The organism is Streptomyces canus (assembly GCF_001514145.1).
Classification (GTDB): domain Bacteria; phylum Actinomycetota; class Actinomycetes; order Streptomycetales; family Streptomycetaceae; genus Streptomyces; species Streptomyces canus.
Window position 1 is genome coordinate 408,330 of sequence record NZ_KQ948660.1, and the last position, 54,142, is coordinate 462,471.

A 54,142-nucleotide genomic window follows, 5' to 3' on the forward strand; every position below is an offset into this window, starting at 1 on the left:
GGCGGCCAGAGCCGGTTCGAGGCTCATGAGGATCGCGAAGGCGGAGGCGGGCAGGGTGCGCAGGGCGAGGAGTTCGAGGGTGTAGGGCAGGACGGAGGACATCAGGGCCACCGCCGCGCCCAGGCCCACGGTCACCGGGTCGAGGAGCCTGGTGCCGGACTCCGCGATGCCGAGCGGCAGGAACGCCAGCGCCCCGACCGCCATCGCCAGGGCGAGACCGTCGGCCTGCGGGAAACGGCGGCCGGTCCGCGCGCTGAAGACGATGTACGCCGCCCACATGGCGCCCGCGCCCAGCGCGAAGGCGACGCCCGCCGGGTCCAGGTCGCCGAAGTCGCCGCCACCCAGGAGGAAGACACCGGCGAGCGCGAGTCCGGCCCAGACGGTGTTGACCGCGCGGCGGGAGGCGAGCACCGAGAGGGCGAGGGGCCCGAGGAACTCCAGGGTCACGGCGGCGCCCAGGGAGATGCGGTCGACGGCCTGGTAGAAGAGGCCGTTCATCGCGGCCAGGGTGAGGCCGAAGACGACGACCGTGCCCCAGTCGGTGCGGGAGTGCCCGCGCAGCCGGGGGCGGCAGACGACGAGGAGGACGACCGCGGCCGCCAGCAACCGCAGCGTGACGACCCCGAGGGCGCCCGCCCTCGGCATCAGGGTCACGGCCAGCGCCGCACCGAACTGCACGGAGACGCCCCCGGCGAGCACCAGGCCGACGGGACCGAGGGAACTGGAGCGGCGGGGGCCGTGGGCGGGCGTGGTGGCCACCGGGGTCGGCGACGACGTCGGGGCGCTGCTGGAGGTGGTCACGGGGCTTCCAGGGATCGACTCGGGGCTCGTCCATCATGATGCACTGCTCAGTCCACGGTAGTGGACCTGGTCATGTGCGTAAACCCGTTATACGACTGTCCCCGGTGGCTCAGTGGCAACCCCCGAACGGCTACCGACGCGGCCCCCGCACCATGAAAACGTCCACCGCGTCCTCGCTCTCCACAACGAAGCCGTGCCGCTCGTACAGGCGTCGGGCCGCGCTGCCCTGGAGGACGTTCAGGCGGACGGGTTCGCCGTCGGCGTCGGTCCGCGCGAGCAGGCTGCGCAGGACGGCCGAGCCGAGGCCGAGGCCCTGGAGGTCCGGGGCGATGAAGAAGTGCTCCAGCCAGTGGCCGTCCTCGGCCGGCCGCAGTGCGGCACAGCCGGCGAAACGCCCCTCGGCCATGATGATCGACATGTGCCGCTCGACGAAGGTGTCCCGGAACCGCTGCCGTACCCGGTGCTCGTCGAACCGGCCCAGCCGCTCCAGGTCGGGGCGCATCACCACGGCCCGCAGTTCCACGATGACCTCGACATCGGCCGGTGTCGCGGCACGCAGGGTCCAGTCAGTGAGACGGGTGTTCGTTTCCACCGCGGCAGTATCCCAACGGGGCCTACGAGCCCGCCCTCCCGTCCCGCGCCCCGAACGCCTCCAGCGCCTCCGTGTCCGTCGCCCGCGCGTTGAGGAAGTAGTCCGCCCACTCCGCGATCCCCGGCCAGTCGCACTCCGCGACGAGTCGTTCGACGGCCGCCGGGAGGTCGTACGGCGTCACCCGCAGGTCGGTGCCGGGGCCGAGCAGGCACCAGTGGGCGCCGGAGCGGCCGTACGGCATGCCGACGCTGCCGGGGTTCACGATCAGGCGGCCGTGAGCGAGGCGGACGTACGGCATGTGGGTGTGGCCGCAGACGATCGTGCGGACGGTGTCGGGGACGTCCGCGAGGACCTCCGTCCAGCGGGCCGGGCGGGAGTCGACCAGGACGATCTCCTCGTCGTCACGGGGAGTGGCGTGACAGAAGAGGACCTCGCCGAGCCCGCGGACGGGGAGGGTCAGGCTGCGGGCAGCGGCGATGGTGGCCAGGAACTCCACGTCGGCGTCGGCCAGTTGGGCTGCGGCGTAGGGGCCGATCGGGTCGGGGATCTCCTGCCGTTCTCCCCTGCGGTACTCGACGAGCTCCCGGTCCGCGTTGCCCGCGATCCACAGCACGCGCTCCCCCTGTGCCCTCAACAGGGCCAGGACTTCGGCCGGTTGGGGTCCCGCGGTGATGTCCCCGGTCAGCACGATCCGCTCGGCGGCGGCCACCTCCGGCTCGGCCAGGACCGCCTCCAGCGCGGGGAGCACGCCGTGGATGTCGGAGAGGACGGCGACGCGGTGCAGAGTGGTGTCGGTCATGGGGCCACTCTGCACTGCGCCCGCGTGTGTTCAGCCCTGGCCGACCGGCGCGAAGTGCACATGACTGATCAGTGGGCGACGGGCGCCGGAGCCCTTCACGGGCCGCCCACCGCATCGGCACCTTCACCGCTCCCAAGCGCCTCCGCGAGCACCTCCGCGAGATGCCGCCCCCGCACCCCGGCCAGCTGCTCCAGCTGCGTACGGCAGGAGAATCCGTCGGCCAGCACCACCGCGTCCTCGGGTGCCTGCCGTACCGACGGCAGCAGTTGGTCCTCCGCGCAGGCCCGCGACACCTCGAAGTGTCCTTTCTCGAAGCCGAAGTTGCCGGCCAATCCGCAGCAGCCGCCGGCCAGGTCGCCGGTGAGTCCGGCGGCGTCGCGCAGCCGGCGGTCGGCCAAGTCGCCCAGGACGGCGTGCTGATGGCAGTGGGTCTGGCCGACGACCTGCCGGTTCAGGGCCGGTGGCCGCCAGCCGGGGGCGAGTTGCTCCAGCGCCTCCGCGAAGGTGAGGACCCGGGAGGCGAGCCGGGCGGCCCGCGGATCGTCGTGCAGCAGTTCCGGCAGGTCCGTGCGGAGGGCTGCCGCGCAGCTCGGTTCCAGGACGACGACCGGGGCCGAGGTCTCCAGCACCGGAGCCATCAGGTCCAGGGTGCGGCGCAACACCGTACGGGCGTGGTCGAGTTGCCCCGTCGACACGTACGTCAGGCCGCAGCAGACCCGGCCCCGGCCGCGCAGGAGGGACACCGGGTCGAGGGCGACCGTCCTGCCGTCGCCCACCGGCGCCTTCTCCAGGTGCACGGTGGGAGGGAGCACCACCCGCAGTCCCGCCGCCTCCAGCACGCGTACGGCGGCCTGTCCCACGGACGGTGAGAGATGCTCGGTGAAGGTGTCCGGCCACAGGATGACCGGTTCACCACCGGCGCCCCGGGCCTTTCGCCTGTCCCACCACCGGCTGAACGTCTCCGTCGCCACCTTCGGGATCCGCCGCTCGGGCGCGATCCCGCCGAGCCGTTTGGCAACGGCCGCCAACGGCCGTACGGAAGCAAGGGCGTTGACCACCACTGCCGCGCGCATACGGTCCACCCCGCGCAGCCACCTCGGCAGCCGGCCCATGCTGTGGTGGGCGGCGGGGCGCCGTCGACCGGCGTAGTGGTGGTGCAGGAACTCCGCCTTGTACGTGGCCATGTCGACCCCGACCGGGCAGTCGGTGCGGCAGCCCTTGCAGGACAGGCACAGGTCCAGCGCCTCACGCACCTCCTCGGACCGCCAGCCGTCGGTGACCAACCCGCCCGCCTCACCGGCCAGCATCTCGTGCAGCAGCCGCGCACGCCCGCGCGTGGAGTGCGCCTCCTCGCCGGTGGCCCGGAAGGACGGGCACATGACGGCGGCCCCGGTCGCCGAGGTCGTACGGCATTTCGCGACGCCGACGCAGCGCCGTACGGCGGCGGAGAAGTCACCGCCGTCGGCCGGGTACCCGAAGGCGACCTCGACCGGCTCGCGGGGCAGCACGGAGAAGCGGAGGTTGGTGTCGAGGGGGGCCGGGCGGACCAGCATTCCCGGGTTGAACAGGTCGTCCGGGTCCCAGATGCCCTTCGCCCGCTCGAACAGGGCGACCATCTCCTCGCCGTACATCCTCGGCAGCAGTTCGGCCCGCGCCTGCCCGTCCCCGTGCTCTCCGGACAGCGACCCGCCGTGCGCCGCCACCAGATCGGCGAGTTCCTCGGAGAAGCGCCGGAAGCGGGCGATGCCGGGTCCGGTGAGCAGGTCGAAGTCGATGCGGACGTGGATGCAGCCGTCGCCGAAGTGTCCGTACGGGGTGCCTTTCAGGCCGTGGGAGACGAGCAGTCCGCGGAAGTCCCGCAGATAGGCGCCGAGCCGCTGCGGCGGCACCGCGCAGTCCTCCCAGCCGGGCCAGGCCTCGGAACCGTCCGGCATCCGGGTCGCCGTACCGCTGGCGTCCTCGCGGATGCGCCACAGGGCCCGCTGCCCCGCCGGGTCGGTCACCACGAGCGCGTCGAGGACGTCGGCCGCGCGCACGACGTCCTCCGCACGCGCGCGTGCCTCGCCCTCGGAGGAGCCGCCCGTCTCCACGAACAGCCAGGCGCCGCCCCGTGGCAGCGCGGCCGTCGAGGGCACCAGGTCGGCCGCCATGCCCTCCACCGTCAGGGGGCGGTGCACCAGCAGCCCCGCCGCCGCCTCGGCGGCCGCGCCTTCGTCCGCGTACCCGAGCACCGCGAGCGCACGCGCGCGTGGCGCCTCCACCAGCCGGACGACGGCCTCGGTGAGGACGCCCAGAGTGCCCTCGCTGCCGCAGAAGGACCGGGCGACGTCGGCCCGGTGTTCCGGCAGGAGGGCGTCCAGGGCGTACCCGGAGATCCGGCGGGGCAGCTCGGGGAAACCGGTCCGCAGCCGTGCCAGTTCCCCGTCGACCAGCTCCCGCAGCCCCGTCGGCGCCCCGGCCCACTCCTGTCCGAGCCGAAGCCGCTGTCCGCGCGCGGTGACGACGTCCAGCTCCGCCACGCTGTCCGCGGTCGTCCCCCACGCCACCGAGTGCGAGCCGCACGAGTTGTTGCCGATCATTCCGCCGAGCGTGCACCGGCTGTGGGTGGAGGGGTCGGGCCCGAACCGCAGCCCGTGCGGCGCGGCGGCGTCCTGGAGCCGGTCGAGCACGAGCCCGGGCTGGACGACGGCGGTACGCGCCTCGGCGTCGAGCGCCAGGACCCGGTTCATGTGCCGGGTGAAGTCCAGCACGACCCCGGTACCGGTGGCCTGTCCGGCGATGGAGGTACCGCCGCCGCGGGGGACGACGGGTACGCCATGGGTGCGGCAGACCTCCAGCACGGCGGCCACGTCGTCGGCGTCCCGGGGAGCGACGACCCCGAGAGGGACCCGCCGGTAGTTGGACGCGTCCATGGTGACCAGGGCCCGGGAGGTGACGTCGAAACCGACCTCACCCCGGACGGCCTTCCGCAGATCGGCCTCAAGATCCGTCATGACTCCAGCAAACCAGTCCGGTCAACACCGGCGTCTCACCCGACGGACTACGTTTCGACCAGGTTTCCCCAGCGGCTACGCTCCCCTCGTGGCTGAGATCCAGATTCCCGCTGACATCAAGCCCGCCGACGGTCGTTTCGGCGCGGGCCCCTCCAAGGTGCGGACGGAAGCGCTGGACGCGCTGGCCGCAACCGGTACCTCCCTCCTCGGCACCTCCCACCGCCAGGCCCCGGTCAAGAACCTGGTCGGCAAGGTGCGCGAGGGCATCAGTGAGCTGTTCTCCCTCCCCGAGGGCTACGAGGTCGTCCTCGGCAACGGCGGCTCCACCGCGTTCTGGGACGTCGCGACGCACGGCCTGATCGAGAACAAGTCGCAGCACCTGACCTTCGGCGAGTTCAGCTCGAAGTTCGCCAAGGCCGCCAAGCTGGCCCCCTGGCTGGCCGAGCCGACGGTGATCTCCAGCGACCCGGGCACCCACCCGGAGCCGCAGGCCGAGGCGGGCGTGGACGTGTACGCGTTCACGCACAACGAGACCTCCACCGGTGTCGCCGCCCCGGTCAAGCGGGTGGCCGGCGCCGACGAGGGCGCCCTGGTCCTCGTGGACGCCACCTCCGGCGCCGGCGGCCTCCCGGTCGACGTGTCCGAGACGGACGTCTACTACTTCGCCCCGCAGAAGTCCTTCGCCTCCGACGGCGGCCTGTGGATCGGCGTGTTCTCCCCGGCGGCCATCGAGCGCGCCGAGCGGATCCACGCGTCCGGCCGCCACGTCCCGGAGTTCTTCTCGCTGCCGACGGCGATCGACAACTCCCGCAAGAACCAGACGTACAACACCCCGGCCCTCGCCACCCTCTTCCTGCTGAACCAGCAGCTGGAGTGGATCAACGGCCAGGGCGGTCTGGCGTGGTCGACGGCCCGTACGAAGGACTCCTCGACGCGTCTGTACAGCTGGGCGGAGGAGTCCAAGCACGCGACCCCGTTCGTCACCGACCCGGCCAAGCGCTCCCAGGTCATCGGCACGATCGACTTCTCGGACGAGGTCGACGCCGCCGCGATCGCCAAGGTCCTGCGCGCCAACGGCATCGTGGACACCGAGCCCTACCGCAAGCTCGGCCGCAACCAGCTGCGCGTGGCGATGTTCCCGGCGATCGACCCGGCGGACGTCGAGGCCCTGACGAAGTGCGTGGACTACGTCATCGAGAAGCTGTAACACCCGCTTCCGCTACGACGACGAGGGCGCCCCGCGCATTGCCGCGGGGCGCCCTTCACGTGCGTCCGGCTACTCGTCGGCGACCAGTTCCTCAGCGGTCTTCACGGTCAGGGAACGGTCGAACCAGGTACCCAGCAGCTCCAGGTCTGTGCAGGACATGACCTGCTCCCGGACGGAGTCGGGGACTTCGACGCCCCGTACTTCAAGGACCCGAAGAATGTCCTCGGCCTTGCCCTCGGCCTTGCCCTCGGTCTTGACCTCGCGCCACGCCTCCTCCATGACGCTGCCGCCGCCGGGAAAGTTCGGGGTGTACACGGCCATGAGTTCCCTCCAGTGTTCGCGGCCGGGACCTTCGTCCAGACCGATCTCGACGTACTCCGCCCAGTCCGCGTAGGGCCCCAGCACCGGTGCCACCGCGTCCAGTATCGCAAGGATGCCCGGGTCCTTGGCGTTGATGAGAATGGAGAATGTGGTGAGCGCCAGGTCTTTCGCCGCCTCCTCCGGATCGGTGATCGGACGCACGCCGATCGGCCCCAGAACCAAGGGGAACACCTCCATGCTCGTGTGGAAACTGCGCCCGATTCGGATGGGGTCTCTCGCCCACTCCGCCGTCTTCTTGTCCCGGCACACCACCAGCAGAATCGGCGGCAACCGGTACTTGGCATACATATGCGCCAAGTAGTAGGCCCAGCTGTTGTGCTTGTCCGGGTCCGGATGGCTCTGCGACTCGACAGCGAGCAGAAACCCGCCTTCGTCGTCGACCGTACGAACCCGGAAGAAGCTGTCCACCCGACGCTCCAACGGCCTGATCTCGGTGAGATCGGTGTCGAGCGGCTCGATCGAGCTGTACTCGGGGAACCTGACGCCCGCCTCCGGCACGAGACGGGCCAAGAGATCCGGCTCCTGTCGGAAGATCCGATGGACGGCGTCATGTTGGGAACTGACCATGCGACGGAACGTAATCGAGCGAACACACGCCCTACGTCCAGATGCCCACCTGATCAACCGTACGGGTGAACATGCCGCTGAGGACGCCCAGTTGGAGTGTCCGGCCCCGCCACCTCACGGCACCAGCACCAGCTTGCCCGTGGTGCGCCGTTCCTCGATCGCGTGGTGGGCCGCGGCGGCCTCGGACAGTGGGTAGGTGCGCTCCACGGCGACCTCGAGGCGGCCCGCCTCGATGCGGTCCGTGATCGGCTCCAGTGCCTGCCCGGACGGCTCGGCCGTGACCCAGACGTAGCGCAACCCCCGGCCGGTGGCCTCCTGTTCGTCCGTACCGGGATCGATGGAAGCCCCGATGAGCAGCCCGCCCGGCTTGAGCACGTCGAGGGAGCGCGGCCCGTACGCGCCGCCCACCAGGTCCAGGACGACGTCCACCGGCGATACGGCCGTACGGAAGTCGCCGGCCGTGTAGTCGATCAGCTCGGCGGCGCCGAGTTCGCGCAGCCACCCGTGTTTGGCCGGACGCGCGGTTCCGATGACGTGGGCACCGATCTCCTTGGCCAGCTGGACCGCGACATGACCGACGCCGCCCGCTGTCGCGTGGATCAGTACCCGGTCACCGGGCCGGACCCGGGCCAACACGGCCAGCGCCTGCCAGGCGGTGATCGCGACCAGGGGAACCGCCGCGGCCTGCGCGAAGTCGAGATTCTTCGGCTTCGGAGCCAGCGCTGCGGCCGGCGCGGCGGTGTACTCCGCGTACGCGCCCCGCGGGGAGACCGGCAGCATGCCGTACACCTCGTCGCCCGGCACGAACCGCGTCACCCCCGCACCGACCCGCTCGACGGTCCCGGCCACGTCGTTGCCCGGTGTCCAGGGCAGGGTGACCAGGTCGGGGACCCGGCCGGACCTGAGCACCGCGTCCCCCGGATTGACCCCGGCACCACCGACCCGCACCAGCACCTCCCCGGGGCCGGGCTCCGGCAGGTCGGTCTCGGTGTAGCCCAGCACCTCGGGGCCGCCGAAGACGGTCTGGACGATGGCATGCATACGCTTCATGCGACGATCCTCCGGCCGTCAATCCCCCGGCGGAAGAAGGCACTTCTCTGATATCGAGGTTCTTCATGGATACCGGCTTCGACCTGAGAGAACACGGCGGCGTGGACGTCTTCCTGCGCGACTGCCCCACCCGCGCGGTGCTGGAGCTGATCGCCAGCAAGTGGACCATGCTGGTGCTGGTGGCCCTTGAGGACGGTCGTCCCATGCGGTTCGCCGAACTCCGGCGCCGTCTGGACGGGGTGACCCCGAAGGTCCTGACCTCGACCCTGCGCGCCTTGGAACGCGAGGGCCTGCTGACCCGCAGCGTGTACCCGACCGTCCCACCGCGCGTCGAGTACCGACTGACCGGCCTCGGGCGAGAGGTGGGCGGGCTCCTTCAATCCATCACCGACTGGTCCCAGGCGAACATCACCGCCATCCGGAGCGCGCGCCAGGACTTCGACGAACGCGCCGCCCGCCTGGCCGAGGACGCGGTCGATCCCGTACGTCCGACGGAGGAGGGCTTCACGAGGCCGGGTTGAACAACTTCCAGTGCCCCTCGGAGACCACCTCGACGGTTCCGTCCGCCACCTTGATGGCGGTCTGCTCGTCGATGGCGTACGCCGGACACCCGATGCCGGCCGCCCATCGCTCTGCATCGGCCATGCTGTTCTCCGGACAGGCCGGATGATCCAGATGCGGGAAGATCGAGAAATCGACCAGGCCCAGCGTGCTGTCGCCTCCGGTGGCCGGCTTCCAGCCCACGAAGTCCTGCCCGATGCGGGGTGTCATCACCATGCTCCCGGCGCTGAGCCCCACGTAGACCAGGTCGGGCAGCGACGGCAGGAGTTCAGCGAGCCCGGATTCCCGCATCCAGTGGGCCAGGTACAGCGCGTCACCGCCGTTGACCAGCAGGGCGTCGGCCTCCCGGACCCAGGAGACCCAGCTCGCCTTCTCGATGCTGGGCAGCGCGGTGAGCTCCAGCACGCCCACCGACTTCCACCCCAGCCCGGTCATGGGGAGGGGGGATCGTCCGCTGATGAATCGCCATGGGCCGCCAGGATCAGCGTCGGGGGCCCCGTACCCCGCGGTGGGGATGCACAGAGCGCTGGACTCGGCGATCGGCTTGCCCAGGAGGTCGACCAGCGCGTCCTGGATGCGCGCGTTCTTGACACCGGAGTCGGTGAGGAGAAGCTTCATCATGTCCTTCCGAGGGATGGTGCGTGGAAACCAGGTCAGGAGCCATCCTCAACGAGTCCCCCTTGCAGGGGAAGTCCAGGCGATGAAGGGTGGGGTGTGTGGACCGGGGTGAGGACGAGATCCTGGCTGACGAGCTTGCTGCTCTGGGGGCCGTGGGTGGGGGCAGCGGTCGTTTGACCCGGCTTGTGGCCAAGCTGATGAAGAAGAACGTCCATGAGATCGACCTCGACATGCCGTTGCCTTTCGAGGGTGCCGTCGAGCGGGTCGTCGAGGTGCTGGGTCGAGCCGGACGAGCGGTGGGGCCCACGCGAGTCGAGCCTGACACGAACCAGGAGACGATCCGTGTCGTCACCGGCGGTGGTGCGGGCGGCCTGAACCCTGTCGTGGTCACCGCGGTGGTGACAAGAGGTGGGACGGGCAACTCGAAGGTCAGGCTTCGTGCAGCTGCCAAGGAAGGCTTGGTCAAACAGCGAGCGGGAGAGAAAACCGCCGCCCTTCTCGCGGCTTCGCTGGGTGAGTAGAGAAGCTCCGGCATTTCCCCCGTTGACGGGGCGCCCGGCACCCGCCGAGCGCCCCGTCACCCGGCCCTCACGCGGCCGTACAGCTCACCGCCGGCACACCCCCGCCCCCGGGTGCTCCCCCGAAGCCGAAACTCGCCGAACTCCCCACCGGCACCGCCCCGTTGTGGGAAGCGTTCGTCGCGGTCACGGTCGAGCCGGTCTGGGTGTACGACGCGTTCCACAGGGAGGTGACCTTCTGCGAGCCCGGCCAGGTCCACGTCACCTTCCAGGAGGAGAGGGCCGTGGACCCCGCATTGGTCACCTTCACCTCGGCGTTGAAGCCGCTCCCCCAGTCGCTGCTGACGGAGTAGGAGGCGGTGCAGGCCGCCGTGCCACCACCGGGGTCGCCGGGGTCCCCCGGATCGCCGCTCGGCGGGAAACCCGGCGCCTTCACACTCGCCAGATACCCGTCCTTCACGGTGTCCACGGTCTGCCAGTCGTCCTTCAGGATCCCGCCCGTGTCACCGGAGTTGGGGTTCCACGACCAGAAGGTCCAGTGGAAGGAGTCGGCGCCGTACGTCGATGTCGGCCGCAGATACGAGACCAGTGCCGCCAGCCACTTCTGGTCCACGGTCGACTGAAGGGTGGTGCCGAACTCGCCCACCCACACCGGGGCGATGTTCTGCTTGAAGACGTATCCCCAGTACTTGTCCCAGATCCCGGGCATGTTGGCGGGGAAGGACGGGTCGCTGAACCAGCTCTGCTGGGCCACGCTCGTCGCGTAGTCATGGGCGGAGTACACGACCCGGTTCGCGACGTTCAGCTGCACCGGGTACTGCGCGACCCCCATCAGGTTGCCGCCCCACCAGCCGGAGACGCCGTTGAAGGTCTGCACGCCTTCGACGAAGATCAGCAGGTCGGGATTGACCCCCAGCACCGCGTTGCCGGCCCGCTGAGCCGCCAGCCGCCAGTCCGTGGCGGTGTCCCCGCAGCCCCAACAGGCGGGATCGTGCGGTTCGTTGTGCAGGTCGATGCCCACGACCGTGTCCTGGCCCTGGTAGCGCGTCGCGAGCGCCTTGAGGTTGGCGATCCACGTCGACTCCGGGACCGCGGAGGTGTACCAGAGCGCCGACTGGCCGCCGGAGTCCGGGCGGTGCCGGTCGAGGATGACCTTGAGGCCGTCCTGACCGGCGTACGAGACGATCTTGTCCAGGACGCCGAGGGAGTTCAGCCCCTGGAGGTCGGCGTTCTTGCCGCTGGAGAAGTCGATGCTGTTGGGGACCGTCCCCGATTTGAAGATGTCGTCGCTGTACGGGATGCGGAGGGTGTTGTAGCCCAGCGACTTCATCTGGTCGATCATGGACTTGTAGTCGCGGGACCAGAGGCCGTGGACGACGTAGTTGCCGGTCTCGAAGCCGAACCAGTTGATCCCGGCGATCCGGACCGGCTGCCCGGACTCGTCCAGGATCTGGCGGCCGCTGGTGTGCCAGTACCCGGCGCCGGCCGTCTCGGCGGCGTGGGCCGGCTGCAGACCAGCGGTCCCCAGCGGTAACAGGAGCGCCGCCGCCACCGCACACAGCGCTCTTCGCAAGCTGCGGAACATGTTCGCTGCTTCCTCTCGGGAGGCGCGGGCCCGGAACTCAGTGGGAGCGCTCCCACAGCCCTGCACCTCCCATGGAAGTCAGGTCACATGAACACGTCAAGACAGGGGACGTCACTTGTGCGCGGGACGTCACCGACTCAGCTTCTGGAACCTCCGTACCGCCAGCGGCAGGAAGATCGCCGTGAGCACCACGGGCCACACCCCGGCCATCAGCAGGGCGTGCTGCTCGACCCAGGAGTCCCCGCCGCCCACCGGCGTGCCGAACAGGTCGCGACTGGCGGCAGCGGTCGAGGAAATCGGGTTCCACGCGGCCACCGCGCCCAGCCAGTCGGGCATCAGCTGAGGTGCGACGAAGATGCTGGAGATCATCGTGAGCGGGAAGGCGACCGCGAACAGGCCGCCCGCCGCCTCCGGGTTGGGCACCATCAGGCCCAGCCACACCCCGATCCAGATCAGTGCGAACCTGAGCCACAGCAGCAGTCCGAAGGCGGCGAGGAAGCCGAGCCCGCCGTCGGGGCGCCAGCCCATGGCCACCGCGGTGAGCATCATGATCGCCAACTCGGCGCAGGCGACGAGCAGATCGGTCACCCCGCGCCCCGCGACCACCGCGGACGAGGCCATCGGCATCGAGCGGAACCGGTCGATCACGCCCTTCGTGGCGTCGTACACCACGAGGGTGGCCGTGTTGATGAAGCCGAAGGCCATCGTCATCACGAACATGCCGGGCATCAGGAAGTCCTTGTAGTCCCCGCCGCCGGGCACCTGCATGGCGCTGCCGAAGACATAGCCGTAGAGCAGGACGGAGAGGATCGGGAAGCCCAGCTGCCAGGCGATATTGATGGGTTGGCGCCGGTAGTGGGTGAGGCCCCGGCGGACGATGTTCCACACGTCGGCGAGGGCCCAGTAGGTACGGCCGTGGGTGGCCTCCATGGTGCTCATGCAGCCGTCTCCTTCTCCGTCCGGTGTCCGGTCAGGCGCAGGAACACGTCGTCGAGGCTCGGCCTGCGCAGTCCGATGTCCTCGACCCGCACGCCCTCGTCCTGGAGGGTGCGGGCGACTTCGGTGAGCGCGGAGACGCGGTCGACCACGGGGGCGTGCACCCGCAACTCCCCTTCCTCCGTCTCGGGTTCGCCGTCGGAGACCCGGGCGACGACCTTCACCGCGCGCGGGATCTCCGACCGCTCGGCGACCACGACCTCGATACGGTCGCCGCCGACCCGGTCCTTGAGCCCGTCCGGGGTGTCGTCGGCGATGGACCGGCCCTGGTCGATGACGGTGATGCGGGAGGCGAGCTTGTCGGCCTCCTCCAGGTACTGCGTGGTCAGCAGGACGGTGGTGCCGCTCGCGACCAACGCCCGTACGGAATCCCAGACTTCGCCGCGGCTACGGGGGTCCAGGCCCGTCGTCGGCTCGTCGAGGAAGAGCACGGCGGGTGCGAGGATCATGGAGGCGGCGAGGTCGAGCCGGCGCCGCATACCGCCGCTGTACTTGCCTACGCCCTTGTCGGCGGCGTCGGTAAGGTCGAACTGCTCCAGGAGTTCGGCGGCCCGCCGCTTGGCCCGCTTCCCGCCGAGGTGGAACAGCCGCCCGAACATCTCCAGGTTCTGCCGGCCGGTGAGGACCTCGTCCACGGCGGCGTACTGCCCCGTGAGCCCGATCCTCGACCGCACCTCGCGCCCCTGCCGGGCCACGTCCAGGCCGGCCACGGTGGCCCGGCCGCCGTCCAGCCGGATCAGCGTGGACAGGATGCGGACCGCCGTGGTCTTCCCCGCGCCGTTCGGCCCGAGCAGGCCGTGCACGGTGCCCTCGCGGACGGCGAGGTCGAAGCCGTCGAGGGCGCGTTTCTCGCCGTAGCGCTTCTCCAGTCCCTCGGCGTGGACGGCGTATCCGTGATCGGTCATGGGTTCCCCCTTCACTCCTTGACTGAGTACAGCGTACTCGATTGCGCGTACGCTGTACTCAGTTTTTCCCCGGAACTAAGCTTCCCCCATGACGAGCAGCGGGGACACCAGTGGCAGCGGGGACATCGTCCGCACGCTCGAGCTGCTGTGGGACGGGGCTCCACGGCCCAGCCGGGGGCCCAAGCCGGGGCTGACGCTGGACCGGATCGTGGAAGCGGCCGTCCGGATCGCGGACGAGGAGGGGTTCGACGCGGTCTCGATGCGCCGGATCGCCACCGAGCTCGGCACCGGCGCGATGTCCCTGTACCGGTACGTCCCCGGCAAGGCCGAGCTGCTCGACCTGATGCTCGACCGCGTCCAGCGCCCCTCCGAGAACCCGGCCGACCTCGGCGACGGCACCTGGCGCTCCGCCCTGGAGGCCATGGCCCGTGCCACGCTCGCTCTCTACACCCGCCACCCGTGGCTGCTCGGTGTCAACCAGGCCCGCCCGCTGCTCGGCCCGAGCGCGCTGGACGGCATGGAGAAGGTCCTCGGCCGGATCCGGCCGATGGGCCTGACCGATCCCGAGCTGGTGTCGGCGGTCATCATGGTCGACGGGTACGTCGTCGGGGCCGCGCGCACGCAGGTCTACCAGCGGGAGGCGGAGCGCACCTCGGGCATGACGACCGCGGACTTCTTCGCGGCCCAGGCCCCGTTCATCGAGAAGGTCATGGCCACCGGCCGCTACCCGGTCCTCGGCTCCCTCGCCGAGGACACGTGGAGCCCGGAGTTCGACCACTTCGAGTTCGGACTCCAGCGGATCCTGGACGGGCTCGAGGTGTTCGTGGCCGGCCGGCGCGAGGGCTCACGAGCGCCGGAATAGCCGCCGGAGTCCGAAGAGGGCGGCGACGGCCCCCAGGGCGAGGGCGCCGATCTTTATGGTGTCGTCGGAGTTCCCGCCGCCATCGCTTCCGGAGGCCGAGGAACTCCCGCCCTCAGAGGGAGACTTGGAGCCGCCGTCCCCGGGTGCGTCCTGCGCCTCCACCTCGCTGTCCGCGCCCTCCATGCCGAGCAGGATCTTGGTCCCGTCGGGCGAGTAGGAGACGGACTCCCCCTGCCCGAGCGGCACGCTGATCCGCCCGCGGCGCTTGATGTCGCCGCCGTTCCAGTCGTACCAGATACCGCCGAGGTACCCGCGTACGACGAGCTGTTTGCCGTCGGGCGAGAACGCGGCGTCGGTCGCCCACAGGTCGACCGGCTTGACGGGCTTGAAGACGTTCGTCCCCGAGGGGGAGAGGGTGGCGGGTCCCTCGTAGAGATGCCCGCCGTCCTCGTGCTTGTCGATGATGTAGACGCGCCCGGTCTTGGGCTGGACGACCATCGACTCGGCGTCGCGCGAGCCGTCGGTGTACTTCACGACGTACTGAGTGGCCTTGACGGACTGGTCCTTGAGGACTTTGGGCTCAGGCAGCTTGTAGATCCACACATAGGGCCAGGTGACCCCGTCGTTGTCGCCGATGTCGCCGACCCAGAGTTCGTTGTCGGGCCCCATCGCGATCGCCTCGACGTCCCTCGGGGTACCGACGCCGGTCATGGTGATCCTGGCGACGGTCTTGCCGGTGGCGCTGTCGACGGCGTACAGATATGCGCCGGTGTCCTGGTCGTTGTGGGTCCAGTAGATGCCGGGGTGCTGCCGCGAGGCGGCGAGCCCGCTGGACTCGGTGATCCGGGGGTCGGAGATCGTGAAGCCCTTGTCCCCCTTCCCGTCCCCGTCGGCGGCGGAGACGGGCACGGTGGCGGGCAGGGTGAAGGCGCCCACGAGCAGGGTCCCGGCGAGGAGGGCGAAGGGTCGACGCATGCCCCAAGACTGCCATCCCGACAGGTGTGTGAAGGGTCGTGGCCGGGAGGTCACAGGGGAAGGCGTGGCCGGACTCACATGCCGCCGCACCCGCCGATGATCCATCATGAGCGGATGCTCAGATTCATGCCGGTCGGCGATTCGATGACGATCGGAAGCGCGGGCGAGCACACCTGGCGTTACCGGATGTGGCAGCACCTGCGTGACACCTGCGGCGGCCCCTTCGCCCTCGTGGGCCCGCGCGAGACGCTGTACAACAAGGCGGCGGACGCGCCTACGTCGTACGAGTACGCCGATCCCGACTTCCCCCGGGCCCACCTGGCCGGGTGGGGCGAGGGCTGGCTGCACATGGCCCCGCTGATCGGCGACGCGGTACGGGCGCACCGCGCGAACGTGCTGCTGGTGTCGCTGGGCCTGATCGACCTGGGCTTCTACACGAACGCGGAACAGACGGCGGAGAACGTCCGCGCCTTCGTCGCCGAGGCACGCCTGGCCGATCCCCGGATCCGGATGGCCGTCCTCCCGGTGATCCCCAACGTCCGGGCGGAGTCGGACACGCCCTTCGCGACGGAGGTCGCCCGCTTCAACGAGCTCCTCGCCAAGGCGATCGCGGACCTGGACGAGCCCCGTTCCCCCCTGCTGCCGGTCTCGCCCCCGGCGTCGTACGACATCAACCACGACACCTACGACGGCACCCACCCGAACGCGAGCGGCGAGCACAAGATCGCGGCGGCCTTCGCGGCGGCGATGCACCAGGCGTGGGGTCTGGGCGGGCCCTACGAGGCCCACTGATCCGGCACTTCGCACACGAACGGGGCGGCGCACTCCGACGAGGTGTCGGTGTACGCCGCCCTGGGGTCGGACGGGTGCGGGAGCCGGCCCGCGCTGTCATGGCGGTTACTTCGGATCGGCGTTGAACTTCGCGGTCGACCAGCGGTAGCCGAGCACCGCGAGGCCGAGGCACCAGGCGACGGCGATCCAGCCGTTGTTGCCGATCTCGGTGCCCAGGAGCAGTCCGCGCAGGGTCTCGATGGCTGGGGTGAAGGGCTGGTACTCGGCGATCGGCTGGAACCAGCCCGGCATCGCGTCGACCGGCACGAACGTGCTGGAGATGAGCGGCAGGAAGATCAGCGGCATGGCGTTGTTACTGGCGGCCTCGGCGTTGGGGCTGATCAGGCCCATGCCGACGGCGATCCAGGTGAGCGCCGTGGCGAAGAGCACGAGCAGTCCGAAGGCCGCGAGCCACTCCAGGACGGTGGCGTCGGTGGAGCGGAAGCCGATGGCCACGCCGACCGCGCCGACCAGGACCACGCTGACGATCGACTGCAGCACACTGCCGACGACGTGTCCGACGAGCACCGAACCGCGGTGGATCGCCATGGTCCGGAACCGGGCGATGATGCCCTCGGTCATGTCGTTGGAGACGGAGACCGCGGTGCCGATCGTGGTGGAGCCGATGGTCATCAGCAGCAGGCCCGGGACGAGATACGCGATGTAGTCGGAGCGGTCGCCGCCGCCGATGCCCGCGCTCATGGTGTCGCCGAAGATGTAGACGAAGAGCAGCAACAGCATGATCGGCGTGAGCAGCAGGTTCAGGGTGAGCGAGGGATAGCGACGGGCGTGCAGGAGGTTGCGGCGCAGCATCGTGGACGAGTCGCGTACGGCGAGGGAGAGGTTGCTCATCGGACGGTCTCCTTGGGCTGGTCGGGCTGGTCGGTGACGTCGGCGCCGCCGGTCAGGGCGAAGAAGACGTCGTCGAGGTCGGGGGTGTGCACGGTCAGCTCGTCGGCCTCGATGCCGGCCGCGTCGAGCCGGTCGAGGATCGCGCGCAGCTCGGACTGGCTGCCGCCGCTGGGGAGTTGCAGGGCCAGCGACTCGTCGTCCCGGGTGACCTCGCGCAGTGCGGAGGCGGCGGACCGGTAGGCGTCCGGGTCGGTGAAGCGGAGCCGGACGTGACCGCCGGGGATCAGCCGCTTCAGTTCGTCGGCGGTGCCCTCGGCGGCGATCTTGCCGTCATTCAGCACCGCGATGCGGTCGGCGAGTTCGTCGGCCTCCTCCAGGTACTGGGTGGTGAGGAAGACGGTGACGCCATCGGCGACCAGCTCCCTGATGATCTGCCACATGGTGTGCCGGGAGCGGGGGTCGAGGCCGGTGGTCGGTTCGTCGAGGAAGATGATCCGCGGGTCGCCGACCAGGGTCATGGCGATGTCGAGGCGGCGCTTCATGCCGCCGGAGTAGGTGGAGGCGGGCTTCTTCGCGGCCTCGGCGAGGTCGAAGCGCTCCAGCAGTTCGGCGGCGACCCGCCGTCCCTCGCTCTTGGGCAGGTGATGCAGGTCCGCCATCAGGAGCATGTTCTCCTCGCCGGTGATCAGCCCGTCCACGGCGGAGAACTGGCCGGTGACCCCGATCGCGGCCCGCACTCCCTGCGGGTCGGCGGCCAGGTCGTGGCCGCCGATGCGGATGTCACCGGTGCCCGGGTCGGCGGATATGAGCGTGGAGAGGATCTTGACGGCGGTGGTCTTGCCGGCGCCGTTCGGGCCGAGGAGGGAGAAGATCGTGCCGGCGGGCACCTGGATGTCGATGCCGTCGAGGACGGTCTTGTCCCCGTAGGCCTTGCGCAGGCCGTTCGCCGCGATGGCCAGGTCGGTCATGGTGGGTGCTCCTTGTGAGGGCTGCGGGTCAGAGGCTGCGGGCGGTGATGTCGCCGTGCGCGGTGGTGGCGCGGATGACCAGGCCGGCATGGGCTCCTTCGGTGTTCTTGAGGGTGTTGTGGACGCGGCCGTAGGAGGTGCCGGCGTCCAGGGAGGCGGAGGCGGCGGTGCCGACGGTGATGTCGCCCGTCTGCGTGCTCAGCACGACCGAGCCGGTGACGGCCTCGGCGATGGTGATGTCGCCCTTCTGGGTGCTGATCTCGGCGGTTCCGGTGAGGCGGCCGACGGTGATGTCGCTGTCGGCGGCGGTGAGTCGGATGCTCGCGGCCTCGTCGATCTTGACCGGGCCGTGGGCGCCCTGGAAGACGACGTCCCCGAGGCGTCCGACGGCGCGGAACTCGGCGGCGGCGGTCTTGGCCTCGACGTGGGAGCCGGCCGGGAGCTGGACGGTGATCTCGACGGAGCCGGAGGACCCGAAGTACTGGTTCTTCGCGGCCGGGGCGGCGATCCGCAGGACACCGTCGTCACCGCGGGTGACCTCGAACTGCTCGGCGGCACGGGTGTCGCGGCTCTTGGCGGGATCGGCGGGCCGGACCTCGACGGTGCTGTCGGTGCGGTTGGCGGCGATCACCTGAACGCGGCCGGCGGGGAGGTCGATGACGGTGGTGACGGGGGCGGTGGTGTCGAACTTCTGCATCAGGTGCTCCTGCGTTCGTCGCTGTTTCCGATGAACGAAAAGCTACGTTGCATTCACAGATCCGGCAACACAGTCGTTGCGAAATATCGTTATCACTGCAGGTAGTTGCGGCGATTTCATTGCAACCGCCTCGAAGATAACGCAACGTCAGTCACGCGTTCGTTGCAATAGAATGAAAGCGAACGCTATGCTGCGGGCACCAGGGACCACGAAGGAGACCGCGATGCCGGGAGGCAGGCTCACCCAGCAGGAACGTCAGCAGATCGCGCTGGGAGTGGCCGACGGCCTCGCCTACGCGGAGATCGCCCGCCGCCTCGAGCGCCCCACCTCGACCATCACCCGCGAGGTCATGCGCAACGGCGGCCCCACCGCCTACCGCGCCGACCTGGCCCACCGCGCCACCGAACGCCGCGCCCACCGCCGCCGCCGCCAGGCCACCCCCCGAGGGGCTCAGCCCCCCGAACTGCCCCACGGCCGCGATCCCGAGGCGGTGCGCGAGTACGAGGAGACGTTCACCACCGTCCTCATACAGACGGGCGCGCCCAAGATGATGTCGAGGGTGCTGACCTGCCTCTACACCAGCGACACCGGCAGCCTCACCGCCGCCGAACTCGTCCAGCGCCTCCAGGTCAGCCCGGCGTCCATCTCCAAGGCCATCAGCTACCTCGAAAACCAGGGCCTGGTCCGTCGGGAACGCGACGACCGCCGCCGCGAGCGCTATGTCGCCGACGACGACGTCTGGTACCAGTCCATGATCGCCAGCGCCCGCGGCACCATCCAGCTCGCCGAGACGGCCCGTCAGGGCGTGGGCGTCCTCGGCCCGGGCACCCCGGCCGCCACCCGTCTGGAGAACATCGCCCGCTTCCTCGACTTCGTCTCCGAAAGCCTCACCCGCGCGGCGGACCAGGCCCGCGAGATTCTGCACACGAAGCCGGAGACGCCCTCGGACAGCGCTACGTGAGCGACTGACGTTCGATGGCGTCGACGAGGAAGCCGGCGCAGGGCCGGACACCGGCCCGCAGCCCGACGTCCCACCGCTCCTTCTCCTCCCCGAGGTAGACGGCCCGGGCGTGGGCGAGGACGGCCCGGTGTTCGGACGGCAGCCGCTCGAGTACCCAGTCGGCGGCGGCGTCCTTGGAGCGGATGCTGTCCGTTGCGAGGGTGGTCCAGACGCGGGCGAGGGTGAGCAGGACGTTACGGGTGTCGTGGTCCAGGTCGCCCAGGAGTTGCGGCACTCCGGCGACGATCGCGCGCCGGAGGTCCACGAGGGGTACGGGGTCGAGGAGTTGGGCGGGCGGAGGGCCGTACAGGGCCGCGTCCCCGGCCAGGGTCATGGTGAGCAGGGGCGCGAGATCGGGACTGGACTCGGGCTCGGGAAGCACGCCCCGCTCGTACCCCTCGCGCAGCCACTCTCCGTAGAGGAAGTCGCAGACGGGCGGATACCGCCACGGCCGTACATCGTCCTGTACGACGACGATGAGCTCGACGGGCCGAGCGCCCGGAACGCCGGACACCCGCATCAACTCGCTTACCAGCGCCCGGCGTTCGTCACGGGTCAGCGAGGTCCGTACGACGACCAGCACGTCGATGTCGCTGTGCGGGCGAAGGCCGCCGAGCACGGCGGAGCCGTGGAGGTAGATGCCGAGGGGAGTGTCGGAGAGGGTGCTGTGGACGATGCGCGCGACTGCCGGGGCGCCGTCGACTGGCATGTGCGTCATCCCTCCGTGTCCTGGTCACCGTGCGTATCGTTGTACCGCGCGGCTGTGCTCGTCCATGGGCAGCCGGGGAGGAGCGCCACGATGACCGTCCTTGAAGACAGGATCGAGATGGCCCACGAGAGCGAGGAGCTCACGCTCGACGCACTGTTCGAGCGTCTTGAGCACATGCCCGTCCCCGAGGGATACAAGGTCGAGATCGTCGAGGGGGCCGTCTTCATGTCGCCGCAGCGGGACACGCACTGGGAAATCATCCTGGACATCGTCGAGCAACTGCGCACCAAGTACCCGCGCAAGCGCGTGAAGTCGGATGTCCGCGTCGACTATCCGGGGCACCTCAATGGCTTCGCCTCCGACGTGACGCTGGTGGCCGAGGGCGCCGAGAAGGACAGCAAGGGGCTGTGGCGGTCCAAGGACATCGAGTTCGTCGCCGAGGTCATCTCAAAAGGCACGGCCGCCAACGACTACGGCCCCAAGAAGATCGCCTACGCGCTCGCCGGGGTCCTCGTCTACCTCGTCGCCGACCCCTACCAGGGCAAGTGTCACCTCTACACCCAGCCCAAGGACGGCGAGTACCTCACCGAACTGTCCGTCGCCTTCGGAGTGGACGTCGACATGACCACCACCCCCCTCGAACTCACCCTCAAAACCGATGAGTTCCCCCGCGACTGACTGACAGAATCCGCCGTATGGCGATCATCCACCACACCACCCTCAAGCCCACCAAGCTGGACCTGCTCACCGCCTGGCTGCCCACCCGCCCGTGGTACACCGGCACCGGCACCCCCGAGTTGACCAAGGCCGGCGGCTTCCGGCTGGACGACCCGGAGGGCGAGGTCGGGATCGAGTTCATGGTGGCCGTCGACTCCTCCGGCCCCGAGCCCGTCGCCTACCTGGCCCCCCTCACCTACCGCGCCGCCCCACTCCCCGGCGCGGACCACGCCCTCGTCGGCACCATGGAACACGGCGTGCTGGGCCCCCGCTGGGCCTACGACGGCATCCACGACCCGGTCCTGCGCACCGAACTCCTCGCCCTGTTCGAGGGCCGCGCCCAGGCCCAGGCGCAGAGCCTCACCGACACCCCCGACCATGAGGTCACCCACTCCTACACGGGTCCCGCCCTGGCAACCGGCCCCGGCGAGGTCACCGAGGACCAGGACGGCACCGAGCTCGCCCTCCCGGACGGCACGGTTCTCCGCGTGCACCGACGCCCGCCGCCCACGGCCCCCGAGGGCGCGAACGGCCACGTCTTTGGAGCCTGGGACGCCCCGGACGGCACCCGCACGCGAGCCGCTTTCGCGACCTTGCACACCTCCTGAGACCGGGGATGTCACAGCGAAGGCAGCTGTCTCGTCCCGAGAGGTGCAGGCAAGCCTCGACCAAGGAGTGGACGATGAACCTCGCGCTGTGGATCGCCGCCGGACTGCTGGCCGCGGTGGCCCTGACCGGCGGTGTCACCAAGACCTTCGTGCCCAGGGAGAAGCTGGCCGCGGCCCACGGCGGAGGATGGACCGGGGAGGTCGGCACGGCCTTCGTGAAGACCCTCGGCATCCTCGAACTCCTGGCCGCGGCCGGCCTGGTCCTGACCGCCGCACTCGACATCGCACCGGTACTGGTGCCCGTGACCGCCGTCTGCTGGATCCTCCTGATGGTCGGGGCGATGATCACCCACGGCCGCCGGGGCGAGTCCGCGTTCGTGGTGCTGAACCTGGCCTACCTGGCACTCGCGGTGTTCGTCGCGTGGGGCCGTTTCGGCCCCGAGTCCTTCACCGGCTGAGAGGAGCCGAGGAACGGCATGAGCAGGACCGAGGAGTTCCAGGAGCTGCGGCCACTGCTGTTCTCGATCGCCTACCGGATCCTCGGCAGCGTCGCCGAGGCCGAGGACGCGGTCCAGGAGACCTGGCTGCGCTACGAGGCCACCGCGACCGAGCCCAGGTCGGTGAAGGCCTACCTCTCGACCACGGTGACCCGGATCGCGATCGACGTACTGCGCTCGGCCCGCGTCCGCCGGGAGGAGTACGTGGGCGAATGGCTCCCCGAGCCACTCCTCGACGACCCCTACGAGGACCCGGAGCGGGCGGCCGAACTGGCCGAGTCGGTGTCGATGGCGGCCCTGTTGCTGCTGGAGCGTCTCAGCCCGCTGGAGCGCGCGGCCTTCGTGCTGCGGGAGGTCTTCGACTTCGGCTTCCCCGAGGTCGCGGCGGCGGTGGGCCGCTCGGAGGCGGCATGCCGGCAACTCGTGTCCCGCGCCCGGCGCCACATGGCGGCGGGCCGCCCCCGCTTCGAGGCGGACCGGGAAGAGCGCGAGGAACTGGCGTCACGCTTCTTCGACGCCCTCCGCGAAGGCGACGTGGACGGCCTGCGGGGTCTGCTCGCCGCCGACGTGTCGATGGTCGGCGACGGCGGCGGCAGGGCCCCACAGCTGGCGAGGGCCGTCGCGGGCGCGCAGAACGTGGCCCGGCTGCTGGGCTCGGTCTTCCCCCGGATGGCCCGGATCGAGGTCACCTTCGAGCCGCACCAGCTCAACGGCCAGCCGGGCGCGATCTTCTACGACCGCGACGGCAAGGTCCTCCACACCCTCGCCCTGGACATCCTCGACGGCCGCATCCAGACGATTCGCACAGTGATCAACCCCGACAAACTCGGCCACGTGGGCCCGGTGGCGGACGCCTGGGCGATCCACCGCGAGGTGCAGGCGGGCCGCCCTTCCTGAGCTCTCTCTCCAAGAACACCGACCCGGGGTCAGAACCCCACATCCGCCCCCCGATACGTCGGCACCCGCCGCACCCCGCTCGCCCTCTCGTACGCGTACGCGAGCCGCAGCAGCACCGGCTCGCTCCACGCCGTCCCCATGAACGTCAGCCCGACCGGCAACCCGAACGCGAACCCCGCCGGCACACTGACCGCCGGATACCCGGCGAGAGCCGCGGGCGTGGACGCACCGCCCCCGTACGTGTCCCCCCGGATCAGGTCGATCTTGGCCGGTGGGCCGGACGTGGGCATCACCAGGGCGTCCAGGCGGTGTCGGCGCAGGACGGCGTCGATGCCCTCGGCCCGTGACAGCCGACGGTTCGTGGCCAGTGCCTCCCGGTACTCCCGTTCCGAGAAGTCCAGCCCCTGCACCGTCTCCAGCCCGTCCTGCCGTACATAACGCAGCTCACGGTCCGCGTGGGCGCGGTTGAAGGCGATCAACTCCGCCAGGTCGCGCGGGTGTTCACCACCGGCCCCGGCCAGGTACGCGTTCAGCGCGCGCTTGAACTCGTAGGCCTGGACGACCATCGAACCGGGCAGGTCCTCCAACTGCTCGGCGGTGGGGATGTCCGCTGGGTCGACGATCACCGCCCCGGCCGCGCGAAGCACCCCGATCGCCCGTTCCGCGATCTCGTCGGCGTGGTCGCTGTAGCCGTAGTACACGGTCCGCGGGACACCGATACGCGCCCCGCGCAGCCCGTCCGCGTCCAGGAAACGGGTGTAGTCGCGGTGGAAACGGCCCCGGCTCGCCGCGGTCGCCGGGTCCCTCCCGTCGACCCCCACCAGCGTGCCGAGCATGATCGCCGCGTCCCGGACCGTGCGTGCCATCGGACCGACGCTGTCCTGACTGGGCACACCGGGGATCACCCCGCCCCGGCCGACCAGTCCGACCGTCGGCTTGACGCCCACGACGCAGTTCGCCGACGACGGGTCGATGATCGAGCCGTTGGTCTCGGTGCCGATGCCGGCGACGCACAGGTTCGCCGCGACGGCGACGCCGGTGCCGGAACTGGACTCGTTGGGCGAGCGGTCCAGCTTGTACGGGTTGCGGGTCTGGCCGCCGCGCGCGCTCCACCCGGCGTGGTGGGTGAGCGACAGGCCGCCCGCCCACTCGCTGAGGTTGGTCTTGCCGAGGATGACGGCACCGGCGGCCCGGAGCCGGGCGGCGACCGTGGCGTCCCGCGAAGGGCGGAGCCCTTCCAGGGCGAGGGAGCCGGCCGTGGTGTGCATCCGGTCCGCGGTCTCGACCAGGTCCTTCAGCAGCACGGGCATGCCGTGCAGCGGGCCCCGGGGGCCTCCGCCCGCGTCCAGCCGCCGCGCCTCCCGCAGCGCGTCGGGGTTGACCTCGATCACCGCGTGCAGGAGCGGATCGATGCGCTCGATCCGCTCCAGGTAGGAGCGGGTGAGCCGCTCCGCGTCGAGCCGTCCCCGGGCCATCAGCCCGCGCAGCTCGGTGATGCCCAGTTCGTCGAACTCCCCGGATCCGACATCCGCCGCCTGTGCCGGGGCCGCGCCCAGCCAGGGGGCGGCCGCCGCCGCGGTGCCGAGCGCCAGCATGTTCCGCCGGGTGGCGCGGATTCCCTCCATACGTGTCATGCACCGCACGTTAGAGACGAAACCGCCCCAACTCCCTCCGGCTGTCCCCCGATTCCGCGGGGGAGCAATCCCCCCCCGAAGCACGTGCTTGCCTTGAGCGCACTCGAAGGCGTTGGCTGAGGGGTCATGAAGTACACGCAGCTCGGACGCACCGGACTCAAGGTCAGCCGACTCGTCCTCGGCACCATGAACTTCGGCCCGCAGACCGACGAGGCCGACTCCCACGCGATCATGGACTCGGCTCTCGACGCGGGAATCAACTACTTCGACACCGCCAACGTGTACGGCTGGGGCGAGAACAAGGGCCGTACCGAAGAGATCATCGGCAACTGGTTCGCGAAGAGCGCCGCCAACCGCGACAAGGTCGTCCTCGCCACCAAGGTCTACGGCAACATGGCCGCGGACGGGGAGGCCTGGCCGAACCACGACAAGCTGTCGGCGCTGAACATCCGCCGTGCCGTCGACGCCTCGCTCAAGCGGCTCCAGACGGACTACATCGACATCTACCAGTTCCACCACGTCGACCGCTCCACTCCCTTCGAGGAGATCTGGCAGGCGATCGACACCCTCGTCCAGCAGGGCAAGATCCTGTACGTCGGGTCCTCCAACTTCCCCGGCTACAAGATCGCCCAGGCCAACGAGATCGCCGCCCGGCGGGGCGGCACCATCGGTCTGGTCAGCGAGCAGTGCCTGTACAACCTCTACGAGCGTCGCGCCGAGATGGAGGTCATCCCGGCCGCGCAGGAGTACGGCCTCGGTGTCATCCCCTGGTCGCCGCTGCACGGCGGCCTGCTCGGCGGTGTCATCAAGAAGGAGGCTGAGGGCGGCCGCCGCGCCTCCGGCCGCGCCGCCGACACCCTCGCCGACCCGGCCGCCCGTGCGCGCCTCCAGTCGTACGAGGACCTGCTGGAGAAGCACGGCCTGGAGCCCGGCGAGGCGGCCCTGGCGTGGCTGCTGACCCGCCCCGGCGTGACGGGCCCGATCGTCGGCCCGCGCACGGCACAGCAGCTGGAGTCGGCGATCCGCGCGGTGGAGCTGGAGCTGAGCGAGGAGGTCCTGGCAGGCCTGGACGAGATCTTCCCGGGCCCGGGCCCGTCTCCGGAGGCCTTCGCCTGGTAGCGCCCCTAGGGGCGCGGGGCGGAGTCGACAGGGGGCTCCGCCCCGCGGGCGCGACTGTCCGCAGTTCCTACCTGCCGAGCGCAGCGGCCAACGCCACGACGACGAACATCATCACAAGTACACCGGCCATGATCCGGTTCCGGGTCTTCGGGTCCACGCATCGAGCCTAACCGGCCCCACCCAGCGCCCAACGTCCGACCACCTCATAGCGGGGCTGCTCCCCCGGCACCCCGGACTTCGGAAGGTTGCTCCGCACCAGCGCCAGCTCGTCGACGGTCCAGGTGCGGCTCGTGAATCCGTCCAGAACCGAGAGATACGGCCGTACATCCACCGCCTCCCGACTGCGAGCCACGGTCAGGTGAGCCTTGTACCGCCGGTGCTCCCCCATCTCCACCCCCGCCTTCCGCGCCGCCGCCTCCGCCCGCTCCGCCAGCAGCCGCAGCACCGGCAGATCACCGAAGGCCCCTGCCCACAACGCGCGCCCGTGTCCGAACTGCCCTCCACCGCGCAGGGCCAGCGGGAAACACGGGGTCCGCCGAGCCGCCCGCTCCAGCCGAGCCGACAGTTCGGGTACGAGGGCCTCGTCGACCTCGCCGTAGAAGGCCAGGGTGAAGTGCCATCCGGGGACGCCGGTCCAGCGCAGCTCGGACGCTCCGGGCAGTCGCCTCAACTCGGTGACCTTCAGCGCGAGTTCGTCGGACACGTCCTGCGGAGGCAGCACCGCGGCGAAGAGTCTCATGGAGGTCAGCCTGTCACCATGAGGGCATGGAGATCAGCATCAGGGACGGCGGACCCGACGACATACCCGTGATCCTCGGCATGCTCGACAGCTGCGTGGAGTGGCTGGTCGCGCAAGGGCGTCCCGGCCAGTGGGGGACCGAGCCGCTGTCCGGGAGCCCCAGGACCGTGGAGTCCGTCGCCCGGTACATCGACGAGGGCAGCGTGTTCGTCGCCGAGGCCGACGGCGTCCCGGCCGCGACCCTCACGATCACCGGCTCGCCCGGCGCCTATCTGGCTCATCTCCCGCCGCCCGGTGAGCCCGAGCGGTACATCCACTGGCTCGCCTCGGACCGCCGCTTCAAGGGCCACGGCGTGGGCAGCGCCCTTCTCGCGCATGCCGCCGAGGAGACCCGGCGCGCGGGCGTCGCCCTGCTGCGGGTGGACTGCTACGCGGGCGACGACCGCAAGCTGGTCGCCTACTACGAGGCCAACGGCTTCGCCCCGACGCAGACGTACACCGCCGGGGCGAACAACGACTGGCCGGGCCAGGTACTGGCCATGCGGGTGCTGCCGTAGAACTCAGGCCGCCGCGGCCAGCTGATCCTGCGCCTCGCGCGGCACGAACCGGACGTGCGGGTGACCGTGGTTCCAGCCCACCGACAGGCGCAGGTTGCCGACCCTGGCCAGGACCAGGCCGATCGTGACGGCCGCCGCCGCGGCGATCGCGCCGCCCGACGCGAGGCCGGCGCGGACGCCGTACGCGTCGGTGACCCAGCCGGCGATCGGCGCTCCCACCGGAGCTCCGCCCATGAACACCATCATGTACAGGGCCATCACGCGGCCCCGCATGGCCGGGTCGGTGCTCATCTGGATGCTGCTGTTGGCGGTGACGTTGACCGTCATGCCGAACATCCCGATCGGGACCATGAGCAGGGCGAACAGCCACAGCGAGGGGGCGATCGCGGCCGCGATCTCCAGCGTGCCGAAGGCCACCGCGCCCGCCAGCAGCACCCGCATCCGGGCGGTGCCGCGCCGGGCCGCGAGCAGGGCGCCGGCGAGGGAGCCGACGGCCATCAGCGTGTTGAAGAGGCTGTAGGAGCCGGCGCCCGCGTGGAAGACGTCGTCGGCGAAGGCGGACAGGAAGACGGGGAAGTTGAAGCCGAAGGTGGAGACGAACCCGGCCAGGACGATGGTCCAGATCAGCTCGGGGCGTCCGGCCACGTAGTGCAGGCCCTCCCGCAGCTGTCCCTTGGCGCGCGGGGCGCGCTCGACGACGTACAGCTCACGCGCCCGCATCATCATCAGGCCGATGAGCGGAGCGACGAAGGACAGGCCGTTGGCGAGGAACGCCCAGCCGGTGCCCACGCCGGTGATCATGACGCCCGCGACCGCGGGGCCGACCAGACGGGCCGACTGGAAGTTCGCGGAGTTCAGGCTGACCGCGTTCTGCAGCTGGTCCGGGCCGACCATCTCGGAGACGAAGGACTGGCGGGCCGGGTTGTCGACGACGGTCGCGAGACCCACGACGACGGCGGCGAGGTAGACGTGCCAGACCTGGACGTGGCCGGTCAGGGTGAGGGCGGCGAGCGCGACACCGGTGGCGCCCATCGCGGACTGCGTGAACAGCAGCGCGCGGCGCTTGGGCAACCGGTCGACGAGGACACCGCCGTAGAGACCGAAGAGCAGCATCGGCAGGAACTGCAGGGCCGTCGTCACGCCGACGGCGGTGGCGGAGCCGGTGAGGCTGAGCACCAGCCAGTCCTGGGCGATGCGCTGCATCCAGGTGCCGATGTTGGAGACGACCTGGCCGACGAAGAACAGGCGGTAGTTCCTGACCCTCAACGAGCTGAACATCGAGGACTTACAGGGGTCGTGGGTGGTCGGTGCGGGGGCGGAGGGTGCTCCGGGTCCCGTACTCAAAGTGCGTTCGCCTCCTCTTTGTGGCTTACAGGTGTGCGAGTTTCTCCAGCACGGGGGCGGCGGCGCGCAGTTTCGCCCACTCGTCCTCGTCGAGGCCGTCGACCAGGGTGGCCAGGAAGGCGTTCCGCTTGGCGCGGCTCTCCGCGAGCATGGCCTCGGCCTGCTCGGTCTTCGTGACGACCTTCTGGCGCCGGTCCTCGGGGTGCGGCTCCAGCCGGACGAGTCCCTTGGCCTCAAGGAGCGCCACGATGCGGGTCATCGACGGCGGCTGGACGTGCTCCTTGCGGGCGAGCTCGCCCGGGGTGGCCTGGCCGCAGAGGGAGAGGGTGCCCAGCACCGACATCTCGGTGGGGCTCAGTGACTCGTCGACCCGCTGGTGCTTGAGCCGACGGGACAGTCGCATCACGGCTGATCGCAGGGAGTTCACGGCGGCAACGTCGTCGCCATGGGTAAGATCCGGCATCTCTTTAGCATAACTCATTACCCTCGCTAAACAAGCTCGCGCGCACGGGGATTCCCGTGACTCCGGCCACTGAAACCCGATCTTCACCCATACGAGTGAGTCGGCGGCGGAATGTGAACGCCGCTCGGCGTGGGCGGCGACCCTCGTCCTCATGGGGACCAGCGTGCTCAGCCTGCGGATGGACGGGGAGCTGCTCGAGCGGCTCCGCGACCATGCGGCCAAAAGGGGGATGAGCGTTCAGGACTATGTGATCCGAACGCTCATCCGAGACGACTTCGACGAGCGGTTCCAGACCGCCGTCGACGAGACCGAGAAGTTCTACGGGGTCACGTGAGGGCGGGTCACGTCAGCCCCAGCGCCGGCATCAGGTAGAAGAAGCCGAACACCGCCGCGACGACGTACATCGGCACCGGAACCTCCCGGCCCCGCCCGGCCGCCAGCCGCAGCACCACGAAGGTGATGAAGCCCATGCCGATGCCGTTGGTGATCGAGTAGGTGAACGGCATCATCACCATGGTGATGAAGGCCGGGATCGCGATGGTGTGGTCGGCCCAGTCGATGTCCTTGACGTTCCCCGCCAGAATCAGGAAGCCGACCGCCAGCAGGGCCGGGGTCGCCGCCTGGGACGGGACCATCGTCGCGACCGGCGTGAGGAACAGCGCAAGGGTGAAGAGACCGCCGGTGACGATGTTGGCGAAACCGGTGCGCGCACCCTCGCCGACTCCCGCGGTCGACTCCACAAACGCCGTCGTCGCCGACGACGAGCTCGCGCCGCCCGCGGCGACCGCGAGACCGTCCACGAAGAGCACCTTGTTGATGCCGGGCATCTGCCCCTGGGCGTCGGTGAGCTTGGCCTCGTCGGAGACGCCCATGATCGTGCCCATCGCGTCGAAGAAGCACGACAGCAGGACCGTGAAGACGAAGAGGATGCCGGTCAGCACGCCGACCTTGTCGAAGCCGCCGAAGAGGCTGACCTTGCCGATCAGACCGAAGTCCGGGGAGGCGACCGGGTTGCCGGGCCACTTCGGGACCGTGAGCCCCCAGGACGGGACCTTGGCGACGGCCTCGATGATCATCGATACGACGGTCATCGTGACGATCGAGATCAGGATCGCGCCGGAGACCTTGCGGACGATGAGCGCGAGGGTCAGCAGGGCGCCCAGGATGAACACCAGGACGGGCCAGCCGTTGAGGTGGCCGTCTGCGCCGAGCTGGAGCGGGACGGTGGTCTGGGCGACGTCCGGGATGCGGGAGACGAAGCCGGAGTCCACGAGCCCGATCAGCATGATGAACAGGCCGATACCGATGGAGATCGCCTTGCGCAGCCCGAAGGGCACCGCGTTCATCACGCGCTCACGCAGACCGGTGGCGACCAGCAGCATCACGATGAAACCCGCCAGGACCACCATGCCCATCGCGTCCGGCCAGGACATCCGAGGCGCGAGCTGGAGCGCGACGACCGAGTTCACACCGAGGCCGGCGGCCAGCGCGATCGGGACATTGCCGACCACGCCCATGAGGAGCGTGGTGAAGGCCGCGGTCAGGGCGGTCGCGGTGACCAGTTGGCCGTTGTCCAGCTGGTGGCCGTACATGTCCTTGGCGCTGCCGAGGATGATCGGGTTCAGCACGATGATGTAGGCCATCGCGAAGAACGTGGCGAAGCCGCCCCGGATCTCCCGGGGCAGACTGCTGCCCCTCTCGGAGATCTTGAAGTAGCGGTCGAGGGCGGTCGGCATTGGATGTTCCTACGAGCAGAAGTGGACAGACACAAACCGTTTCAGTATGAACGTATAACGTCGACCATGACCATCTCCGCGCGTAGATGTGATCGCCTCGTAAGCTGTCCCCATGGCCGGTTTTTTTTCGGGACCCATCAAGCACGAGGCGCCAGAGCCCCTGGAAGGGCCCGTCGTCGCCACCGTCACCGGTGGCACGATCCTCTGGTTCGTGCTCTTCCTCGTGCAGCTTCCCTTCTACGGCTGGTTCGCGGACCACGACCACACCTGGTGGCTGTGGACCTGCCTGGCCGGAGGCGTGCTCGGGCTGTACGGCACCTGGTACGTGCGCAAGCGGGACGCGGCGATCAAGAGGGCGGCCGGCACCGACTCCGCCGCCACCCCTGCTGCCGAGTGACGAGCGTCCCCTAGTCCCACGGCATCACTCGCCCGTTCCCGTCTCCTCCCCAGGTCGGAACTTCCGGTCACTCGGCGGGTGAAGCCGCAAAACCGCACGTACCGTCGAATGCATGACGCACACCGACGCGGGCGCCGAACTCGACCCTGTGCACCCCACGAGGCTCCGGGCACCGGCGGTGGGCGGACTCACCGCGGCCGAGGTCGCCGAGCGGGTGACGCGCGGACAGGTCAACGACGTGCCGGTGCGCAGCAGCCGGAGCCTCGGGGAGATCGTCCGGGCGAACGTCTTCACCCGGTTCAACGCGATCATCGGTGTGCTCTGGCTGGTCATGCTGTTCGTCGCGCCGTTCCAGGACTCCCTGTTCGGGTACGTCATCCTCGCCAACACCGGGATCGGCATCATCCAGGAGTGGCGGGCGAAGAAGACCCTCGATTCGCTCGCGGTGATCGGCGAGGCCCGGCCGACGGTACGGCGGGACGGGACCGCGTCCCAGGTCAGCACCTCGGAGATCGTCCTCGACGACCTGATCGAGATCGGGCCCGGCGACAAGGCCGTGGTCGACGGGGTGGTCGTCGAGGCCGACGGCCTGGAGATCGACGAGTCACTGCTGACCGGCGAGGCCGACCCGGTGGTGAAGCGGCCCGGCGACCAGGTGATGTCCGGGAGTTTCGTGGTCGCCGGCGGCGGCGCCTTCGAGGCGACCAAGGTCGGCCGCGAGGCCTACGCCGCCCAGCTCGCCGAGGAGGCCTCCCGGTTCACCCTGGTCCACTCCGAACTGCGCTCGGGCATCTCCACGATCCTCAAGTACGTGACGTGGATGATGGTCCCCACCGCGATCGGTCTGGTCATCAGCCAGCTGTTCGTGAAGGACAACGACCTCAAGGACTCCATCGCCCGGACGGTCGGCGGGATCGTGCCGATGGTCCCGGAGGGGCTGGTCCTGCTGACCTCCGTCGCCTTCGCCATCGGCGTCATCCGGCTTGGCCGGAAACAGGCGCTCGTGCAGGAACTTCCGGCCATCGAGGGCCTCGCCCGCGTCGACACGGTCTGCCTCGACAAGACCGGCACCCTCACCGAGGGCGGCATGGACATCACCGAGCTCAGGCCGCTGCGGGGGGCCGACGAGTCGTACGTACGAAAAGTCCTGGGCGCCCTCGGTGAGTCGGACCCGCGGCCGAACGCCTCCCTCCAGGCGATCATCGACGCCTACCCGGATGCCGAGGAGTGGCGCTGCGTCGAGTCGCTCCCTTTTTCCTCCGCCCGCAAGTACAGCGGAGCCTCCTTCAGCGAGGGCGACGGCGAGTCCAGTACGTGGCTGCTGGGGGCGCCGGACGTGCTCCTGGCCCCCGACGACCCCGCACTCGCCGAGACCGCACGGCTCAACGAGCAGGGACTGCGCGTGCTGCTGCTGGCCCGGGCCTCCCGGGACCTCGACGATCCCGAGGTCGCCCGGGGAGCGCGGCCGACCGCCCTCGTCGTACTGGAACAGCGGCTGCGGCCCGACGCGGCCGACACCTTGCGGTACTTCGCCGACCAGGACGTCCGCGCCAAGGTCATCTCCGGCGACAACGCGGTCTCCGTCGGGGCGGTGGCGGCCAAGCTCGGGCTGAGCGGCGGCGTGGTCGACGCACGTCAGCTGCCCGCCGACCAGGACGGGATGGCGAAGGCGCTCGACGAGGGCACGGTGTTCGGCCGGGTCACCCCGCAGCAGAAGCGGGAGATGGTGGGGGCGCTGCAGTCGCGCGGACACACGGTCGCGATGACCGGTGACGGGGTCAACGACGTGCTCGCCCTGAAGGACGCCGACATCGGGGTGGCGATGGGCTCCGGGTCGGAGGCCACGCGGGCGGTCGCGCAGATCGTGCTGCTCGACAACAGTTTCGCGACGCTGCCGTCCGTCGTCGCCGAGGGGCGACGGGTCATCGGCAACATCACCCGGGTCGCGACGCTGTTTCTGGTGAAGACCGTGTACTCGGTGCTGCTGGCGATCTTCGTGGTGTGCTGGCAGGTCGAATATCCCTTCCTGCCGCGGCACCTGACCCTGCTGTCGACGCTGACGATCGGCGTCCCGGCCTTCTTCCTGGCCCTCGCGCCCAACAAGGAACGCGCGCGACCGCACTTCGTGCGGCGGGTGATGCGGTACTCGGTCCCGGGCGGGGTGGTGGCGGCGATCGCGACCTTCGTGACGTATCTGATCGCCAGGCACCACTACACGGGCAGTGGTGCGTTGGACGCGGAGACGAGCGCGGCGACGCTGACTCTGTTCCTGATCTCGATGTGGGTGCTGGCGATCATCGCCCGCCCGTACACCTGGTGGCGTCTCGCGCTGGTCGCGGCGATGGGCCTCGGGTTCGTCCTGGTCCTGGCGGTGCCATGGCTGCAGGACTTCTTCGCGCTGAGGCTGGTGGGGGTGACGATGCCGTGGTTCGCGGTCGGCATCTCGGTGGTGGCGGCGGCCACCCTGGAACTCCTGTGGAGGTGGGTGGACCGCCGCGTAGCCGCTTAGCGCTGCGGCGACAGTGACTACTGGACCTACTGGACGTCGACGTAGTCGCCCGCCGCGCTCACGGACGGCGTCGTCGTCGTGCCCGCGAAGCTGTAGCGGTAGTAGCCGTCAGCCGTCGCCGTGGTCGTCGTCTTCAGAGCGCCCGTGGACGTCGTCTTGATGGTCTTGAGGGTCGTGTAGGTGCTGCTGCCCTTCTTGCGGAACTGGAGCTTCACCGGCTGGGTCGAGTAGCCCGCGTACGTGTTGGTGTCCCAGTTGGCGCGAGCGAGCTTGCCCGTGACGGTGATCGTCTTGCCCTTCTTCACCGGCTCGGGGGAGGCGTTGACGGTGAGAGTGGACCGGCGCTGGAGGTGGGTGGTGCCGAGGTCGCCCTGCCAGGTGACGCCGTTGTCGGCGTTGACCGCGAGGGCGCCCAGCTTCCAGGTGCCCGCCTCAGTGCTGATGAGGTCGCCGTCCTCGTCGGAGCCCTTCGGGCGGAACTGGATCTTCGCCGAGCACTTCAGCACCGTCGAGGAGGACGCCGTGCAGGTGCCGGGGTCGTCACCGAGGAGCATGTCGTCGGAGTTCTCGCCGAGCGTGGCGCCGCGGTAGAGGACGGGGCCGGTCTGGATGGAACTCGCGTCCAGGCTCGCGGGCTTGGTCACGGTGTAGGTCGCCGAGACCGTGACCATGGCCGTCGAGCCGACCACGATGTTCTTGCCGCTGTTGACCTTCAGGCTGGAGAAGGTGACGGCGGGCCCGGCCGTGGCGGCCTGGGCGGCCGGCACGGCGAGGGCGGAGAGTGCCACGGCGCCGGAGGCGACGAGGACGAGGGCGCGTATGCGCATGTGCGTTCCCCATGAGGAGAGAAGGATCTCGGAGTCTGATGACTCAGTCCGTAGATCCGTCACTCACGCGACTGGTTGTACGCCTGGGGCGTGATTTTGTCCGCACATGCGCAACGCTTTACTTCAAGCCGACTTACTTGACGTCGACGAAGTCGCCCGCGGCGTTGACCGCCGGGGTGGTGGACGTGCCCGCGAAGCTCCAGCGGAAGAAGCCGTCGACCGTGGCCTTGACCGTGGTCTTCAGGTCACCCCTGTTGTTGGTCTTGATGGTCTTCACGGTGGTGTAGGTGTTGGAGTCCTTCTTGCGGAACTGCAGCTTCACCGGCTGGGACGTGTAACCGGCGTACTTACGGGTCTCCCAGTTGGCCCGCGTCAGCTTGCCGGTGACGGTGATGGTCTTGCCCTTCTTCACCGGCTCCGGCGCCGCGTTGACGGTGAGCTTCGAGAGGCGCTGGACCCGGTGGGTGCTGTAGAAGTCGTTCCAGTAGATGCTGCCGGCCTCGTCGTTGGCGAGAACACCGGCCGTGACGTGCCAGGTACCGGCCAGCGCGTTCATGTACAGGTCGCTGCCCGGGACAGCCGTGATGGTGAGCTTGCAGTTCGAGGTGGTGGCGTTGACCGCGGTGCAGCTGGCGGCCTCCTCGTTCGGCGAGAGCCAGCCGTCGACGTTGTCCAGGTCCTTGCCGTGCCACAGGTCGATGTAGGCGTCCTGGATGCCGGCGGAGTGGCTGGCCGTCAGGGAGACGGTGAACTTCTTGGCGGCCGTCGTACCGACGACGACGCCCTTGGCACCGTTGATCGTCACCTTGGAGACGACCGGCAGCTCTTCCGCGGCGGCAGCCGTGCTCATCGCCGACCGGGAGACGCCGAAGCGCTCGGCGGCGGTGGTCTTGTCGATACCTCCGTCGGCGGCCTGCGCGGCCGGAACGGCGAGGGCGGAAAGGGCCAGGGCGCCGGAGACGGCGGCCACGGTGGCACGTATACGCATGTGTTCCCCACGTGAGATGAGTGGGTCTGTGTGACCCACTGGTCAGATAAACCAGTGGGGCGAAAGGTTGCACGACTGGTAAGAGTTTTGTGTGAGCATCGTCTACACCCTCGTCCGTTATCCGAAGGATGACGACTATCCGGACTCAACCACCGACGTCACCGCGGTCGGCGGGCAAGCCTGGGCAGAAGTCCTGACAACCCCGCTGGAGCAACTGGTCAACGTGTATCCCCTGACGCAGGAGCACGCCGAGCGTGTCCGGCAGCTCACCGGTATCACGCTCGACCTGGAGAGGTACGACTACTTCCTGGAGCCGGAGGAAGACCGTTCCCCATGATCGGCAGACTCGCCATATCCCGTTTCCCGAAGGACGACGAGTTTCTCGACTCGTCCGTCGATGTCACCGCGGTCGGCGTGGACGCCCTCGCGGACCTCGTGGGGATCGTTCCGGACGAGCTGGTCGGTGATGTGCCTCTGACGGAGGAGCATGCCGAGCGTGTCCGGCAGTTGACCGGAATCACGCTCGACCTGGAGACGTACGACTACTTCCTGGACCCCGGCTCCGGCTGAGACGCTCAGTCGAACCAGCGGTCCCTGGCCAGTTCCTCCGTGCGGGTCGGGTCCTCCAGGAGGGCCGCGACCTCGAAGCGCCGTGGCCACTGGCCCGCCGCCCAGGCCAGGCCCGCGGCCACGCCCTCCAGGGTGGAGGCGTGCAGGACGCCGTCGTTCGTCAGGCGCCAGTCGATCTCCACGCCGTCGACGACGAGTTCGTCGTGCTCGACGTAGGTGGACGGGGTACGGGCGCCCAGCAGCACCCGTACCGGTTCGGGTACGTCGTGCTCGGTGCCCTCGGAGTCGATGGAACCGGTGACGGACTCGCTCAGGCGTCGGACCTGGAAGAGTTCGGCCAGCTCGGCGGACCGGGACGGGCGGACCGGCAGCAGGGGGACGCCCTGCGTGAAGGGGAGCAGGTCGGGTGAGTCGACGACCACCGCGTCGGCCGCGTCCACGACCTCGACCCGGCCGTCGGTCACCGCCCGCAGCTCGTCGGGCAGGGTGACCTGTTCGGGGTCGAGGTCGGCCAACGCACTGTAGAGGGCGTGCAGTTGGCTGCCGGTCACCGTTCGGTCCGGGTCGGCGAGGCGGTCCAGCAGCTCCGCCGCTCCGCCCGGCTCCTCCAGCAGCGCGGCCACCGACGTCCGCACGCCCAGCGCCCGCAGTACCTGCTCGTCGTCGAACCCGGTCGCGTCCGCCTCGTCGTACAGGCCGCGGAGGAGGGGGTCTCCCCCGGCCGCCAGCAGACCGGCGGGGCGGCGGCCGTCGAGCACCGGGTTCCCGCGCAACCACCAGGCCGTGTAGGGCCGTACGACTTCATGGGTGCCGTCCGGCAGGAGGATGCGGACCTGCTGGGTGATCGCGTCCCGGAGGGGCGGCCGGGACAGCAGGGCCAGCGCCTCGGGCCACTTGTCCTCGTCGACCAGGTCGAGGTCGCGTACGGCGACCAGTTCGGTGGCGACCGGCGGTACCGGCGTGTCCGGGAACCGGTCGAGGATGTCCTCGCACCACACGTCCACGGCGTCGAGGAGACCGGCGTCGTCCGGTTCCGCGAAGTCGCCCTCGCGGGGCTCCAGTTCGTCCGGGTCCAAGACCACGTCCGTGGCCCGGACCAGGGCGAAGTTGGCGAGCACTCCGCAGGCCGCGAGGGGCTGTTCGCCCCACTTTCCGGCCAGTTCGCCGTCCACGTAGGCGAGTTCGTCCTCACGCATGACCTGGGCGAACGGGCTGCCGGGCAGGACGAGTTCACCGGCGGGCACCAGTTCGCCCTCCTCGTCCGGCAGGGCGAGCGCGCCCAGCCACGGCTCGTCGCCGGGCTCGAGTCCCGCGTCCCGGACGAGCGCGAGGACGGTGTCGGCCAGCTCCTCGGCGTCCGGGGTGTCCTCCTCCCAGCTCATCCCGCCGTCGTCGTCCAGGGAGGCGGCCACGGCGGCCCGTACCTGGGGCGTGGTGAGCACCGCGCGCGACGTCGCGGGCAGCGCGCCGAGCTTCTCGAGAAGCGGGTGGGCGGCGGCCGGGTGGGCGACCTTGAGGCCGAGCCGGGCGAGGATCTCGGGGTCGATCAGGGACCCGTCCGAGGTGGGCAGCAGCACCTGCCGGGGCCCGATGGTCGTCCGTCCGTCGGCCAGCGGCACGGGAAGGCCGGAGAGCCGGTCGGGGTCGACGCCCGCGAGGCTGTCGTAGAGCCGCTGCCACCACTCCGGCTCCTTCTCGAGCCCGGCGAGCCGGTCGACGGCGTCGGTCAGCGGGATGCGGGCGACGCCCAGCGTCCGCAGTTCCACACGCCGTTCCAGACCGGCGGGCAGCAGGGTGGGCAGGACTTCGGCGAGCACCCGTACGGTGTCGGCGCCGGCGCCCTCGACGACCTCGGCCTCGCGCGGGCGGAGGACCTCCGGCAGTTCCGAGTCGTCACCGGGCTCAAGGGCGGGCGGGAGGAAGGCGGTGCGCGGGAGGCGGTCCAGGATCGCCTGGCGCAGCGCCCCGTCCAGCTCGCCCTTCCCCAGCGGGCCGGGCACCAGCCCGATGATCCCTTCGCTCACCGGCCGCCAGCCGGCGAGGAGTTCGGCGTACACGTCCGCCGCGCGCTGCACGAGGAAGTCGGTGAGCGGTCCGGGGGCCGCGTGCCGGCGGGTGGTGTCCAGCGGGAAGGACGCGATGAGCAGCGCGGGGACGCCGAGCGGCTCGTCGCTGGGTGTCGGGGCGTGCACGACGGGGCTGGTGCGGGGGTGGGCCGGGGTGCCGTCGGTGTCGGCGGGCACGGCCCAGGTGAGCGACCAGTGCGGGCGCAGCCGCTCCTCGACGGGCCGGCCGGCGAGGAGTTCGGGGGTGAGCGGTCCGTGCGCGGACGCCGTACGCCAGCCGGTCGTACCGTCTCGCGAGTCCTCCACGACGATGAGGTCGCCCTCGGTGCGGCGGCTGATCGTGCGGGTCGTGTCCGTCTCGATCACGACCTCCTCGAGCCCGGGGAGGGCGAGGAGGAGAGCGTCGTCGACGGCGTTCAGGAGGCGTTCGGCGAGGTCGGCGGCGGCGGTGTCGCGCAGCGGGAGGATGACGACGGTGTCGTAGGGGTCGGGCGCGGTGCCCTCGGCGGCGAACGGGAGTCGCAGCAGCGGGACATGGCCGTCGCGGCGGCGGATCTCGTCGCCGAGTCCGGGACTGTGCCGTGCCGTGTCGGCGGCGTGCTCGCGGGCCTCGGCGAGGGACCAGCGGACCCCGCCGTGCCGGCCGACGACGGCGGGCTCGTCGGTGACGGCGAGCACGGCGGCGAAGCCGACGCCGAAGCGGCCGATCGAGCCGTCCTGGCTGTCGCGCTTGGCGGAGGCACGCAGGGTGGAGAGGGACTCGACACCGGCCGCGTCCAGCGGGGCGCCGGTGTTGGCGGCGAACAGGACGCCCTCGCGGAGGGTGAGCCGGAGCCGTCCCGGCACGCCCGCCCTGGCCGCCGCGTCGGCGGCGTTCTGCGCTAGCTCGACGACGAGTCGGTCCCGGTACCCGCCGAGGACGAGGTCCTCCTCGGCGTTGGCGTCCTCCCGGAACCGGGCGGGGCTGGTGGCCCAGGCGTCCAGGACCCCTCGCCTGAGCCGGGCGGTCCCGAACGGGTCGGCACCCTCGGCGGCGGGCCGCACGAACTTGCTCACGTTCACACTCTCCTCGTCGGCGTGACGATGAAGGTACCGCGATGGGCGGGGGCCGTGACTCGGGGAGGGTTCGCGGACGCCGACGGGCGGCGGGGTGTGTGCCCCGCCGCCCGTCGGTGTGGATGTACGTGGCGGTTTACCGGGCCGCGTAGCCGAAGCGGCTGCCGGCTGCCGGGAGGCCGCCCGTGCCGGGCTGGTAGGTGGTCACCGCGGCGACCGTGCCGCCGGCGGTCACGTTGGACAACGGCAGCGCGTGCAGGGCGCCGTACGTGGACGGGCCGTTGGGCATGCCGACGTACAGGCTGGTGCCGGTGAAGTGGACGCTGCTGCCGACGGCCTGGCCCGCGCCCGGGGCGCCCGGGATGCCGTCGCCGTCGCCGGCCTCCAGCCAGCGGTCGTTCGCGCCCGGCGTGCCGAGCAGCGAGAAGGTGTGGACCGCGCCGGCCTTGGCGACCGAGCCGACGGCCTCGCCGGGGACGCCGACGGCGAGCTTCATCGTCGCCGTGGTGCTCACCGAGCGCGGCGCGGTGTTGATCGCGGTGACGGTCTCGCCCATGCGGTCGCCGGACTCGGCGGAGCCGCTGACGTCGTCGGCGGTGCCCTGCTTGAGCTCGGCCAGCTGGCTGCCGGCGCCCGCGGCGGTGACACGGAAGAGGATCACCCGGCCGGCGTCCGGGTTGGGGGCGTCGCCGACCGCCAGGTCCTCGCCGGGCGAGCCGATCGCGAGGATCGAGTCGGTGGCGGCCGTGGCACCCGAGGGGTGGTACTCGGTCAGGGAGAGCGACAACGGCTACCATGCCGTGGTTGTCCTCAATGGCCGGGTTTATGACGCGTTCACTCCGAAGGGCGGCGAGTTGATCGCGGACTACAAAGCGCACTGGGAATACGGCGACGTTATCGATTTCGGGTTCTGAGGGCATCTGTGAACGACAGGAAGTTCTTCGAAGGGGTCAGATCAAGGCCCGGGCTCTACGGTCTCAACGGCTCGTACGAAGCCACGGTCATGTTCCTCAGCGGATTCGACGAGGCCCGATCGGGCGGGCTCCTGCGCGGATTTACCGAGTGGCTGGTCGTACGCAAGGGCGAATGCTCCAGCTTCGGTTGGCAGGCTCTCGTCCTCGACGAGGCGTTGCCCGACGTCGAGTCGTGGGGCTGGAACAAACTGGGCAAATTGAGTCCGGAGCAAGAGCAGGAAGCCGTAGACCTGCTCCTGTCCCTCCTGGTCGAGTTCCTGGCAGTGCGGGATGACGTGATGGCTCTGGCTCGCACGTATGCGGAATATCATTCCCTCCATACCGGGGCCGGTACATCTGGAGAAGACTGACACCTTCGGCTCCGCGCACGCCCGGCGAAAAGGCCACCCCACCGGAATCCCACCGGCGGGGTGGCCTTTTTGGCTGCTCTCGACGCGCGGGTCACCAGTGGGGCAGCACGTGATCGCCCACGGCGTGGTGGACGGGCGCCCGTCCTACGAGTGCCCCAACTCCGCCGCGTCCTCGTCCGCCAGCACCGGCACCGAGCCCGAGTCCGGTGCCGGGCGCAGCGGGAACGGGTCCACTCGGGTCTCGTCGATCACCGGCGGGGCCGGCTGCGGGGGCTTCGGCATGACCGCCGCCTCCGAGTGGCCTCCGCAGCCGTAGGACAGGGAGACCACTCGGCCGTCCGCCGGGGCGAACTCGTTGGCGCACAGTCCGAAGGCCTGGCCCAGCGACCCCCCCAGCGGGACCAGGAAGCCGCAGCTGACGCAGGGCGCCGGGGCCGCCTGGGCCATCGGCGTCTGTGCGCCGAAGGACTCCTCCCAGCGGTCGGCGGCGACATGGAGGCCGTAGCGGGACAGTACCCGGGCGCGGCGCATGCCCAGTTCCTCGGCGACCGCGGCGATCGAGCCGCGGGTCGGGGCCACCGGGAGGTTGGAGGGGGTGCCCGCCGTGAGCTCCGCGTCCTCCGCCTCGACCAGCTCGGCCATCTCCTCGGAGACGGGCGCGCTCGGCAGCGGCTCGTCCTCGCCGGTGTAGCCGGGCTCCAGGCGGAGGTCCTCGGCGTCGGTGGGGAGCAGATCGCCGGGGCCCATGTCGCCGGGCCGCAGGCGTTCGCTCCACGGCACCCACTCCGGCGCGAGCAGCGCGTCGGGGCCGGGGAGCAGCACGACCTCGTCGAGCGTCACCAGCTTGGCGCGGGAGGCGCGCGCCACCGTGACGGCCCAGCGCCAGCCCCGGTATCCGAGCTCCTTGCACTCGAAGAAGTGCGTGACGACACGATCGCCCTCGGAGACCAGACCCGAGTGCTCGCCCACCACACCGGGCGCGGCAGCCTCCTCGGCGGCGGCGCGGGCGAGGTCGACGGCCTCGGCGCACAGGCGGTCGGGGGTGCGGCTTCGCGTTGTCGCTGCGCTCACAGGTATCGCTTCTCTCCTACGCCGTCACTCGGGTGCGCCGGCCTGAAGGCGGCGGATGCGGACGGAGCGGACCGGAGGACCGCGTCGACGTCCGCGCCCGATCGCGCTCGGGCGCACCTGCTCCTATCCATTCTGCGGGATGTCAGAGAGACGCGCGGCCGAGAACGTTCGCCACGGCGCGCTACGCACGCTACCTGTTCGCCGCCGCTCGGCCTACACCGACGTGGTGATCCGTTGCCTCGGGTGGCGCTTCATATGCGTTCATACGCGCGGTAACCGCACTACTCACAGCTTTCTCGGGGCACTATGACGGGGTGGCAGCGGCGAGGACATCCCAGGGAGCCACCGGAGTCGGTGGCGGTGCGGGCCGGATTACCCAGATGACGGGGCCCGTCCGTGCCGTCGGGCGTGCCCTGCACCTCCCGTTCACCGGTACGGCCCGGGGCATCCGCAAGGCGACCCACGCGCACGGGGCGGGCGAGTCCGGCCTCGGCAAGCTGATCGAACTGCACGCCGTCAACGGCGCGGGTGACGTGATGATCACCGTCGCGCTCGCCTCGACCGTGTTCTTCTCCGTGCCGACCGACGAGGCCCGTGGGCGCGTCGCGCTCTATCTCGCCATCACCATGGCGCCCTTCACGGTCCTCGCGCCCGTGATCGGCCCGCTCCTGGACCGCCTCCCGCACGGCCGCCGCGCCGCCATGGCGGGCGCGATGCTCGCCCGGGCGATGCTCGCGCTCATCATCGCCGGGGCGGTCGCCACGGGCAGTCTGGAACTGTATCCGGCGGCTCTGGGCGTACTGGTGGCCTCCAAGGGGTACGGCGTCGTCAGAAGCGCGGTCGTGCCCCGGCTGCTCCCGCCCCGCTTCTCCCTGGTCAAGGCCAACTCCCGCGTCACCCTCGGCGGCCTCCTAGCCACCGGCATCGCGGCCCCGATCGGCGCGGGGCTCCAGGCCGTCGGACCGCGATGGCCGCTCTACGGCGCCTTCGTGATCTTCATCGCCGGCACGTTCCTGTCCTTCTCCCTGCCGCCGAAGGTCGACTCGGCCAAGGGCGAGGACGTGGCGCTGCTCGCCGCCGACGAGGAACATCTGCACGGACCGCACGTCAAGCCCGTCAAGCGGCCGGGGCTGCGCACGGTCGGCACCGCCGTCACCCACGCCCTCGGCGCGAACGCCGCCCTGCGCTGGCTCTCCGGCTTCCTCACCTTCTTCCTCGCCTTCCTGCTGCGGGAGCATCCGCTGACCGGCGAGAGCGCGGCGGTCTCCCTGGGCCTGGTGGCCGTGTCGGCGGGCGCGGGCAACGCGCTCGGTACGGCGGTGGGTGCCTGGCTGCGTTCGAGAGCGCCGGAGATCATCATCGTGACGGTGGTGGCGTTCGTGCTGGGCGCGGCGATCACGGCGGCGATCTTCTTCGGGGCGTTCCTGGTGGCGTGTCTGACGGCGGTCGCCGGATTCTCACAGGCCCTGTCCAAGCTGTCCCTGGACGCGCTGATCCAACGGGACGTGCCGGAACTCGTCCGCACCTCGGCGTTCGCCCGCTCCGAGACGCTGCTCCAGGTGTCCTGGGTGTTCGGCGGCGCGGTCGGCATCGTGATGCCGCTCAACGGCTACCTGGGCCTGTCCGTGGCCGCCGCGGTCGTCGCCGCGGGCTGGCTGGCGACCGCGAAGGGGCTGCTCAGCTCGGCACGGCACGGCACCGCGCCCAAGGCGCGAGTGGCCTAACCCGCCCCCTACGCACGGCACGCCGTACCCCGCATAAGGGGACCGTAGGACGTGCCAGATAGCCTTCCGCCATGACCACGCTGCAATCCGATGTGCGACGCCGCCGTGCAGTCGCCGCCGCCGGCCTCGTTTCCGCCGGACTGCTCGTCCTGTCGGCCTGCGACAAGCCGACGCCGCGCGTCACCGTCACGGTCGGTTCGACCTCGGTGAGCTCCGAGGCCGCCTGCTACGACGACGGCAACGACCTCGGCCAGGCCAAGGTCGCCAAGTGCGCCCTGGAGAAGGACGACGTCAAGACGATCAAGGTCAAGCAGAGCGAGACCCTGCGCGTCGGCGTCGACCAGAAGATCGCCGACACCGGCTGGGCCCTGTGGATCAACGGCCAGCAGATGACCTACGTGTACAAGAAGTCGTACTACGCCTTCGACGGCGTCGACCTCTTCGCCCAGCAGCAGGGCCAGGCCCCGCAGAAGACGCTCTACATCAGCATCGTCGAGCAGGACAAGACGACCTCGGGCCAGAGCAAGGAATACAAGGGCGTGTGGAACTTCAAGCTGGAGAACTCCGACTACTGATCCGTCGGAGCCGTAGCTGATGCGCATCCTCGTGGCCACCGCCGTCCCGGTCGAACGGGACGCGGTGGCCCGCGCGTTCGAGGGCACGGCGGCGGCCGTCGACGTCGTCGCCGTGGGGGTCGGGCCCGCTCTCGCCGCCGCCTGCACCGCCACCGCGCTCACCAAGGCCGCCGTGGAGGGTGCTCCCTACGGCCTCGTCGTCTCCGCCGGGATCGCCGGCGGGTTCCTGCCGCACGCGCCGCTCGGGTCGCTCGTCGTCGCCGACGAGATCACCGCGGCCGACCTCGGCGCCGAGACCGCCGAGGGGTTCGTGCCGGTGACCGACCTGGGGTTCGGGGTCGTCACCCACCGTCCGCCGGAAACACTCGTACGGGCCGCCGTGGCCGCGACCGGCGGCCGGGCCGGAGCCGTGCTCACCGTCTCCACGGTGACCGGTACGGCCGCCCGCGCGACCGCCTTGAGGGAACGCCATCCCACCGCCCTCGCCGAGGCCATGGAGGGCTTCGGGGTCGCCGAGGCGGCCGGGGCGCACGGGGTGCCCGTGCTGGAGATCCGGGCCGTCTCCAACCCGGTCGGTCCGCGCGACCGGGCCGCCTGGCGGATCGGCGACGCGCTCACGGCCCTGACGGAGGGGTTCGGGAAGCTGACGCCCGTACTGGAGGGTTGGACACACCATGACGACTGAGCCACTGCAGATCGCGTACTCCCCCTGCCCGAACGACACGTTCGTCTTCGACGCGCTGGCCCATGGCCGGGTGCCGGGGGCGCCTTCGCTGGACGTGACCTTCGCCGACATCGACATCACCAACGGGATGGCGGAGCGCGGTGAGTTCGATGTGCTGAAGGTGTCGTACGCCGTGCTGCCGTACGTCCTCGACGAGTACGCGCTGCTGCCCTGCGGGGGTGCGCTGGGGCGCGGGTGCGGGCCGCTGGTGCTGACGCGTGAGGCCGGCGTGGATCTGGCCGGTCGTACCGTCGCCGTGCCGTCCGAGCGGTCGACGGCGTATCTGCTGTTCCGGCTGTGGGCGGCCGACGTCGTCAAGGGCGGAGTCGGGGAGATCGTCGTGCTGCCGTTCCACGAGATCATGCCGGCCGTGCGGGACGGTCGCGTGGACGCGGGGCTCGTCATTCACGAGGCGCGCTTCACGTACCAGAACTACGGGCTGCACAAGCTCGCGGACATGGGCGAGCACTGGGAGTCGACGACGGGGTTGCCGATTCCGTTGGGGGCGATCATCGCCAAGCGCGCTCTCGGTGCCGAGCGGCTGATGTCGCTCGCCGAGTCCATCCGTGCGTCCGTGCGGGCCGCTTGGGACGAGCCCGAGATTTCCCGGCCCTATGTCATGGAACATGCGCAGGAGATGGATCCCGCTGTCGCCGATCAGCACATTGGTTTGTACGTCAACGAGTTCACCGCGGACCTCGGGGAAGACGGATATGCGGCGATTCGGGGACTGCTGACCCGGGCGGCCGCGGAAGGGCTTGTGCCCGCTTTGGGGCCGGACGCGTTGTCGTTCACCTGACGCGTTCCTGCGGGGCGCTCGGCCATTGGGCCAGTTTCAGCATTCCCAGGACGCGGTGGATCAGGAAGCAGGCGAGCGGCAGTTCCACGCACACCGCCAATGCCGCCGACCACCAGACGTCCGGGGTGCCCAGGGCCAGCGACACGTCGAACCACGCGTCGCAGACCAGCAGGGCACCCGTCGACACGGCCGCCACCACGACCCCCCGGTGGCGGCGCCAGCCGAGCAGGGCCGTGGCGGCCATCGCCAGCAGGAGCAGGACGTCGAAGCCGACCCAGGTGGTGCGCCACTGGCGGACCGTGTAGCCGCTGGGCAGCGTGAACGCCAGCAGGATCGTCCACGGGACCAGGCCCACGGCGCACACCGTGAGCAGTTCCAGGGTGTGCCGCCGCTGCCGCCGGATGTGCTCCAGCAGCTGCGGGGACGGCGCCTCGGCCTCTGTCTCGCTCACTACACGTCGAGTTGGTCGGCGACCGCTCGCAGGAGACCGGCGATCTTCGCGCCCGCCGCCTTGTCGGGGTAGCGGCCGCGCTCCAGCATGGGCGTGATGTTCTCCAGAAGGGTCGTCAGATCCTGGACGATGGAGGCCAGTTCGTCCGGCTTCTTGCGGGTCGCCGCCGCGACCGAGGGGGTCGGGTCGAGGATGGCCACCGAAAGGGCCTGGTCACCGCGCTGCCCGGCGACCACTCCGAACTCCACCCGCTGTCCGGGCTTCAGTGTCTCGACTCCGGCAGGGAGGACGGAGGAATGGACGAAGACGTCACCGCCGTCGTCGCGGGAGAGAAAGCCGAAGCCCTTCTCACTGTTGAACCACTTGACCTTGCCGGTAGGCACGTCTGTCCTCGTCCTCGTACTCGTCGGAAAACTGCTTCTGAAACGGCTCTTGATAGCACTGGGGCGGGTCGTCGGGACCCGCCGGTTCCCAGGCTAATGGTCTTCAGGCCGGTGACAAGACGTCGCCCGGTTGTTCCTTCGCGCAGGGAACTACCCTGGTCCGGTGCGTGACAAAACCCAACCGAATTCCGCCGCTCCCGGTGACCGACTGATCCGTGCCGGAGCCATCGTCTTCTTCATCGGCGCGGTGGCCACTCTGGTCACCGTGGCCCCGTTCCTGCTCGGAACGACGCCTTTTCCGACGTACATGTTCGGATTGAGCATGCTCATGGCCGTCGGGTTCGTGGTGGCCGGTGCGGGCGTGCTGCAATCGGTCGCGGCGGGAAGGCGTCAGGCGCGGGCCGGCAGACAGCCCGCACGGTAGTCCGAAAACCACCCCGGGAACTCGGTGAGATCTCCGAGGACGACATCGGCTCCGGCCTCGCTCAGTTCCTCGGCGGTGCACGGTCCCGTGGGCACCGCGACCGAGTGCGCCTGGGCGATCCGCGCCCCGCGCACATCGCCGGTGTGGTCGCCGACGTACACGCTCGCACCGTGCTCGCGCAGCGCCTCGCCCTTCTGCTCGGCCCACAGGTTGCCGATCACCGCGTCCGGCTCCAGGCCCAGGTGCTCCATGTGCAGCTTGGCGTTGGGCTCCCACTTGGCCGTCACGACGATCGCCCGCCCGCCGGCCGCCTGGACGGCGCCTATGGCCTCGCGGGCGCCGGGCATCGCCAGGGTGCCGGTGATGGCGTACGACGGATAGAGCTCGCGGTAGAGGCCCGACATGGCCGGGACGCGGTCCGCCGGGAACCAGTACGCCATCTCCTCCTCCAGAGGCGGCCCGAGCCGCGTGACCACAAGGTCGGCGTCGACGTACGTCCCCGTCCGCTTCGACAGCTCCACCCAGCAGGCGTGGATGCCGGGGCGGGAGTCGATCAGCGTCATGTCCAGGTCGAAGCCGACGGTCGGGGCGGTGATGCTCGCAGAGGCCATATGGGCCATTGTGCCCGGGCGGCGGGGCCCGCAGACACCGGATTTCCGCGGCCTACCGCTGCCGCTGCGAGCGCCACACCAGGAACAGCGCCGACGCCACGGCCGCGCCCCGCACCACCCATGGCCACGTCTCGGAGATCGCGTCGTTCATGTGGCCCTGGGCGATGGGCTCGCCCCAGCGGCCCTCGTTCCTCCCCCACAGCCAGACGAGCCCCGCGGTGAGCGAGAGGCCGGGCAGGATCACGACGGCCCATTTGGTCTCGGTGTCGGTCAGCCGGCGCGAGGCCCAGGCGATGAGCCAGCCGACGACCAGGACGAGCAGGTTGCCGAGCACGGCACCGGCGACGAGCAGCGCGGCGGCGAGCAGGAGGAGGGGGTTGCTCCAGCCTCCGCCTCCGGAGCCCGCGGCCCGGAAGAAGGGGCGCCTGCGGGCCGGGACGGCCTCGACGACCGGTTCCGCGGCCTTCGTGACCTTCGGCCTCCACCAGGCCGTACGGGTCCTCACCACCGGCGCCTGCGCCACCTGCTCCACGGCCGGCTGAGGCTCGGGTTTCTTCTCCTCCTTGGGCGGCGGGGGCTTCAGCAGCTCCGGGATCTCCACTCCGCCCACGAAGCCCGGCACGCTGTCGCCCACGCCGAAGGGACTGCTGTCCACCCGCCACCAGTCGGGCTGCGCCGCACTGTCGCCGAGCTCGTCCAGGCCGGCCAGATGCGGGCCGTGGGACGTGTCGCGGTCGGCGGCCGGGGCGGGCTGCGGCGGGGTCCCGGGGCGCGGCCGCGGGACGACTTTGCGCAGCCCCTTGGGCCGCTCGGTGTCCTCCGGCTCCCGGTCCCGCTGTACGGGCATGGAGACGACCGGCGACTGCGGGGCACTGCCCGCCGTGCCTCCGGCGGCGGTGACCACCTCGTCGGGGCTGCCCAGCCTGGCGATGATCCGGCGGACGGCGGCGGGCGAGTCCACGGTGACCTTGGCGCGCCGCCGGTCGATCTCGTTGCGCAACTCCGAGACCAGTCTCATGCGGGTGGACGACGGCAACTGCCGCTGCTGCGCGACGTCTCCGACGCGGCTCAGATACTCGTAGACGACCTGGTCGCTCTCGATACCCACGAAGTCCCCTCCGGGGTTGGTGCGTTGGCTGCCCCGTGGGACGAAACTAGCGCACCGCCCCCGGGGACGCGCACCCCCGCCGACCGCGCCTGTCCGGTCCGGCGGCCGGAGGCAACCCGCTACCGTTGGTCGGATGAGCAACCCGGCCGTACCGCCGCGCTCCCTCGCGGAAGCGCTCCGGGCCAGGGACGACGCCTCCCTGGCCGCGCTTCTGCGTGCCCGCCCCGACCTCATCACCCCCGTGCCCACGGACCTGACCCAGCTCGCGACCCGGGCCGGGACGCGGGCGTCGGTGGTGCGGGCGCTGGAGCGGCTGGACCGTTTCGCGCTGCAGACGGCGGAGGCGCTGGCCGTGGCCGCGGACCCGGCGCCGTACGCGGAACTGCTGGCGCTGCTGACCGGTGACGGCGGCGACCCGGCCGTCTCTTCGGCGCTTCCCCGCGCCCTCGCCACCCTGCGGGAGCAGGCGCTGGTGTGGGGGGACGACGACCGGCTGCGGCTGGTGCGCACCGCCCGGGAGCTGCTCGCGCCCTCGCCGCAGCATCCGTCGCCGACCGGGCTCGGGCCGACCGTGCAGGAGGCCACGGCGGGCATGTCGCCGGGCCGCATCCAGGACATCGTGACGGCGACGGGGCTCGGCTCGACCCACGACGCGGTGTCGGCGGTGGCGTCGCTGACGGCCCTGTTCGGGGACCGCGAGCGGATGTCCGCGCTGCTCGACGGGCTCCCGGAGGAGTCGCGGGAGGTGCTCACCCGGCTGGTGTGGGGCCCGCCGTACGGCCAGGTCACCGCCGACCCTGCGGCCCATCTGCGGCGCCTGCTGGACCTGGGGCTGCTGGTGCCGACGGCGCCCGGGACGGTCGTACTTCCGCGGGAGGTGGCCCTGCACCTGCGTGGCGGCCGTGCGCACCGCGCGGTGGAGCCGCTGCCGCCGGCCGTGGAGGCCGCGGCGACACACCGTCCACAGGTGGTGGACGCGACGGCGGCCGGGCAGGCGTACACCGCGCTCGCGACCGTCGAGGAGCTGCTGAAGGACTGGGACGAGGGCGGGCCCGCGGTGCTGCGGGCGGGCGGCCTCAGCGTCCGCGACCTCAAGCGCACGGCCGTCGCCCTGGACGTGGCGGAACCGGTCGCCGCGTTCTGGGTCGAGCTGGCGTACGCGGCGGGCCTGCTGGCCTCCGACGGCGAGGCGGACGAACGGTACGCGGCGACCCCGGCCCACGACGAGTGGATGGAGCAGCCCGCGGCACGGCGCTGGGCCCGTCTGGCGGAGGCGTGGCTGACGGCGACGCGGGTGTCCGGCGTGGTGGGCGGCCGGGACGCGAAGGAACGCACGCTGTCGACGCTGGGCCCGGGACTCGACCGCAGTGCGGCGCCGGAGGTACGGCACCGGGTGCTGACGCTGCTGGCGGGGCTGCCGGAAGGCGCGTCGCCGTCGAAGGAGTCGGTGCTGGCCCGGCTGCGCTGGGAGCGTCCGCTGCGGGGGCCGCAGCGCGAGGACGATCTGCGGTCACGGCTCGCGGAGTGGACGCTGGCGGAGGCGGAGCTGCTGGGCGTGACGGGGCGGGGCGCGCTGTCGGGGCACGGGCGGGCGTTGCTGGGCGCGACCGCGCAGAAGACGCCGGACCAGGCGCCGCAGGGCCCCGGCGACAAGCTGCCCGTGCACCATCGGCCCACCGTCGCGGAACCCCTCTCCCCCGCCGAGCAGGCCACCGCGTCCGCCGCGGCCGCCCGGCTGCTCACGCCGTTGCTGCCCGAGCCGCTGGACCACGTCCTGCTGCAGGCCGACCTGACCGCGGTGGCCCCCGGTCCGCTGCAGCGGTCGCTGGCCGAGGTGCTGGACGTGCTGGCCGACGTGGAGTCGAAGGGCGGGGCGACGGTCTACCGCTTCACCCCCGGCTCGGTACGCCGTGCTCTGGACGCCGGCCAGTCCGCCTCCGACCTGCACGCCTTCCTCGCCGCGCACGCGCGGACGCCGGTGCCGCAGCCGCTGACGTATCTGATCGACGACGTGGCGCGCCGGCACGGTCACCTCAGGGTCGGCGCGGCCTCCGCCTACGTCCGCTGCGACGACGACGCCCTCCTCAACGAGATCCTCGCCGACAAGCGCGCCGCGGGGCTGCGTCTGCGCCGCCTGGCCCCGACGGTGCTGGCCGCGCAGGCCGACCCGGCGTCACTCCTGGACGGTCTGCGGGCGATGGGCTTCGCTCCGGCCGCCGAGTCCGCGGAGGGCGATGTCCTGATCACCCGCGCCCACGCCCATCGCACCCCGCCCCGCACGGCCCCCGAACCCGTCCCGGACGGCCCCCCGATCCCCGACGCGACGCTCCTGTCGGCCGCGATCCGGGCGATCCGGGCAGGTGACCTGGCCTCGACGACCCCGCGCAGACAGACCGACCGGCCCCCGCCCGCCACCGGTGAGCTCCCCCGCACCAACTCCGCCGAGACCCTCGCCACCATGCAGGCCGCCGTCCTCACCGGCGAGGCCCTGTGGATCGGTTACGTCAACGCCGAGGGCGCCGCCAGCCAACGCCTCATCGCCCCCGTACGCGTCGAGGGCGGCTTCGTCACGGCCTACGACCACACCGCGGACGAGGTCCGCACGTATCCGCTGCACCGGGTGACCGGGGTGGCGGAGCTGGCGGACGAGGCGTAGGGCTCGAAACCGGCGCTTCCGGGAGGGGCGGAGGGGAAACGCTCTCCTGGACAGGACCGCGTGTCCGGCACACTCGGTGTCTTCGGCGAAGGGGATTTCATGGCAACGACGATCCGCAGGGCGGTCATCCCCGCGGCGGGGCTGGGATCCCGTCTGCTGCCCCTGACGAAGGCGATCCCGAAGGAGATGCTGCCGGTCGGTGACAAGCCGGTCATCGAGCACACCGTCAGGGAGCTGGTGGCATCCGGCATCACCGACATCACCATCGTCGTCTCCGGCGGCAAGGGGCTGATCCAGGACCACTTCCGCCCCAATCCGACCCTCGTCGCGCAGCTGCGGACGGACGGCAAGACGGCCTACGCGGACGCCGTGGAGGAGGTCGGCGAGCTCTCCCGGCTCGGGCACATCACCTACCTCGACCAGCACGGCCCGTACGGCAACGGCACTCCCGTCCTCAACGCCGCGCGCAACGTCGGCGACGAGCCGGTCCTGGTCCTGTGGCCGGACGACGTCTTCGTGGCCGAGGCCCCGCGCGCCCAACAGCTGATCCGCGCCTACGAGGCGACCAGCTGCCCGGTCCTCGCCCTGCTGCCGATGGACCCGGCCGACTCGCAGCGCTACGGCGTGCCCCGGGTCAAGGAGGACCTCGGTGACGGGCTGCTGCGGATCACCGGCCTGGTCGAGAAGCCGAAGCCGCAGGACGCGCCCTCCGCCTACGCGGCCATCGGCGGCTATGTCATCACCCCCGGCATCATCGAGGAGCTGCGCAGCCAGACCGAGCGCTGGTACGAGCACCGGACCGGAGAGATCTACCTGACGGACGCCATCAACGCCTACGCGAGCAGCAAGGCCGTCTACGGCCAGGTCATCCAGGGCCGCTGGTACGACACCGGCAATCCGCTGGCCTACCTCACGGCCCAGTTCGCCGCCGCGCTCGCCGACCCGGAGTACGGCCCCCATCTGCGCCGGCTGGCCGAGCTCGCCGAGGACCGGTCCTGACGGTCAGCAGTCCACGACGGCGGCGCCCGCCGGCAGCCCGAAGTGGGTGCGGGCCTTGTCCTCCAGGGCGCCGGAGGACATCGAGTCCTGGGCGAGCGATGCACCGACGAAACCGAAGTGGTCCCTCGTCCAGGACGCGTTCCCGGCACCGTCGGGGGCCTCCTCCTGGGACACGACCCGGTAGCCGCCCGCGGCCGCATGATCCCGTTCCAGCCGCACCACCTGCGGGATCTGCCCCGCGCTGCACTCCACCAGGGTGTCGTCGTGCACGCCGTACTCCACGCACAGCGTGAAGACGTCCGCCCGCACGTCGCCCCCGCGCTGCCGGAGACCGAGCGCCTCGGCCCGGCAGAACCAGCGTGCCTTCAGGGCGGGCACCGTCTCGCCGTATCCGCTGCCCCGCGCTTCGGACGCGATCCGGGCCTCGATCACCGGCCGGACCTGATCCCACAGCCGTGTGTCGACATCCGTCGCCGGCCACATCACGTAGGCACCGGTCGCCACCAGCACCGCGACCGCTCCCCCGCCGACCACCCATCTGCCCGCGGACATCCCCATACGCCCTCCTCGCCCCACTCCCGTCAGTCAAGACACACGAGCGGGGGCCGGGGTTGCACGCCGCGGAACTCCCTTGATCGTCCCTGGTTGAGGCACACTGGACGTTTGGCCCGTGCGGAAGGATGCATGTACGTGAACGGTCCTCTCATCGTCCAGTCCGACAAGACCCTGCTGCTCGAGGTCGATCACGAGCAGGCCGACGAGTGCCGTCGGGCCATCGCGCCGTTCGCGGAGCTGGAGCGGGCGCCCGAGCACATCCACACCTACCGGGTGACGCCGCTGGGGCTGTGGAACGCGCGGGCCGCCGGGCACGACGCCGAGCAGGTGGTCGACGCGCTGGTGCAGTACAGCCGGTATCCGGTGCCGCACGCCCTGCTCGTCGACGTCGCCGAGACGATGGACCGGTACGGGCGGCTCACCCTGAGCAAGCACCCCGCGCACGGGCTCGTGCTCACCACCACCGACCGGCCGGTGCTGGAGGAGATCCTGCGCTCGAAGCGGATCATCCCGCTGGTGGGGGCGCGGCTCGACCCGGACACCGTGGCCGTGCACCCCTCCGAGCGCGGGCAGATCAAGCAGACGCTGCTGAAGCTGGGCTGGCCCGCCGAGGACCTCGCGGGGTACGTCGACGGCGAGGCGCACCCGATCGAGCTGGCCGAGGACGGGTGGGCGCTCAGGCCCTACCAGAAGCAGGCCGTGGAGAACTTCTGGCACGGCGGCAGCGGGGTCGTGGTGCTGCCCTGCGGTGCGGGCAAGACCCTCGTCGGCGCCGGGTCCATGGCGCAGGCCAAGTCGACCACGCTGATCCTCGTCACCAACACCGTCTCGGCCCGGCAGTGGAAGCACGAGCTGGTGAAGCGGACCTCCCTGACCGAGGACGAGATCGGCGAGTACAGCGGGACGCGCAAGGAGATCCGGCCCGTCACCATCGCCACCTACCAGGTGCTGACGACCCGGCGGAAGGGCGTCTACCCGCACCTGGAGCTCTTCGACTCCCGGGACTGGGGGCTCATCGTCTACGACGAGGTGCACCTGCTGCCGGCGCCCGTCTTCAAGTTCACCGCCGACCTCCAGGCCCGGCGCAGACTCGGGCTGACCGCGACCCTCGTGCGGGAGGACGGGCGGGAGTCGGACGTCTTCTCGCTCATCGGGCCCAAGCGGTTCGACGCGCCGTGGAAGGAGATCGAGGCGCAGGGGTACATCGCGCCGGCCGACTGTGTCGAGGTGCGGGTGAACCTGACCGACTCCGAGCGGCTCGCCTACGCCACCGCCGAGCAGGAGGAGAAGTACCGCTTCTGTGCCACGACCGCGACGAAGCGGAAGGTCACGGAGGCTCTGGTTCGGCGCTTCGCGGGTCAGCAGATCCTGGTGATCGGCCAGTACATCGACCAGCTCGACGAACTCGGCGAGCATCTGAACGCTCCCGTCATCAAGGGCGAGACCTCCAACGCCCAGCGCGAGAAGCTCTTCGACGCCTTCCGGCAGGGCGAGATCAGCGTGCTGGTGGTGTCCAAGGTCGCGAACTTCTCTATCGACCTGCCGGA

At 70.6% G+C, this 54,142-nt stretch carries 56 protein-coding genes (2 of these 56 only partly in view); 26 read left to right on the plus strand and 30 right to left on the minus strand.

Translation table 11 applies throughout. The features are described from left to right. The 4 genes from AQJ46_RS18615 to AQJ46_RS18630 all read right to left on the minus strand — a co-directional run. Window positions 1-801 carry the 5' portion of an EamA family transporter gene (locus AQJ46_RS18615; RefSeq protein WP_059206650.1) on the minus strand. The gene continues 138 nt to the left of window position 1, outside the view, so only the first 801 of its 939 coding nucleotides appear in the window; it begins with the start codon at window positions 799-801; its stop codon lies beyond the left edge, outside the window. A 130-nt stretch (window positions 802-931) separates the two neighbouring features. Then, on the minus strand, window positions 932-1,393 hold the full coding sequence (locus AQJ46_RS18620; protein ID WP_059206651.1) for a GNAT family N-acetyltransferase: 462 nt from the start codon (window positions 1,391-1,393) through the stop codon (window positions 932-934). Window positions 1,394-1,415: 22 nt separating this feature from the next. Next, on the minus strand, window positions 1,416-2,192 hold the full coding sequence (locus AQJ46_RS18625) for a metallophosphoesterase family protein (RefSeq protein WP_059206652.1): 777 nt from the start codon (window positions 2,190-2,192) through the stop codon (window positions 1,416-1,418). A gap of 95 nt (window positions 2,193-2,287) precedes the next feature. After that, window positions 2,288-5,185 carry an FAD-binding and (Fe-S)-binding domain-containing protein gene (locus AQJ46_RS18630; protein WP_059206653.1) on the minus strand — a complete coding sequence of 966 codons (2,898 nt, stop codon included), beginning with the start codon at window positions 5,183-5,185 and terminating at the stop codon, window positions 2,288-2,290. Between the two features lie 88 nt (window positions 5,186-5,273). Between AQJ46_RS18630 and serC the strand changes: the two genes are divergently transcribed. Continuing rightward, on the plus strand, window positions 5,274-6,392 hold the full coding sequence (gene serC / locus AQJ46_RS18635) for a phosphoserine transaminase (RefSeq protein WP_059206654.1): 1,119 nt from the start codon (window positions 5,274-5,276) through the stop codon (window positions 6,390-6,392). A gap of 69 nt (window positions 6,393-6,461) precedes the next feature. On the opposite strand, the gene AQJ46_RS18640 is transcribed toward serC, so the two are convergent. Both AQJ46_RS18640 and AQJ46_RS18645 read right to left on the minus strand, forming a co-directional pair. Then, window positions 6,462-7,283, minus strand: a complete 822-nt coding sequence (locus tag AQJ46_RS18640) for an RpnC/YadD family protein (protein ID WP_225887352.1) — start codon at window positions 7,281-7,283, stop codon at window positions 6,462-6,464. Window positions 7,284-7,454: 171 nt separating this feature from the next. Then, entirely contained in the window at window positions 7,455-8,390 is a 936-nt protein-coding gene (locus AQJ46_RS18645) for an NADP-dependent oxidoreductase (RefSeq protein WP_059206655.1), read from the minus strand. 65 nt (window positions 8,391-8,455) lie between these two features. On the opposite strand from AQJ46_RS18645, the gene AQJ46_RS18650 reads away from it, so the two are divergent. Then, complete coding sequence (locus AQJ46_RS18650; protein WP_059206656.1) at window positions 8,456-8,911, plus strand: winged helix-turn-helix transcriptional regulator; 456 nt, start codon at window positions 8,456-8,458, stop codon at window positions 8,909-8,911. Here the strand turns inward: AQJ46_RS18650 and AQJ46_RS18655 are convergent. Continuing rightward, window positions 8,895-9,569: a Type 1 glutamine amidotransferase-like domain-containing protein gene (locus AQJ46_RS18655; protein WP_059206657.1), complete on the minus strand. Its 675-nt coding sequence runs from the start codon at window positions 9,567-9,569 to the stop codon at window positions 8,895-8,897. The genes AQJ46_RS18650 and AQJ46_RS18655 overlap by 17 nt on opposite strands. 98 nt (window positions 9,570-9,667) lie before the next feature. Between AQJ46_RS18655 and AQJ46_RS18660 the strand changes: the two genes are divergently transcribed. Then, complete coding sequence (locus AQJ46_RS18660) at window positions 9,668-10,090, plus strand: hypothetical protein (protein WP_208616946.1); 423 nt, start codon at window positions 9,668-9,670, stop codon at window positions 10,088-10,090. A 67-nt stretch (window positions 10,091-10,157) separates the two neighbouring features. Here AQJ46_RS18660 and AQJ46_RS18665 read toward each other — a convergent pair whose 3' ends face one another. The 3 genes from AQJ46_RS18665 to AQJ46_RS18675 form a co-directional block, all read right to left on the minus strand. Beyond that, on the minus strand, window positions 10,158-11,672 hold the full coding sequence (locus AQJ46_RS18665) for a cellulase family glycosylhydrolase (protein WP_059206659.1): 1,515 nt from the start codon (window positions 11,670-11,672) through the stop codon (window positions 10,158-10,160). A 129-nt stretch (window positions 11,673-11,801) separates the two neighbouring features. Further along, complete coding sequence (locus AQJ46_RS18670; RefSeq protein WP_059206660.1) at window positions 11,802-12,611, minus strand: ABC transporter permease; 810 nt, start codon at window positions 12,609-12,611, stop codon at window positions 11,802-11,804. Beyond that, entirely contained in the window at window positions 12,608-13,573 is a 966-nt protein-coding gene (locus tag AQJ46_RS18675) for an ATP-binding cassette domain-containing protein (protein WP_059206661.1), read from the minus strand. Before AQJ46_RS18675 ends, AQJ46_RS18670 begins: the two co-directional genes overlap by 4 nt. A gap of 88 nt (window positions 13,574-13,661) precedes the next feature. On the opposite strand from AQJ46_RS18675, the gene AQJ46_RS18680 reads away from it, so the two are divergent. After that, on the plus strand, window positions 13,662-14,435 hold the full coding sequence (locus AQJ46_RS18680) for a TetR/AcrR family transcriptional regulator (RefSeq protein WP_059206662.1): 774 nt from the start codon (window positions 13,662-13,664) through the stop codon (window positions 14,433-14,435). On the opposite strand, the gene AQJ46_RS18685 is transcribed toward AQJ46_RS18680, so the two are convergent. Beyond that, entirely contained in the window at window positions 14,418-15,410 is a 993-nt protein-coding gene (locus AQJ46_RS18685; RefSeq protein ID WP_059206663.1) for a hypothetical protein, read from the minus strand. The genes AQJ46_RS18680 and AQJ46_RS18685 overlap by 18 nt on opposite strands. A gap of 114 nt (window positions 15,411-15,524) precedes the next feature. Between AQJ46_RS18685 and AQJ46_RS18690 the strand changes: the two genes are divergently transcribed. Continuing rightward, a complete protein-coding gene (locus AQJ46_RS18690) occupies window positions 15,525-16,202 on the plus strand; it encodes a GDSL-type esterase/lipase family protein (RefSeq protein WP_059206664.1) in 678 nt (225 codons plus the stop codon). Window positions 16,203-16,307: 105 nt separating this feature from the next. On the opposite strand, the gene AQJ46_RS18695 is transcribed toward AQJ46_RS18690, so the two are convergent. From AQJ46_RS18695 to AQJ46_RS18705, 3 genes are read right to left on the minus strand one after another with little or no spacing between them, the layout of a single operon-like run. Next, on the minus strand, window positions 16,308-17,093 hold the full coding sequence (locus AQJ46_RS18695; RefSeq protein ID WP_059206665.1) for an ABC transporter permease: 786 nt from the start codon (window positions 17,091-17,093) through the stop codon (window positions 16,308-16,310). Continuing rightward, window positions 17,090-18,061, minus strand: coding sequence for an ATP-binding cassette domain-containing protein (locus AQJ46_RS18700; RefSeq protein ID WP_059206666.1), 972 nt, complete (start codon window positions 18,059-18,061; stop codon window positions 17,090-17,092). The genes AQJ46_RS18695 and AQJ46_RS18700 overlap by 4 nt, the downstream gene beginning before the upstream one ends. Before the next feature lie 28 nt (window positions 18,062-18,089). Next, complete coding sequence (locus AQJ46_RS18705; protein WP_059206667.1) at window positions 18,090-18,758, minus strand: DUF4097 family beta strand repeat-containing protein; 669 nt, start codon at window positions 18,756-18,758, stop codon at window positions 18,090-18,092. Between the two features lie 223 nt (window positions 18,759-18,981). Here AQJ46_RS18705 and AQJ46_RS18710 point away from each other — a divergent pair, with 223 nt between their 5' ends. Next, window positions 18,982-19,719 carry a GbsR/MarR family transcriptional regulator gene (locus AQJ46_RS18710; protein WP_059206866.1) on the plus strand — a complete coding sequence of 246 codons (738 nt, stop codon included), beginning with the start codon at window positions 18,982-18,984 and terminating at the stop codon, window positions 19,717-19,719. Here AQJ46_RS18710 and AQJ46_RS18715 read toward each other — a convergent pair. Then, on the minus strand, window positions 19,712-20,467 hold the full coding sequence (locus AQJ46_RS18715) for an aminoglycoside adenylyltransferase family protein (protein WP_059206867.1): 756 nt from the start codon (window positions 20,465-20,467) through the stop codon (window positions 19,712-19,714). The two genes, AQJ46_RS18710 and AQJ46_RS18715, sit on opposite strands and share 8 nt — an antisense overlap. Before the next feature lie 90 nt (window positions 20,468-20,557). Here AQJ46_RS18715 and AQJ46_RS18720 point away from each other — a divergent pair, with 90 nt between their 5' ends. The 4 genes from AQJ46_RS18720 to AQJ46_RS18735 all read left to right on the plus strand — a co-directional run bounded on the left by AQJ46_RS18720 (window position 20,558) and on the right by AQJ46_RS18735 (window position 23,186). Then, complete coding sequence (locus AQJ46_RS18720; protein ID WP_059206668.1) at window positions 20,558-21,145, plus strand: Uma2 family endonuclease; 588 nt, start codon at window positions 20,558-20,560, stop codon at window positions 21,143-21,145. A gap of 17 nt (window positions 21,146-21,162) precedes the next feature. Further along, window positions 21,163-21,792, plus strand: coding sequence for a maltokinase N-terminal cap-like domain-containing protein (locus AQJ46_RS18725; RefSeq protein WP_059206669.1), 630 nt, complete (start codon window positions 21,163-21,165; stop codon window positions 21,790-21,792). 74 nt (window positions 21,793-21,866) lie between these two features. Then, window positions 21,867-22,250 carry a DoxX family protein gene (locus AQJ46_RS18730; protein ID WP_059206670.1) on the plus strand — a complete coding sequence of 128 codons (384 nt, stop codon included), beginning with the start codon at window positions 21,867-21,869 and terminating at the stop codon, window positions 22,248-22,250. A gap of 18 nt (window positions 22,251-22,268) precedes the next feature. Further along, the gene (locus AQJ46_RS18735; protein WP_059206671.1) at window positions 22,269-23,186 is read left to right on the plus strand and encodes an RNA polymerase sigma-70 factor; all 918 of its coding nucleotides are present in this window, start codon (window positions 22,269-22,271) and stop codon (window positions 23,184-23,186) included. A 29-nt stretch (window positions 23,187-23,215) separates the two neighbouring features. Here AQJ46_RS18735 and AQJ46_RS18740 read toward each other — a convergent pair whose 3' ends face one another. Further along, entirely contained in the window at window positions 23,216-24,811 is a 1,596-nt protein-coding gene (locus AQJ46_RS18740; RefSeq protein WP_059206672.1) for an amidase, read from the minus strand. Between the two features lie 135 nt (window positions 24,812-24,946). Here AQJ46_RS18740 and AQJ46_RS18745 point away from each other — a divergent pair, with 135 nt between their 5' ends. After that, complete coding sequence (locus AQJ46_RS18745) at window positions 24,947-25,939, plus strand: aldo/keto reductase (RefSeq protein WP_057608567.1); 993 nt, start codon at window positions 24,947-24,949, stop codon at window positions 25,937-25,939. A 166-nt stretch (window positions 25,940-26,105) separates the two neighbouring features. Here AQJ46_RS18745 and thpR read toward each other — a convergent pair whose 3' ends face one another. Continuing rightward, complete coding sequence (thpR, locus tag AQJ46_RS18750) at window positions 26,106-26,678, minus strand: RNA 2',3'-cyclic phosphodiesterase (RefSeq protein WP_059206673.1); 573 nt, start codon at window positions 26,676-26,678, stop codon at window positions 26,106-26,108. Window positions 26,679-26,704: 26 nt separating this feature from the next. On the opposite strand from thpR, the gene AQJ46_RS18755 reads away from it, so the two are divergent. Further along, on the plus strand, window positions 26,705-27,235 hold the full coding sequence (locus tag AQJ46_RS18755; RefSeq protein ID WP_059206674.1) for a GNAT family N-acetyltransferase: 531 nt from the start codon (window positions 26,705-26,707) through the stop codon (window positions 27,233-27,235). 3 nt (window positions 27,236-27,238) lie between these two features. Here the strand turns inward: AQJ46_RS18755 and AQJ46_RS18760 are convergent, their stop codons facing one another. Further along, window positions 27,239-28,513, minus strand: a complete 1,275-nt coding sequence (locus AQJ46_RS18760) for an MFS transporter (protein WP_059206675.1) — start codon at window positions 28,511-28,513, stop codon at window positions 27,239-27,241. 91 nt (window positions 28,514-28,604) lie between these two features. Then, on the minus strand, window positions 28,605-29,042 hold the full coding sequence (locus AQJ46_RS18765; RefSeq protein ID WP_059206676.1) for a MarR family winged helix-turn-helix transcriptional regulator: 438 nt from the start codon (window positions 29,040-29,042) through the stop codon (window positions 28,605-28,607). A gap of 151 nt (window positions 29,043-29,193) precedes the next feature. Between AQJ46_RS18765 and AQJ46_RS18770 the strand changes: the two genes are divergently transcribed. Further along, entirely contained in the window at window positions 29,194-29,376 is a 183-nt protein-coding gene (locus AQJ46_RS18770; RefSeq protein WP_059206677.1) for a hypothetical protein, read from the plus strand. A 7-nt stretch (window positions 29,377-29,383) separates the two neighbouring features. Here the strand turns inward: AQJ46_RS18770 and AQJ46_RS18775 are convergent, their stop codons facing one another. Further along, window positions 29,384-30,778, minus strand: a complete 1,395-nt coding sequence (locus AQJ46_RS18775) for an NCS2 family permease (protein ID WP_059206678.1) — start codon at window positions 30,776-30,778, stop codon at window positions 29,384-29,386. 112 nt (window positions 30,779-30,890) lie between these two features. Here AQJ46_RS18775 and AQJ46_RS18780 point away from each other — a divergent pair, with 112 nt between their 5' ends. Both AQJ46_RS18780 and AQJ46_RS18785 read left to right on the plus strand, forming a co-directional pair. Next, window positions 30,891-31,175, plus strand: coding sequence for a DUF2530 domain-containing protein (locus AQJ46_RS18780; protein ID WP_059206679.1), 285 nt, complete (start codon window positions 30,891-30,893; stop codon window positions 31,173-31,175). 112 nt (window positions 31,176-31,287) lie between these two features. Next, a complete protein-coding gene (locus tag AQJ46_RS18785; protein WP_059206680.1) occupies window positions 31,288-33,684 on the plus strand; it encodes an HAD-IC family P-type ATPase in 2,397 nt (798 codons plus the stop codon). 26 nt (window positions 33,685-33,710) lie between these two features. On the opposite strand, the gene AQJ46_RS18790 is transcribed toward AQJ46_RS18785, so the two are convergent. Together AQJ46_RS18790 and AQJ46_RS18795 are read right to left on the minus strand one after the other, a co-directional pair. Continuing rightward, entirely contained in the window at window positions 33,711-34,511 is an 801-nt protein-coding gene (locus AQJ46_RS18790) for a hypothetical protein (protein ID WP_059206681.1), read from the minus strand. Between the two features lie 133 nt (window positions 34,512-34,644). After that, window positions 34,645-35,499, minus strand: a complete 855-nt coding sequence (locus AQJ46_RS18795; RefSeq protein ID WP_059206682.1) for a hypothetical protein — start codon at window positions 35,497-35,499, stop codon at window positions 34,645-34,647. A 91-nt stretch (window positions 35,500-35,590) separates the two neighbouring features. On the opposite strand from AQJ46_RS18795, the gene AQJ46_RS18800 reads away from it, so the two are divergent. Continuing rightward, window positions 35,591-35,836, plus strand: coding sequence for a DUF7683 domain-containing protein (locus tag AQJ46_RS18800; RefSeq protein WP_059206683.1), 246 nt, complete (start codon window positions 35,591-35,593; stop codon window positions 35,834-35,836). Next, on the plus strand, window positions 35,833-36,069 hold the full coding sequence (locus tag AQJ46_RS18805; protein WP_059206684.1) for a DUF7683 domain-containing protein: 237 nt from the start codon (window positions 35,833-35,835) through the stop codon (window positions 36,067-36,069). The genes AQJ46_RS18800 and AQJ46_RS18805 overlap by 4 nt, the downstream gene beginning before the upstream one ends. Before the next feature lie 5 nt (window positions 36,070-36,074). Here AQJ46_RS18805 and AQJ46_RS18810 read toward each other — a convergent pair whose 3' ends face one another. Together AQJ46_RS18810 and AQJ46_RS18815 are read right to left on the minus strand one after the other, a co-directional pair. Beyond that, on the minus strand, window positions 36,075-39,191 hold the full coding sequence (locus AQJ46_RS18810) for a sacsin N-terminal ATP-binding-like domain-containing protein (protein WP_059206868.1): 3,117 nt from the start codon (window positions 39,189-39,191) through the stop codon (window positions 36,075-36,077). Between the two features lie 136 nt (window positions 39,192-39,327). After that, entirely contained in the window at window positions 39,328-39,978 is a 651-nt protein-coding gene (locus AQJ46_RS18815) for a hypothetical protein (protein WP_059206685.1), read from the minus strand. A gap of 135 nt (window positions 39,979-40,113) precedes the next feature. Between AQJ46_RS18815 and AQJ46_RS18820 the strand changes: the two genes are divergently transcribed. Beyond that, window positions 40,114-40,515 carry a hypothetical protein gene (locus AQJ46_RS18820; RefSeq protein ID WP_059206686.1) on the plus strand — a complete coding sequence of 134 codons (402 nt, stop codon included), beginning with the start codon at window positions 40,114-40,116 and terminating at the stop codon, window positions 40,513-40,515. Between the two features lie 144 nt (window positions 40,516-40,659). Here AQJ46_RS18820 and AQJ46_RS18825 read toward each other — a convergent pair whose 3' ends face one another. Continuing rightward, window positions 40,660-41,586: a DUF3027 domain-containing protein gene (locus tag AQJ46_RS18825; RefSeq protein ID WP_059206687.1), complete on the minus strand. Its 927-nt coding sequence runs from the start codon at window positions 41,584-41,586 to the stop codon at window positions 40,660-40,662. Between the two features lie 314 nt (window positions 41,587-41,900). On the opposite strand from AQJ46_RS18825, the gene AQJ46_RS18830 reads away from it, so the two are divergent. The 4 genes from AQJ46_RS18830 to AQJ46_RS18845 all read left to right on the plus strand — a co-directional run bounded on the left by AQJ46_RS18830 (window position 41,901) and on the right by AQJ46_RS18845 (window position 45,408). Next, a complete protein-coding gene (locus AQJ46_RS18830) occupies window positions 41,901-43,310 on the plus strand; it encodes an MFS transporter (protein ID WP_208616947.1) in 1,410 nt (469 codons plus the stop codon). Window positions 43,311-43,381: 71 nt separating this feature from the next. Then, on the plus strand, window positions 43,382-43,885 hold the full coding sequence (locus AQJ46_RS18835) for a hypothetical protein (protein ID WP_057608583.1): 504 nt from the start codon (window positions 43,382-43,384) through the stop codon (window positions 43,883-43,885). A 19-nt stretch (window positions 43,886-43,904) separates the two neighbouring features. Further along, window positions 43,905-44,570 (plus strand): futalosine hydrolase, encoded by a 666-nt coding sequence (locus AQJ46_RS18840; protein WP_057608584.1) that lies wholly within the window; start codon window positions 43,905-43,907, stop codon window positions 44,568-44,570. Continuing rightward, window positions 44,560-45,408, plus strand: a complete 849-nt coding sequence (locus AQJ46_RS18845; protein ID WP_059206689.1) for a 1,4-dihydroxy-6-naphthoate synthase — start codon at window positions 44,560-44,562, stop codon at window positions 45,406-45,408. The genes AQJ46_RS18840 and AQJ46_RS18845 overlap by 11 nt, the downstream gene beginning before the upstream one ends. Here AQJ46_RS18845 and AQJ46_RS18850 read toward each other — a convergent pair. Both AQJ46_RS18850 and AQJ46_RS58795 read right to left on the minus strand, forming a co-directional pair. Further along, window positions 45,401-45,859, minus strand: coding sequence for a hypothetical protein (locus tag AQJ46_RS18850; RefSeq protein WP_059206690.1), 459 nt, complete (start codon window positions 45,857-45,859; stop codon window positions 45,401-45,403). The two genes, AQJ46_RS18845 and AQJ46_RS18850, sit on opposite strands and share 8 nt — an antisense overlap. After that, window positions 45,859-46,242 carry a cold-shock protein gene (locus tag AQJ46_RS58795; RefSeq protein WP_059206691.1) on the minus strand — a complete coding sequence of 128 codons (384 nt, stop codon included), beginning with the start codon at window positions 46,240-46,242 and terminating at the stop codon, window positions 45,859-45,861. The genes AQJ46_RS18850 and AQJ46_RS58795 overlap by 1 nt, the downstream gene beginning before the upstream one ends. 163 nt (window positions 46,243-46,405) lie before the next feature. On the opposite strand from AQJ46_RS58795, the gene AQJ46_RS18860 reads away from it, so the two are divergent. Next, a complete protein-coding gene (locus AQJ46_RS18860) occupies window positions 46,406-46,666 on the plus strand; it encodes a hypothetical protein (RefSeq protein ID WP_057608587.1) in 261 nt (86 codons plus the stop codon). Here the strand turns inward: AQJ46_RS18860 and AQJ46_RS18865 are convergent. Both AQJ46_RS18865 and AQJ46_RS18870 read right to left on the minus strand, forming a co-directional pair. Further along, entirely contained in the window at window positions 46,633-47,277 is a 645-nt protein-coding gene (locus tag AQJ46_RS18865; protein ID WP_059206869.1) for an HAD family hydrolase, read from the minus strand. The genes AQJ46_RS18860 and AQJ46_RS18865 overlap by 34 nt on opposite strands. 52 nt (window positions 47,278-47,329) lie before the next feature. Continuing rightward, window positions 47,330-48,385, minus strand: coding sequence for a hypothetical protein (locus AQJ46_RS18870; protein ID WP_059206692.1), 1,056 nt, complete (start codon window positions 48,383-48,385; stop codon window positions 47,330-47,332). Between the two features lie 133 nt (window positions 48,386-48,518). On the opposite strand from AQJ46_RS18870, the gene AQJ46_RS18875 reads away from it, so the two are divergent. Next, window positions 48,519-51,041 carry a helicase-associated domain-containing protein gene (locus AQJ46_RS18875; RefSeq protein ID WP_059206693.1) on the plus strand — a complete coding sequence of 841 codons (2,523 nt, stop codon included), beginning with the start codon at window positions 48,519-48,521 and terminating at the stop codon, window positions 51,039-51,041. A 99-nt stretch (window positions 51,042-51,140) separates the two neighbouring features. Continuing rightward, window positions 51,141-52,040 (plus strand): UTP--glucose-1-phosphate uridylyltransferase, encoded by a 900-nt coding sequence (locus AQJ46_RS18880; protein WP_059206870.1) that lies wholly within the window; start codon window positions 51,141-51,143, stop codon window positions 52,038-52,040. 3 nt (window positions 52,041-52,043) lie between these two features. On the opposite strand, the gene AQJ46_RS18885 is transcribed toward AQJ46_RS18880, so the two are convergent. Next, window positions 52,044-52,592 (minus strand): hypothetical protein, encoded by a 549-nt coding sequence (locus AQJ46_RS18885; protein WP_059206871.1) that lies wholly within the window; start codon window positions 52,590-52,592, stop codon window positions 52,044-52,046. Window positions 52,593-52,730: 138 nt separating this feature from the next. Here AQJ46_RS18885 and AQJ46_RS18890 point away from each other — a divergent pair, with 138 nt between their 5' ends. Then, window positions 52,731-54,142, plus strand: partial view of a DNA repair helicase XPB gene (locus AQJ46_RS18890; protein WP_057608828.1) — the 5' portion only. Its footprint extends 238 nt past the window's final position; only the first 1,412 of its 1,650 coding nucleotides appear in the window; the start codon lies at window positions 52,731-52,733; its stop codon lies off the right edge, out of view.

Excerpts from the sequence above, each read along its gene's own strand:
- AQJ46_RS18625 (WP_059206652.1), bottom strand. The coding sequence starts at position 2,192 with ATGACCGACACCACTCTGCACCGCGTCGCCGTCCTCTCCGACATCCAC.
- AQJ46_RS18630 (WP_059206653.1), bottom strand. The coding sequence starts at position 5,185 with ATGACGGATCTTGAGGCCGATCTGCGGAAGGCCGTCCGGGGTGAGGTC.
- AQJ46_RS18645 (WP_059206655.1), bottom strand. The coding sequence starts at position 8,390 with ATGAAGCGTATGCATGCCATCGTCCAGACCGTCTTCGGCGGCCCCGAG.
- AQJ46_RS18650 (WP_059206656.1), top strand. The coding sequence starts at position 8,456 with ATGGATACCGGCTTCGACCTGAGAGAACACGGCGGCGTGGACGTCTTC.
- AQJ46_RS18655 (WP_059206657.1), bottom strand. The coding sequence starts at position 9,569 with ATGAAGCTTCTCCTCACCGACTCCGGTGTCAAGAACGCGCGCATCCAG.
- AQJ46_RS18665 (WP_059206659.1), bottom strand. The coding sequence starts at position 11,672 with ATGTTCCGCAGCTTGCGAAGAGCGCTGTGTGCGGTGGCGGCGGCGCTC.
- AQJ46_RS18670 (WP_059206660.1), bottom strand. The coding sequence starts at position 12,611 with ATGAGCACCATGGAGGCCACCCACGGCCGTACCTACTGGGCCCTCGCC.
- AQJ46_RS18675 (WP_059206661.1), bottom strand. The coding sequence starts at position 13,573 with ATGACCGATCACGGATACGCCGTCCACGCCGAGGGACTGGAGAAGCGC.
- AQJ46_RS18680 (WP_059206662.1), top strand. The coding sequence starts at position 13,662 with ATGACGAGCAGCGGGGACACCAGTGGCAGCGGGGACATCGTCCGCACG.
- AQJ46_RS18685 (WP_059206663.1), bottom strand. The coding sequence starts at position 15,410 with ATGCGTCGACCCTTCGCCCTCCTCGCCGGGACCCTGCTCGTGGGCGCC.
- AQJ46_RS18690 (WP_059206664.1), top strand. The coding sequence starts at position 15,525 with ATGCTCAGATTCATGCCGGTCGGCGATTCGATGACGATCGGAAGCGCG.
- AQJ46_RS18695 (WP_059206665.1), bottom strand. The coding sequence starts at position 17,093 with ATGAGCAACCTCTCCCTCGCCGTACGCGACTCGTCCACGATGCTGCGC.
- AQJ46_RS18700 (WP_059206666.1), bottom strand. The coding sequence starts at position 18,061 with ATGACCGACCTGGCCATCGCGGCGAACGGCCTGCGCAAGGCCTACGGG.
- AQJ46_RS18705 (WP_059206667.1), bottom strand. The coding sequence starts at position 18,758 with ATGCAGAAGTTCGACACCACCGCCCCCGTCACCACCGTCATCGACCTC.
- AQJ46_RS18710 (WP_059206866.1), top strand. The coding sequence starts at position 18,982 with ATGCCGGGAGGCAGGCTCACCCAGCAGGAACGTCAGCAGATCGCGCTG.
- AQJ46_RS18715 (WP_059206867.1), bottom strand. The coding sequence starts at position 20,467 with ATGCCAGTCGACGGCGCCCCGGCAGTCGCGCGCATCGTCCACAGCACC.
- AQJ46_RS18720 (WP_059206668.1), top strand. The coding sequence starts at position 20,558 with ATGACCGTCCTTGAAGACAGGATCGAGATGGCCCACGAGAGCGAGGAG.
- AQJ46_RS18725 (WP_059206669.1), top strand. The coding sequence starts at position 21,163 with ATGGCGATCATCCACCACACCACCCTCAAGCCCACCAAGCTGGACCTG.
- AQJ46_RS18730 (WP_059206670.1), top strand. The coding sequence starts at position 21,867 with ATGAACCTCGCGCTGTGGATCGCCGCCGGACTGCTGGCCGCGGTGGCC.
- AQJ46_RS18735 (WP_059206671.1), top strand. The coding sequence starts at position 22,269 with ATGAGCAGGACCGAGGAGTTCCAGGAGCTGCGGCCACTGCTGTTCTCG.
- AQJ46_RS18740 (WP_059206672.1), bottom strand. The coding sequence starts at position 24,811 with ATGGAGGGAATCCGCGCCACCCGGCGGAACATGCTGGCGCTCGGCACC.
- AQJ46_RS18745 (WP_057608567.1), top strand. The coding sequence starts at position 24,947 with ATGAAGTACACGCAGCTCGGACGCACCGGACTCAAGGTCAGCCGACTC.
- thpR (WP_059206673.1), bottom strand. The coding sequence starts at position 26,678 with ATGAGACTCTTCGCCGCGGTGCTGCCTCCGCAGGACGTGTCCGACGAA.
- AQJ46_RS18755 (WP_059206674.1), top strand. The coding sequence starts at position 26,705 with ATGGAGATCAGCATCAGGGACGGCGGACCCGACGACATACCCGTGATC.
- AQJ46_RS18760 (WP_059206675.1), bottom strand. The coding sequence starts at position 28,513 with ATGTTCAGCTCGTTGAGGGTCAGGAACTACCGCCTGTTCTTCGTCGGC.
- AQJ46_RS18765 (WP_059206676.1), bottom strand. The coding sequence starts at position 29,042 with ATGCCGGATCTTACCCATGGCGACGACGTTGCCGCCGTGAACTCCCTG.
- AQJ46_RS18770 (WP_059206677.1), top strand. The coding sequence starts at position 29,194 with ATGGGGACCAGCGTGCTCAGCCTGCGGATGGACGGGGAGCTGCTCGAG.
- AQJ46_RS18775 (WP_059206678.1), bottom strand. The coding sequence starts at position 30,778 with ATGCCGACCGCCCTCGACCGCTACTTCAAGATCTCCGAGAGGGGCAGC.
- AQJ46_RS18780 (WP_059206679.1), top strand. The coding sequence starts at position 30,891 with ATGGCCGGTTTTTTTTCGGGACCCATCAAGCACGAGGCGCCAGAGCCC.
- AQJ46_RS18785 (WP_059206680.1), top strand. The coding sequence starts at position 31,288 with ATGACGCACACCGACGCGGGCGCCGAACTCGACCCTGTGCACCCCACG.
- AQJ46_RS18790 (WP_059206681.1), bottom strand. The coding sequence starts at position 34,511 with ATGCGCATACGCGCCCTCGTCCTCGTCGCCTCCGGCGCCGTGGCACTC.
- AQJ46_RS18795 (WP_059206682.1), bottom strand. The coding sequence starts at position 35,499 with ATGCGTATACGTGCCACCGTGGCCGCCGTCTCCGGCGCCCTGGCCCTT.
- AQJ46_RS18805 (WP_059206684.1), top strand. The coding sequence starts at position 35,833 with ATGATCGGCAGACTCGCCATATCCCGTTTCCCGAAGGACGACGAGTTT.
- AQJ46_RS18835 (WP_057608583.1), top strand. The coding sequence starts at position 43,382 with ATGACCACGCTGCAATCCGATGTGCGACGCCGCCGTGCAGTCGCCGCC.
- AQJ46_RS18840 (WP_057608584.1), top strand. The coding sequence starts at position 43,905 with ATGCGCATCCTCGTGGCCACCGCCGTCCCGGTCGAACGGGACGCGGTG.
- AQJ46_RS18845 (WP_059206689.1), top strand. The coding sequence starts at position 44,560 with ATGACGACTGAGCCACTGCAGATCGCGTACTCCCCCTGCCCGAACGAC.
- AQJ46_RS18865 (WP_059206869.1), bottom strand. The coding sequence starts at position 47,277 with ATGGCCTCTGCGAGCATCACCGCCCCGACCGTCGGCTTCGACCTGGAC.
- AQJ46_RS18875 (WP_059206693.1), top strand. The coding sequence starts at position 48,519 with ATGAGCAACCCGGCCGTACCGCCGCGCTCCCTCGCGGAAGCGCTCCGG.
- AQJ46_RS18880 (WP_059206870.1), top strand. The coding sequence starts at position 51,141 with ATGGCAACGACGATCCGCAGGGCGGTCATCCCCGCGGCGGGGCTGGGA.
- AQJ46_RS18885 (WP_059206871.1), bottom strand. The coding sequence starts at position 52,592 with ATGTCCGCGGGCAGATGGGTGGTCGGCGGGGGAGCGGTCGCGGTGCTG.